Here is a 57,183-nt window from a genome sequence, read left to right on the forward strand (position 1 = left end):
CGCGATCCAAAAACACCCAGGCCCCGTCGCTGCCGCGGGGCGCGCACCGGCGGCGCTCCTACACCGCGAACCACACGGTGGCAGCCCTCCCGGTGTGCGACCGCTTTTGGCCGGAATCTCTCCGTGCACTTGCATGCGCATCCACCGAAGCCGCTGCGACCCGCCAGAGATGTCGCCCCGCCATGACCGCCGCTGAACACGCGTCGCACCCGTCGTGCTGTTTGGCGCAATAATTTGCGATGATCAACGGCCACCCATTGCTGTTGTGATGTACATGACGACTCCGTCCAAGAGCCGCCTCGGTCCGCTTCCCTACCTGATCTTTTCCTCGCGCTGGTTGCAGCTGCCGCTGTACCTGGGCCTCATCGTTGCCCAGGCCATCTACGTGGTGCAGTTCCTCAAGGAGCTCTGGCACCTGGTGGACACCACCTTGCTTGGCCACGTGGCCGAAGGTGCGACCGAAAGCGCCGAAACCACCATCATGCTCACGGTGTTGGGCCTGATCGACGTGGTGATGATTTCCAACCTGCTGGTGATGGTGATCGTCGGTGGCTACGAGACTTTCGTGTCGCGCCTGAAGCTGGAGAACCATCCGGATCAGCCTGAGTGGCTGTCGCACGTGAATGCCACGGTGCTGAAGGTGAAGCTGGCGATGGCGATCATCGGCATCTCCTCGATCCACCTGCTGGCCACTTTCATCAAGGCGGCCTCGCTGGATTCGGAAACCATCAAGTGGCAGGTGCTGTTGCACCTGGCCTTCGTGGTTTCGGCGCTGGCCCTGGCCTTCATCGATCGCATCATGCAGCCGGCCGGCAAGGCGCAGCCGCACTGATGCGAAGGCAACGACGCGGGCCGCGCGTCGTTGCCTCCCGGCGGGTTATTGCTACGCTTGGCGCTCTCGCCAGCCTGTGAACGGAGCCTCGCGTGGAGCGGCGCTATATCCTCGCCCTGGACCAGGGCACCACCAGTTCCCGCGCGATCCTGTTCGACCACGCAGGCTCGGTGGTCGGCACGGCACAGCGCGAATTCGCCCAGATCTTTCCCGAGCCGGGCTGGGTGGAGCACAACCCGCGAGAGATCCTGACCAGCGTACTGGTGACGGTGACCGAGCTGCTGGCCAATACCCAGGTCGAGCTGGCTGAGATCGCTGCGATCGGCATCACCAACCAGCGCGAGACCACCGTGGTATGGGACAAGGCCACCGGCCAACCCATCCACAACGCCATCGTGTGGCAGTCGCGGCAGAGCGTCGGCATTTGCGAGCAATTGCAGCGTGACGGTCACGAGGCCCTGGTACGCGAACGTACCGGTCTGCTGATCGATGCGTATTTCTCCGCCACCAAGCTGCGCTGGATCCTCGATCACGTCGACGGCGCACAGCAGCGTGCCGCGCGTGGCGAACTGCTGTTCGGCACCATCGACAGCTGGCTGATCTGGAATCTCAGCGGCGGCACCGCACACGTCACCGACGTCAGCAACGCGGCGCGCACCTTGCTCTACGACATCCATCGTCGGCGGTGGGACGACGACCTGCTGCACATGCTGCGCATTCCACGCGCGATGCTGCCGGAGGTGCGTTCAAGCAGCGAGGTGTACGCGCATACGGCGCCGGCCCAGTTCTTCGGTGCACGCGTGCCGATCGCCGGTGTGGCCGGTGACCAGCAGGCGGCGCTGTTCGGACAGGGCTGCTTTGCGCCCGGCATGGCCAAGAATACGTACGGCACCGGCTGCTTCATGCTGATGCATACCGGCAGCAAGGCCGTGCCGTCCCGCCATGGCTTGTTGACCACCATCGCCTGGCAATTGGGCGATCGCGTGGAGTACGCGCTGGAGGGCAGCATCTTCGTCGCCGGCTCGGTCATCCAGTGGTTGCGCGACGGCCTGCGCATGCTCGATCGGGCGAGCGACTCGCAAGCCTATGCCGAACGCGTGGCGTCCAGCGACGGCGTGTACGTGGTGCCGGCGTTCGTCGGCCTGGGCGCACCTTACTGGCGCAGCGACGTACGTGGCGCCGTGTTCGGCCTGAGCCGCGGAACAAGCAAGGAACACTTCGTGCGCGCGGCGCTGGAATCCATGGCCTACCAGTCGCGCGATGTGCTTACGGCGATGGAAGCGGACGCCGGCATTGCGCTGAAGGAACTGCGCGCCGATGGCGGTGCCATCGCCAATGACTTCATGGCGCAGTTCCAGAGCGACATGCTGGGCGTGCCCGTATTGCGCCCGCGCGTGCAGGAAACCACTGCGCTGGGTGCGGCGTATCTGGCGGGCCTGGCTGTGGGCTTCTGGAAGGACTGCGAGGAAATCGGCCGCCTGTGGCAGGTGGATCGTCGCTTCGTGCCGCAGATGCCGGCCGAGGAGCGAGACCGGCTCTATGCCGGCTGGCAGGACGCGGTGAATGCCACGATGGGCTTCAGGGTGCCGTGATTGCGGGGCCCCTCGAGGGCGTCATCCCGGCGGAGGCCGGGATGGTGGAGCGGACTGGAGCAAGGACGGGCGCGCATGCCTGAGGGGCCTGCGCGCCGTCGCCCTGCCGGCAAGCCGTCAGCCCAGCGCGTAGCCGAACTGTTCCTTGAACTCCGCGGCGAACTGCGCGTAGTCGAAGTGCTGGTTCTGCGTGCCCGGGTGCTCGACCTTGAGCGCGCCCATCAGCGATGCCATGCGGCCGACGGTCGGCCAGTCCTTGCCACCCATGATGCCGAAGATCAGGCCGGCGCGATAAGCGTCGCCGCAACCGGTCGGGTCGATCACCTGGCGCTCGCGAGCGGCCGGGATCTCGTGGGTGATGCCGTCGGTGTAGATCAGCGAGCCACGCGGACCCTGGGTCACGATGTAGGCCTTCACGCGCGAGGCGATCTCCTGCGCGCTCCAGCCGGTGCGCTGCTGCAGCAGCTGCGACTCGTAGTCGTTGACGATGACGTAGGTGGCCTTCTCGATCATCGAGCGGAACTCGGCGCCGTCGAACAGCGGCATGGCCTGGCCCGGATCGAAGATGAAGGGCACGCCGCGCGCGGCGAACTCGTCCACGTGCTGCAGCATGGCGTCACGGCTGTCCGGTGCCACGATGGCGAAGCTGATCTCGGGGATGTCGCGCACGTGGTTGGTATGCGCGCTGAGCATCGCACCCGGATGGAAGGCGGTGATCTGGTTGTTGTCCAGGTCAGTGGTGATGAAGCACTGCGGGGTGAACTGGTCTTCGAACTCGCGCACGTAGTCCAGGCGGATGCCGAACTTCTGCATGTGGGCACGGTACGGTGCGAAGTCCTGGCCGACGGTGGCCACCGGCAGCGGATCGGCGCCCAGCAGGCGCAGGTTGTACGCGATGTTGCCGGCGCAGCCGCCGAACTCGCGCCGCATCCGTGGCACCAGGAACGACACGTTCAGGATGTGCACCTGGTCGGGCAGGATATGGTTCTTGAACTGGTCCTGGAACACCATGATGGTGTCGTAGGCGAGCGATCCGCAGATGACGGCAGACATGGTGCGAGGAGTTTCCCTGGCAGTTGGACGGACAGGCCGGGCACGACAGGTCCCCGCCCGGCTCAAAGTTCCAGATCATACCGGCATCCGCGTCGGCCTGCGACTTTCTTGCGAGCGGGCGCTACCCGGGCAAGGGCCGAAAACGCGCATATCATCGCGTAGACAAAGGCTTTCTTAACGAGATTGTCCTTGCGATCCGGGGGTTTGCTGACTAGACTGGCGCGCTTACTTTTTAGCCAGAGCCGGCGCGCGGCGGACCCATGTTCAAGAAGTTTCGCGGATTTTTCTCCAACGACATTTCGATCGACCTCGGCACGGCCAACACCCTCATTTACGTACGGGGTCAGGGCATCGTCCTGAACGAACCGTCGGTGGTGGCGATCCGCCAGGACCGTGGTCCGGGCGGCCCGCGCGCGGTTGCCGCCGTGGGCAGCGACGCCAAGAAGATGCTGGGTCGTACCCCGGGCAACATCGCCACCGTGCGTCCGATGAAGGACGGCGTGATCGCCAACTTCTCCATGACCGAGGCGATGCTGCAGCACTTCATCAAGCAGGTGCACAAGTCGCGCATGCTGCGCCCCAGCCCGCGCGTGCTGGTGTGTGTGCCCTGCGGCTCCACCCAGGTGGAACGCCGCGCCATCAAGGAATCGGCCGAAGGCGCCGGCGCCCGCGACGTGTTCCTGATCGAGGAGCCCATGGCCGCTGCGATCGGCGCCGGCATCCCGGTGCACGAGGCGCGCGGCTCCATGGTGCTGGACATCGGCGGCGGTACCTCCGAAGTGGCGGTGATCTCGCTGAACGGGATCGTCTACTCGCAGTCCGTGCGCGTGGGCGGTGATCGCTTCGACGAGGCCATCATCAACTACGTGCGCCGCAACCACGGCACCCTGATCGGTGAGTCCACCGCCGAGCGCATCAAGCTGGAAATCGGTTGCGCGTTCCCGCAGGCCAACGTCAAGGAGATCGAGATCTCCGGCCGTAACCTGGCGGAAGGCGTGCCGCGCATGTTCACCATCAACTCCAACGAGGTGCTGGAAGCGCTGCACGAGCCGCTGTCGGGCATCGTGGCCGCGGTGAAGTCGGCGCTGGAGCAGACCCCGCCGGAGCTGTGCTCCGACGTGGCCGAGCGCGGCATCGTGCTCACCGGCGGCGGCGCCCTGCTGCGCGACCTCGATCGCCTGATCTCCGAGGAAACCGGCCTGCACGTGCAGGTGGCCGACGAGCCGCTGACCTGCGTGGCCCGTGGCGGCGGCAAGGCGCTGGAGCTGATCGATCAGCACGGCAGCGACTTCTTCGCTCCCGAATAATCCATACGACAGGGGTCGGGTAGACCATGGCGCTTGCGCGCGAGGAATCCTCGCCCCTGTTTGCCGGCACTGCCGCCGGAACGCTCAGGCTCATCCTTTATCTCGCGCTGGCCATGGTGCTGATGGTGCTCGACCATCGCAACGGCTGGATCTGGCGCCTGCGCTACACCACCTCGGTGCTGGTCGAGCCGGTCTACCGGCTGGCCAGCATGCCGGCCAACGGCATGCGCGCGGTCAGCGTGGCCTTTGCCGACCGCAACATGCTCACCGAGCAGAACCAGCGCCTGCGCGAAGACCTGCTGCTGGCCAACGCCAAGCTCAACCGCATGGCGGCCGTGGCCGAGCAGAACCAGCGCCTGAAGGAGCTGCTGGATACCCAGCACAGCCTGGACCTCAACGTGCAGCTGGCCCGCGTGATCGACGTGGACCTGGGCAATACCCGCCATCGCATGCTGATCAACGTCGGTGCACGTGACGGCGTGAAGACCGGCCAGGTGGTCATCGATGCCCACGGCATCATGGGCCAGGTGGTCGAAGTGATGCCGCGCACCTCGCAGGTGATGCTGGTGACCGATCCCGACCATGCCGTGCCGGTGGTGATCGAGCGTACCGGCCTGCGCACGGTGGCCTACGGCACCCGCGAAGGCGACACGTTGAGCCTGCCCAACATTTCCATGGCGTCGGACGTGCATCCGGGCGACAAGCTGCTCAGCTCGGGCCTGGGCGGGCGCTTCCCGCCAGGCTTCCCGGTGGGCGAGATCCGCAGCGTGGAACCGGCTGCCTCGGGCATGTTCCTAGAAGGGCGTGCACGCCCGGCCGCCGACCTGGACCGCAGCGACGACGTGCTGGTGTTGCACGACCTTGCCGAGCCGGTGGGTCCGCCGGAACCGGCCACGCCCGCGGGTCCCCCGGCTGACCTGGCGCCGGCCCCTGCGCCGGCCTCCAGTGCAGCGACGGCGCCGAAGGCGTTGACGCCCGCCGCGGTGGCGCCGGCTTCCAGCAGCGCGGGAGTGCAGCCATGAACAAGCAACGTATCGGCCTGCTGTGGTTCATCGGTTCGCTGGTGTTCGCGCTGATGTCCATGCTGGTGCCGCTGCCGGCGCCGCTGCAGCCGTTCAAGCCGTATTGGCCGGCGCTGTTCCTGCTCTACTGGGCGCTGGAATCGGGCGACCAGCGGGTGAACCTGGGCCTGGCGTTCTGCATCGGCCTTTGTGCCGACCTGCTCGACGGCGTGCTGCTGGGCGAGCAGGCCATGCGCCTGTGCGCGCTGGTATTCATCGCGCTGCGCTTCCGCTCGCGCCTGCGCTTCTTCCCGATGTGGCAGCAGACCCTGGCCGTGCTGGCCCTGCTGCTCAACGACCGCGTGCTGCAGCTGATCGTGCGCACCTTCGCCGGTGAGTCGCTGCCGCCGGCCAGCTGGTGGATCTCGCCGTTCGTTGGCGCCGCGTTGTGGCCGTTCCTGTTCCTGCTCATGGACGACCTGCGCATGCGCCTGCGGCTGCAGTAGCGCCCATGGCCCTGAAGCGACGCTCGATCAAGGATTCCCGCGGCGAAAGCACGCTGTTCCGCGTGCGCGCGCTGGTCGGCTTTACGCTGATCCTGATGGGCCTGGGCGTGCTGGTGGCGCGCTACTACTACCTGCAGGTGCAGCGCCACGACGAGTTCGCGCTGCGCTCGGAGAACAACCGCGTGAAGCCGCGCGCGATCGCGCCAGCCCGCGGCCTGATCTACGACCGCAACGGCGTGCTGCTGGCCGACAACGTGCCGGCGTTCCGTCTCGAAGTGGTGCCGGAGCAGGTGAAGGACATGTCCGCCATGCTCGACCAGCTGCGCGAAGTGGTGCCGCTGGGCGACGACGACATGGATGCCTTCAGGAAGCAGCTCAAGCAGAACCGCCGCTTCGACAGCGTGCCGCTGAAACTGCACCTCACCGAGGATGAGATCGCCCGTTTCGCCATCAACCGCTGGCGTTTCCCGGGCGTGGACGTGGTGCCGTACCTCACCCGGCGCTACCCCTATGGTCCGCTGTTCGCGCACGTGGTCGGCTACGTGGGCCGCATCGATGCCGATGACCTGACCCGTCTCGATGCCGACCGCTACAAGGGCACCAGCCACGTGGGCCGCAGCGGGCTGGAGCGCTCCTACGAGGACATGCTGCACGGCGAGCCCGGCTACGAGCTGGTCGAGGTCAACGCCGACGGCCGCGTGCAGCGCGTGCTGGAAACCCATGCGCCGGTGCCGGGCAAGAACCTGTACCTGAGCATCGATGTGCGCGTGCAGAAGGCTGCCACCGAGGCGTTCCAGGGGCGCCCGGGCTCGGCGGTGGCGATCGATCCGCGCAACGGCCAGGTGCTGGCCATGGTCAGCGTGCCCAGCTTCGACCCCAACCTGTTCGTCAACGGCATCAGCAAGGCCGACTACACCGGCTATATGAGTGCCGAGGACAAGCCGCTGCTCAACCGCGCGCTGAAGAGTGCCTATCCGCCGGGCTCGACGGTGAAGCCGTTCCTGGCGCTGGGTGGCCTGGAGATGGGCATACGCCGGCCCGAGGACACGGTGCTGTCCACCGGCGAGTTCTGCATTCCGGGGCAGCAGCGTTGCTACCGCGACGACGTCCGCGGGGGCAACGGTACGGTGAACATGGTGCGAGCCATCCAGCTCTCCACCAACACCTACTTCTACAAGCTCGCGCTGGACATGGGCATCGACCGCCTCAGCTCGTGGATGGGAAGCCTGGGCTTCGGCAAGAAGACCGGTATCGACCTGCTGGGCGAGGCCGAGGGCATCCTGCCGTCGCGCGAGTGGAAAGCCACGCGCAGCAAGTACCCGTGGTTCCAGGGCGAGACGGTGATCGCGGGTATCGGCCAGGGTTACTGGAACGTCACCGCGCTGCAGCTGGCGCATGCCATCGCCACGTTTGCGGGTCGCGGCACTCCCTACGCGCCACGGCTGGTGATGGCAACCTCGGCGGTGAAGGAACGGCCGGTTCCCATGCCGAACCCGCCCACCGGGCCGACGCTGATCCACAAGGCCCATGACTGGGACGTGGTGAACCAGGGCATGCTGGCGGTGGTCAACGAGGTGGGCGGTACGGCCAAGGGCCAGTTCACCGGATTCCCTTACCTGGTGGCCGGCAAGAGCGGTACCGCGGAACGTTTCTCCCGCCGCAGCAACGACTACGACACCAACAAGAACACCGCGTACCTGGCTGCGCGCCACCGCGCGTGGTTCATGGGTTATACGCCGGCCGAGTCGCCGCGCATTGCCGTGGTCGCCATGCTGGAAGCCGGCGCCTGGGGTGCGCAGGACGCCGGTCCGATCGTGCGCAAGGTGATGGAGGCCTGGCTGGCATCCACCGGTGGCCCGGTGCCGCCGAAGAACACGCCCGAGGGCGGGCCGAGTCCCGCGTCCAGCGTGCCGGAGGTGCCTGAGGACACTCCGGTCGCCATCCCGGCCGACATGTCCGCCATGCCCGCAGACAATTCCAGCGTCGCACCCGATGACGGAGGCACCCCATGATCGACGCCCTCCAGGCCCGCCTCGGGCGCTTCCTGCGCCGCGTGATGACGCGGCCGCGCATCGACCTGCCGCTGGCCTTTGGTTTGTTGCTGCTGTCGGCCACGGGACTGGTGACGCTGTACAGCGCCAGTGGCGGCAACATGTCGATGATCGGCGGCCAGGCCGGCCGCTTCGTGATGGGCGCGATCCTGGTGCTGCTGATTTCGCGCATCCCGCCGCCGGTGCTACGCAGCTGGACGCCCTGGCTGTACGCCGGCAGCGTGGCCCTGCTGCTGGTGGTGGCGGGGCTGGGTGAGATCCGCAGCGGTTCCAAGCGCTGGTTGAACCTGGGTGTGCTGTCGTTCCAGCCGTCGGAGCTGCTCAAGCTCACCATGCCGATGATGGTGGCCTGGTACCTGCATCCACGGCAGCTGCCGCCGCGCTGGAAGGACATCCTCGTGGTCGGCATCCTGATCGGCATTCCCGCCGGCCTGATTGCCGAGCAGCCCGACCTGGGCACCGCGCTGCTGGTCTCGGCCGCGGGCGCGTTCGCGCTGTTCCTGTCCGGCATGGCCTGGTGGAAGATCGGCAGCCTGCTGGCGGTGGTGGGCTCGATGGTGCCGGTGGCCTGGCACTTCATGCACGACTACCAGCGCAATCGCGTGCTCACCCTGCTCAACCCCGAGTCCGATCCATTGGGCAACGGCTGGCACATCATCCAGTCGCAGATCGCGGTGGGCTCGGGCGGCATGTTCGGCAAGGGCTGGCAGCAAGGCACGCAGTCGCGCCTGGATTTCCTGCCCGAGCACACCACCGACTTCATCTTCGCGGTGTTCTCCGAGGAATTCGGCCTGGTCGGCGTGATCGCGCTGATGCTGCTGTATGCCTTCATCATCGGCCGCTGCCTGTGGATCGCGATGGAGGCGCGCGACACCTATTCGCGCCTGCTGGCCGGTGCGATCGGCATGAGCTTCTTCGTATACGTGTTCGTCAACGGCGGCATGGTCGCCGGCATGCTGCCGGTGGTGGGTGTGCCGATGCCGCTGGTCAGCTACGGCGGCACCTCGGCGGTGTCCTTGCTGACCGGCTTCGGCGTGCTGATGTCCATCTACGCCAACCGCAAGATGCACGACTGAAGCGAGTGGGGCGCGTCGCGCGCGTGCCCCGGTATCCCGCAAAAACACCGGTTTTCGCCGCGCCCGCGTGCTAGGCTTTGCGCCGAAGCCGTTCACGACAGCGAAGTCCTACATGCGCTTGATTCCCGCGTCGCTCCCCATTCGTCGCCTCGTCGCCACGCTGGGCCTGCTCTTCGCCGCGGCAAGCCTGCCAGCCCTTGCAGAAACCCATCCCGGCCAGGACCAACTGGTCAGCGAAGTGGCGCGCGACACCGGCAAGGACCCGCAGGCGCTCAACGCCCTGCTCGACGGCGCGGTGAAGCAGCAGAGCATCCTCGATGCGATCAGTCGTCCCGCCGAGGCCAAGCCGTGGAAGGACTATCGACCGATCTTCCTCACGCCCCAGCGCATCAACGACGGCATTGCCTTCTACCGCGCCCATCGCGCACTGCTGGAGAGCACCGGCCGGCAGTACGGCGTGGCGCCCGAATACATCGTGGCCATCATCGGCGTGGAGACCTACTACGGCCGCAACACCGGCAAGTACAAGGTGCTCGACGCGCTGGTCACGCTGGGCCTGTACTACCCGCCGCGCGCCACGTTCTTCCGCGACCAGCTCAAGACGCTGCTGGAGTTGCCCGACAACCATCTCGCCGGCCCGGTGAACACGCTCACCGGCTCCTACGCCGGCGCGCAGGGCTGGGGACAGTTCATGCCCTCCAGCATCCGCGACTTCGGCGTGGACGCCGACGGCGATGGCCGCATCGACCTGAAGAATTCGCTGCCCGACATCTTCGCCAGCATCGCCAACTATTTCGCCAAGCACGGCTGGCAGGCCGGTGGCCCGGTGGCCGTACCGGCGCAGGCCGATGGCGCGGCACGGCCGATCAGCGTGAAGGACTCGCGCCCGCAGTGGCCGATCGAGCAATTGCAGGCCTGGGGCTATACGCTGGCGCCGGGGCTCAGTCCTGGCCAGCCCAGCAGCCTGCAGTCGTTGCAGGGGGCCGATGGCACGGAATACTGGGCCACCTTCCAGAATTTCTACGTGATCACCACGTACAACCGTAGTCCGCTGTACGCGCTGGCGGTGCACCAGCTGGCGCAAGCGATTGCCGAGGGGGCAGGTGTGACGGAAGCCATGCAATGAAGTGGCAGCGTGCGCTGCCGCTCCTGCTTATCGCACTGCTGGCCGGCTGCAGCGGCAGCAAGCCCCGTCCCTCCAGCCCACACGGCGGCTCCACTTCACGCGGCGGCACGTCCTCGTCCAGCGGCAGCAGTGGCGGTGGTATCTACGACGACACCAGCCGGCCGCAGAGCAGCCGCTATCGCGACAGCAGCGACAGCGTGCCCGACCCGCTGCCGCCGGAAGTCGTCGACAAGATCCCCGAGCCGGTGCCGAAGCTGGAGCCGCGCGCGCTGTACGGCAACAAGACGCCGTACACCGTGCTGGGCCAGACCTACAACGTGCTGTCCAGCCCCGGCGGCTACGTGGAGCGGGGCATCGCCTCGTTCTATGGCAACAAGTTCCACGGGTACAAGACCTCCAGCCTGGAGGACTACGACATGTACCAGTTCACCGCCGCGCACAAGACGCTGCCGCTGCCGAGCTACGCACGGGTGACCAACCTGGAGAATGGCAAGAGCGTGATCGTCCGCATCAACGACCGCGGCCCCTTCCACGACAACCGCCTGATCGACCTGTCCTACGCCGCCGCCGTGAAGATCGGCGTGTGGCCCAAGGGCACCGGCCTGGTCGAGGTGCGCGCGATCGACCCCAGCCAGCCGCTCAACGCCCAGACCCTGCCGCCGCCACCGCCGCCGCCCAAACCTGCCAGTCCGGGGCCAGGAATCTACCTGCAGGTCGGTGCATTCTCCGACGTGAGCAACGCCGAACGGGTGGCCCAGCAGCTGCGCGCGGCCAATTTTGCGCCAGTACAGGTGGTGGATGCCCAAATCAACGGTCGCAACATCCGTCGCGTGCGCGTTGGGCCCCTGGCCAGCGTCGACCAGGCCGACGATGTCACCTCACGTATCGAGGGTATGGGGCTGCCACGGCCGCAGGTCGCGGTAGACTGACGTATTGAAATTCAGGCGGCGTCTCACGCGCCGCCATACAGCATTGGATAGAACCGAACGATGAAGCTGATCCGCCGTACCCTGTCTTCGCTCGCCGTCGCCGCCCTGGTCGTCGGTACCGCCTTTGCCCAGCAGAACCCGCCCACGCCGCCCAAGCCCGCCCCGGTGCCGCGCCCGGTGATGCCCGAGGCACCGGTGCCGCCGCCGCCGGACGTGGACGGCAAGACCTGGGTGCTGATGGATTACGCGACCGGCCAGGTGCTGGCCTCGAAGGATCCGGACGTACGCGTGGAGCCGGCCTCGATCACCAAGATCATGACCGACTACGTGGTCTCGGCCGAGATCGCCAACGGCAAGGTCAAGATGACCGACCCGGTGACCATCAGCGAAAACGCCTGGCGCGGCGGCGGCGCGGCTACCGACGGCTCCACCAGCTTCCTCAAGCTCAACAGCCAGGTGCCGCTGAAGGACCTGCTGTACGGCCTGATCATCCAGTCCGGCAACGACGCCGCGATCGCGCTGGCCGAGCACACCGCCGGTTCCGAGCCCGCCTTCGCCAACCTGATGAATGCCTACGCCAAGCAGCTGGGCATGACCAACTCGAACTTCGAGAACGCCTCCGGCTACCCGATCGCCAACCACTACACCACCGCGCGCGACATCGCGATCCTCTCGCGCGCGCTGATCCACGACTTCCCCGAGGACTATGCGATCTCGGCGATCAAGGATTTCGAGTGGAACGGCATCAAGCAGCACAACCGCAACCTGCTGCTGTGGCGCGACCCGACCGTGGACGGCATCAAGACCGGCCATACCGCGGCCGCCGGCTACTGCCTGGCCGCCTCGGCCAAGCAGGGTGACTCGCGCATGATCGCCATCGTGATGGGCGCCACCAACGAAAAGGCGCGCGCGGACTCCGCGCTGGCGCTGATGAACTACGGTTTCCGCTTCTACGAGACCCACAAGCTGTACGACGGCGGCAAGCCGCTGGCCACGCCCAAGCTGTGGAAGGGCGCGGCCAACCAGCTGTCGCTGGGCGTCGCCGACAACGTGCTGGTCACCGTCAAGCGCGGCGACTACGACAAGCTCAAGGCCACCATGGACGTCCCGGCCACGCTGATCGCCCCGTTCACCAAGGGCCAGCAGGTGGGTACGCTGCGCATCACGCTGGACGGCCAGCCGGTGCAGAACGTGCCGCTGGTGGCCCTGGAAGATGCTCCGCAGGCCGGCTTCTTCGGACGCCTGTGGGACAGCATCATGCTGTGGTTCCATAGCGACAAGAAGCCTGACGCGAAGTGATGGAGGTGGCGTGATGCGCGATATCGATACCATCCAGGCCCAGCAGGAAGGCCAGGGTTTCCAGTTTCCCGGTGAGTTCGAGATCACCGCCATGGGCCATGCCACGGCGGACCTCAAGACCCGCGTGCCGCAGATCCTTGAGGGCATCGGCCTGCACGTGCTGCATGAGACGGTGAAGCACCGCCACTCGCGCGAGGGCAACTTCCTCTCGGTGACGGTGAGCTTCCGTTGCGATACCCGCGAGCAGTACGACCTGGCCCATTCGGCGCTGCGCGCTGACCCGGATATCCGCTACACCCTGTAATACGTCCAGGCCTGGCGGGCCGACCGCGCCCGCCAGGCGGTGACTTCCGGCCCTTGCAAGGGTCGGCTCACGGCCGCAAATACTTGGCTCCATCCCCAGGCTTTCCCCCATGTCCCTCCCGCTCAAAGTCCGTCGTCTCGGTCGCCAGCCCTACGAGGCGACCTGGGAGGCGATGAGCCAGTTCACCAACAACCGTGGCCCCGATACCCCGGACGAGCTGTGGCTGCTTGAGCACGACCCGGTGTTCACCCTGGGCCAGGCCGGCAAGGAGGAGCACGTGCTGGCGCCGGGCGATATTCCGGTGATCCACGTGGACCGGGGCGGCCAGGTCACCTATCACGGCCCGGGCCAGATCGTCGGCTACCCGATGATCGACCTGCGCCGCGCCGGCGTGGGCGTGCGCGAGCTGGTCCACAAGATCGAGCAGGCCATCATCGATACGCTGGCGCACTGGAACATCGGCGGCGACCGCCTGGACGGCGCTCCGGGCGTGTACGTAGCTGGCGCCAAGGTGGCCGCGCTGGGCCTGCGGGTGCGCCGGGGCTGCAGTTTCCACGGCCTGGCCTTCAACGTGGACATGGACCTGGAGCCCTACCACCGCATCAATCCTTGTGGCTACAAGGGCTTGGCGGTCACGCAAGTGCTAGACTTGGGCGGTCCGTCGCGTCTGTCGGACGTCGAGGACGCCCTGGTGGAGGAGTTCTGCCGCCAGTTCGGGTTCGACGCCGAAGCGGCCGCCCCCATCCTCCCTGAACTACCCGCTCGCGTAGCGGTCTGAGTCTGCCTACATGAGCGAAATGTCTACCTCCAAGGTCATCCCGATCAGTGTCGTCGCCGGCGCTCCCGAAAAGCAGCTGGGCAACGACAAGGTTGGCATGAACCGCGCCGGCTTCGACACCAGCGTGCCGACGCTGCGCAAGCCGAGCTGGATCCGCGTGCGACTGCCGCAGGGCAACGCCGTGCAGCAGCTGAAGTCGCGCCTGCGCGAGAACTCGCTGGTGACGGTGTGCGAGGAAGCCTCCTGCCCGAACATCCACGAGTGCTTCAGCAAGGGCACCGCCACCTTCATGATCCTCGGCGAGGTGTGCACGCGTCGCTGCTCGTTCTGCGACGTGGCCCACGGCCGACCGGCCGCGCCCGATCCGCTGGAACCGGCACGCCTGGCCGAGACCATCCACGACATGCGCCTGAAGTACGTGGTGATCACCTCGGTCGACCGCGACGACCTGCGCGACGGCGGCGCCGAGCATTTCGCCTCGTGCATCCGCGCGGTGCGCCACGCCAGCCCGAACATCAAGATCGAGATCCTCACGCCGGACTTCCGCGGCAAGGGTCGCATGGAGCGCGCGCTGGAAGTGCTCAAGGACTTCCCGCCGGACGTGTTCAACCACAACCTGGAAACCGTGCCGCACCTGTATCGCGAAGTGCGTCCGGGCGCCGATTACCAGTGGTCGCTGGACCTGCTCAAGCGCTTCAAGGCGCAGCATCCGGACGTTCCGACCAAGTCCGGCATCATGCTGGGCCTGGGCGAGACCATGGAGCAGGTGCTGGAAACCATGCGCGACCTGCGCGCGCATGACGTGGAAATGATCACCATCGGCCAGTACCTGCAGCCCACGCCGCATCACCACCCGGTGATCCGTTACTGGACCCCGGAAGAATTCGAGACGCTGCGCGAAGCGGGCGAGGCGATGGGTTTCCATCACGTCGCTTCCGGTCCGCTGGTGCGTTCGTCCTACCACGCCGACCTGCAGGCACATGCCGCGGGTGTTACCGAGCACGCCTGAGAGCTCACAGAGAATCTATGAAACTGCGCCCTTCGCTAGCCCTGCTGCTTGCCCTTGCCGTCACCGGAGTCGGTGTCCACGCGCAGTCCGCCGCGGACCTCACGGACGACAACGCGCCGCGCAAATTCTCCACCCTGCCGCTGAAACCCACCGTCACGCAGGCGCAGGCGGCGCAGCTGTCCGCGCGCTTCCTGACCCGCTTCCACTACGACGCGCAGCCGCTCGACGATGCGATGTCGCAGAAGATCTACAAGGCCTACCTCGACAGCCTCGACGGCGAGAAGGTGTTCTTCACCCAGGCTGACCTGGCCAAGTTCGAGCCGCTGAAGACGCAGTTCGACGACGCCATCTGGAACCAGGACCTGTCCGGTCCGTTCTCGATGTTCAACTTCTACGTGCAGCGTGCCATCGAGCGCATGACCTATGCGCGCGGCCTGCTCGCCAAGGGCTTCGATTTCTCGGCCAACGAGAACTACAACTACGACCGCAAGAATGCGGCATGGCCGAAGGACCAGACCGAGCTCGACACGCTGTGGCGCGAGCGCACCATGAACGACTGGCTGCGCCTCAAGCTCGCCGGCAAGGCCGATGACGAGATCCGCAAGACGCTGGACAAGCGCTACGCCGGCTACATCGACCGCGTGAAGCAGCTCGACGGCGAGGACGCGTTCCAGTCCTTCATGAACGCCTATGCCGAATCCACCGACCCGCACACCGACTACCTCGGTCCCCGCGCGGCGGAGAACTTCGACATCTCCATGAAGCTGTCGCTGGAAGGCATCGGCGCAGTGCTGCAGGCGCGTGACGAATACACCCAGATCCGCGAGATCGTGCCGGCCGGCCCGGCGGCCAAGTCCGGCAAGGTGCACGTGGGCGACCGCATCGTGGCGATCGGCGAGGGCACCAACGGCCCGATGGTCGACGTGATCGGCTGGCGCCTGGATGACGTGGTCAAGCACATCCGTGGCAAGAAGGACACGACGGTGCGCCTGGAGATCCTCCCGGCCGATGCCGGCGTGGACGGCAAGCACGAAGTGGTCACCCTGGTGCGCCAGAAGGTGAGCATCGAGGAGCAGGCGGCCAAGAAGAAGGTCATCGAGATCAAGGACGCCGGCGTCACCCGCAAGATCGGCGTGATCGACCTGCCCAGCTTCTACTCCGACTTCGGTGCGCGCCGCGAAGGCGACAAGGACTTCAAGAGCGCCACCCGCGACGTGGCCAAGCTGCTCGGCGAGCTGAAGGCCGAGGGCGTGGAAGGCGTGGTGATGGACCTGCGCAACAACGGCGGCGGTTCGCTGGCCGAAGCCAACGAGCTCACCGGTCTGTTCATCGACCAGGGCCCGGTGGTGCAGGTGCGCGATGCGCGCGGCGAAGTGCAGGTGCAGGGCGACGACGATCCGGGCATGTCCTGGAGCGGCCCGATGGCGGTGCTGGTCAACCGTGGTTCGGCCTCGGCCTCCGAGATCTTCGCGGCGGCCATCCAGGATTACGGCCGTGGCCTGATCATCGGCCAGCCGACCTTCGGCAAGGGCACCGTACAGAACCTGGTCGACCTGGACCGCTTCACCCGCAGCACCAGCGAGAAGCCGCAGTACGGCGAGCTGAAGATGACCATCCAGGAATTCTTCCGCATCAACGGCGGCTCCACCCAGCTCAAGGGCGTGACGCCTGACATCCAGTTCCCGAAGAACGGCGACGAGAAGGATTTCGGCGAGTCGACCTACGACAACGCGCTGCCGTGGACGCAGATCCAGCCGGCCGACTACAAGCCGGTCGCCGACCTGAAGGCCTACCTGGGCCAGCTGCAGTCCAAGCACGACACCCGCGTGGCGACCTCGCCGGCGTGGAAGCTGATGCTCGACGAGCTGGCGCAGTACAAGAAGATGCGCGACAAGACCACCATCTCGCTCAACCTCGCCCAGCGCCAGGCCGAGCGCAAGGAACAGGACGCCATCCAGGCCGACTTCCGTGCGCGCCACAAGGCCATCGACGGCGACGTGGGCGGCGATGACGAAGCCGCGCTGGATGACGGCCTCAACGCCAACGAGCGCAGCCTCAACACCGAGCTGAAGCAGGAGAAGGACGCCAAGAAGGCCGCCGACCCGCAGCTCGACGAGACCGCGCACATCCTGTTCGACGCCGTGGGCCTGATCAAGGGCGACGCCAAGCTGGCGGCGGAAGTGCTGCCCTACGGCGGCCGCTACTCCACCGTGACCACCGCGGCTGCTGCCGCGGAGAAGCCCCAGCAGGCGCCGGCCGCGCACTGAGGCTTCGGCCTGCACAAGAAAAAAGGCGGCACATCGTGCCGCCTTTTTTTATGCCTGTATCCCCGGTAGGAGCGCACCCTGTGCGAGACCGTCCCCCCGGGGTCATCGCCCCGCCCGGTGTTCGCGCACAGGGTGCGCTCCTACAGAAGGCTGGGGCCGGATGCGCAAACCACCGCGCCCGGCCGTATGAGGCTTACTTCGCGGCCTTGGCCTTCTTCTCGGCCTGTTCCTTCTTCCACTGCTGGTATTCGGCGAAATGCGGGAGGTCGCGCAGCAGCTTGCTGCGGGGGTCGAGGATGACCAGCGTGCCGGCCGGGGCCTCCACGCTGCCTTCGCCGTTGGTCATGGGCAGGGTGATCACCTTGTCGCCCACCTGCACGTCCACCGGCAGCGGGAACGGCTTGTCGTGCGGCACGCGCCACTGCACGTGCAGCGTGTTGCCGTCCTGGCGCGTCTCCAGGGCCGGCAGCGCGGACTCGTACAGGTAGACGTCGAAGAACCAGTTGAGGTTGCGGCCGGTCACCTGGTTCACGATGTCGATGAAGTCGTGCGTGGTGGCGTAGTGCGGCGTGAAGTTGCCCGGCTTGGGATCGGGGCGGCCGTACACGAGGCGGCGCGTGCTTTCGAAGAACGCCTGGTCGCCGATCAGCTGGCGCAGCGTGTGCAGCATCAGCGAGCCCTTGTAGTAGATGTCGTTGCCCGGGCCGTGCTGGGCGTCGTACACCTCCTCTTCGTACTGGCTGCGCCCGGCCACGATGGGATAGGCGTTCTTCACCATCGAGCGCTCGTTCTGCAGCATCGAGAAGTACGGCATGTCGCCATACAGGTACTGGCCGTACAGCGGCTGCATGTAGGTGCCGAAGCCCTCATGGATCCACATGTCGTCCCAGTCGGCATTGGTCACCTGGTTGCCGAACCACTCGTGGGAGAACTCGTGCTGCAGCAGCCAGTCGAAGCCGTACTCGCTGCGCGGGTAGCCGTTGCCGTAGGCGTTGATGGTCTGGTGCTCCATGCCCAGGTGGGGCGTTTCCACCACGCCCATCTTCTCGTCGCCGAACGGGTAGGGGCCGATTTCCTGCTCGAAGAAATCGAGCATGCGCGGGAATTCGCCGAACAGCTGCTTGGCCTGCGCCTCGTGGCCGCGCAGGTACCACATCTGCATCGGGATCGTGTTGCCGTAGCGGCTGTGGTAATCGCCCTTGATCACCTCGAACGGACCGATGTTGATCGAAATGGCGTAGGTGGTGGGATGCTTGGCGCGCCAGTGGTAGGTATGGGTGTTGCCCTCGTCCTTGATGTCCACCAGCACGCCGTTGCCGGGTGCGGCCAGCGACTTGGGCACCGTGATGTAGGTGTCCACCAGGTCCGGCTTGCCCTGCGGATGGTCGATGCACGGCCAGAACAGGTCGCAGCCTTCGCCTTCCACCGCGGTGGCAATCCACGGCTGGCCATCGTCGGTCTTGGCCCACACGAAACCACCGTCCCACGGTGCCTTCTTCGCCACATGCGGCTTGCCGCCGTAGTGGATCTCCACCGTTGCCTTGCCGCCCTTGGCCAGCGGCTTGGGCAGCTGGATGCGCAGACGTCCATCCGGGTTGCTCCACTGCGAGGCATCCAGCGTCTTGCCGTCCACCGCCAGCTTGCTGATGGCGAGGTTGTGGTCCAGGTCCAGCAGCAGCACGCCGGTGGCCTCGCGCGCGCTGAAGGTGAGCCGTGCCATGGCGTCCAGCGTCTGCTGCGCCGGGTCCATGCTGAAATGCAGTTCGGCGTGCTCGAAGTGCAGGCGTGCCTGCTCGGCCGGCAGGGTGCCGCCCGAACGCTGGGTCTGCTCGGTAAGCGGCGGCTGGCTGGCGGGCTTGGCCTCGTCGGCGTGGGCCACGCTGCCGAGCGCGACGCACAGGGCCAAGGTGAGCAGGCGCAGGCGCGGGGTGGTCATGGGCGGGTCCCTGTTCTGGTCAAACCCTGAGGATGACAGCCCCTGCGGGCGCGCGGCATCGCCGAAAGTCATGGTCGGGCAGGGCAATGCCTTGTTCGAGTGCCGCCGCTGCGCGCATGCTTTGGACGGCCGACTCGCCTCATGCCTTGGGGAGTGCTCATGGACACGCTGCAAAACATCGCGCTGGCTGGCGGCTTGTCCTGGGCCAGCGGCTTTCGCCTTTACGCCACCGTGTTCATCGCGGGCCTGCTGGGGCGCCTTGGCGTGGTGCCCCTGCCCGAAGGCCTGCACGTGCTCACCGACACCTGGGTGCTGGTGATCGCCGGCCTGCTGGCGCTAGGCGAATTCGTGGCCGACAAGGTGCCCGCCTTCGACAGCGTGTGGGATGCCATCCACACCTTCGTGCGCGTGCCTGCAGGCGCGTTGCTCGCCTGGGGCGTGTTCCGCGATGCCGGCGCCGGCACGCAATTCGCGGCGGCGCTGCTGGGTGGCACGCTGGCTTCGGGCACGCATCTGGCCAAGACCGGCGGACGTGCCCTGATCAACACCTCACCCGAGCCCTTCAGCAACTGGGGCGCGAGCGCGGGCGAAGACATCTCGTGGCTGGGCGGCATGTACCTGATGTGGGCCCACCCGGCGGTGTTCCTGGTGCTGCTGGGGATCTTCGTGCTGTTCCTGCTATGGCTGGTGCCGAAGATCGTGCGCGGCTTGCGCGCGCTGGCGCGGCGGTTGCGCGGGAAGGGAACACCGACGGCGCAGGCGTAGCACGCCCGTCGGGGCCGCTCCCCACCTGTAGGAGCGCAACCTGTGCGCGACTGGCCTTGCCTCATGACGGGCCACGCAAGACCCGAACCCTCTCCCTCTCCCGGAGGGAGAGGGAATGGCTCAGCGCGCGTAGCGCTTCTGCAGGAACGCGAAGAACGCGCGCAGGCCCAGCGCTTCGCCGCCGCGCGGACGGCCCGGGCGGTCGGCGTCGTTCCAGGCATAGGTGTCCAGGTGCAGCCACGGCGTGTCTTCCGGCACGAAGCGCTCCAGGTACAGCGCGGCGGTGATCGCACCGGCGTGGCGCGAGGTGCCGGAATTGGCCATGTCGGCCAGGTACGACTCGAGCATCTTGCGGTACGGGCGCCACAGCGGCAGGCGCCACAGCGGATCGCTCACGGTACGGCCGGCGGCCAGCACCTTGTCGGCGACATCGTCGCGGTTGGCGAACAGTGCCGGCAGGTCCGGGCCCAGCGCGATGCGCGCGGCACCGGTCAGCGTGGCGAAGTCGATGATCAGTTCGGGCTTCTGCTCGCTGGCGTAGGTCAGCGCGTCGCACAGCACCAGGCGGCCTTCGGCGTCGGTGTTGTCCACCTCCACCGTGATGCCGGCGCGGGTGGTGATGACCTCACCCGGACGCATCGACTCGCCCGAGACGGCGTTTTCCACCGCGGGAATCAGCAGCTGCAGTCGCACCGGCAGCTTGGCCTGCATGATAAGGCCGGCCAAGGCGATGGCGTGCGCGGCGCCGCCCATGTCCTTCTTCATCCAGCGCATGCCGTCGGCAGGCTTGAGATCCAGGCCGCCGGTGTCGAAGCACACGCCCTTGCCGACCAGGGCAAGCTTGGGATCGCTGGCCTTGCCCCAGGTCAGCTCGACCAGGCGCGGCGAGCGATGGCTGCCGCGGCCGACGCTGTGGATGGTGGGGAAGTTCGCTTCCAGCAGTTCATCGCCGACCCATTCGCGCACCTTGGCCTTGTGCGTCTTGCCCAGCTGCTTGACCGCCTCGGCCAGCTGCTTGGGGCCCATGTCCTCGGTAGGCGTGTTGACCAGGTCGCGCACCAGGGTGGTGGCTTCCACCAGCGGTTCGAGCACGGCGATGTCGGCCGCTGGGATGGCCAGCTTCGCCGGCGCGCGACGCGCCTTGCGATAGCGGGTGAACTCGTAGGCGCCGAGCGCCCAGCCCAGCGCTGCCTGCACGGTGTCCTTCAGCACGCCCTCGCTGGCGAGGTGATAGGTCGCCTCGGGCAGCACGCGCGGCAGCGCACCGAGCGCGCCCAGCGTGTCGGAGGCATCCACGCCCACCAGCACGCGCGCCAGCTTGCCGGCTTCGTCGGGAAGCAGGGCGAAGGTGCCCGGGGCGGCCTCGAAGCCGAAGGCGGCCAGCCACTGGCGCTGCGCAGCCGTGAGGCGGCGCTTGGTGGCGGCGAAATGGGCGGCGTCGGTGGTCTCGATGGCGACGCTGCGGTCGCCGGACTTGCGTTCGATCAGGACAGACATGGATTTCCTTTGCGCGGCGCGTGCGCAGGCCGCGATACGACGGGGATTCCGCCAATGATGCGCGCTTTTGCGGCGAGGGGCGAGGGCGTGGGTACGCGCAACGTGCGTGCTTCTGCTCCCTCTCCCCTCCGGGGAGAGGGTTGGGGTGAGGGGCCAAGCTGGCCTTGCCGTTTCGCAGATGCCGTCATCCCGGTGCAAGCCGGGCTTCGGCACAGCCTCAGCCGCGCGCTTCCAGCCAATCCGCCAGCGCGCTCATGTCACGCAGATCAAGGTCTGGCGCCGTACCCAGCGCGCCGGGCCAGGGATGTCCGGCGCGATTGATCCACGCCGTGCGCAGTCCCGCGTCGCGGGCACCTACGACATCCAGTTCCGGGTCGTCGCCCACGTGCAGGATCTCGCCCGGCTGCAGGCCCAGCCGCTCGGCGGCGGCGGTGAAGATGCGCGGGTCGGGCTTGGCCACGCCGGTATCGCGGGCGCAGACGTGATGCGCGAAAAGCGCGCGGATGCCGATGCGTTCGAGGTCGGCGTTGCCGTTGGTGAGGCTGACCACCGGCCAGCGTTCGGCCAGGCGTTGCAGCGCAGGCAGGCTGTCGGGGTAGAGGTCGACGCTGTTGCGCGCCGAGAAATAGATTTCCCACAGCGTTTCCAGCGGCGCCTCGTCGATGCCGCAGGTGGCAAACGCGCGCTGCATGGTGATGTAGCGCTGGGTGGTGAAATCGTGGGCGAGGTCGGTGCGCTCGGCAGCGACCTCGGCACGCAGTGCGCGCATGGCCGGGATGGGCCATGCGCGCGCCACGTCAGGGTAGTACGCCTTCAGGTAGGCATCGAGGTCGCGGTCTGCGCGTTCCAGGGCCGGCAGCACCGGCCACAGGGTGTCGTCCAGATCCAGTGTCAGGGCGCGTATGCGCACACCGCGATCCATCCTCAGTTGCCGCTGACCTGCAGCACCTGGTCCAGCTTCAGGGTGTCGCTGGTGAGGTGGTTCCAGCTCTTGAGCTGGGCCACGGTCACCGAGTACTTCTGCGCGATGGTCGACAGCGTGTCGCCCTTCACCACGGTGTGGGTCTGGCCGGCGCTGGTCTGCGCGCTGGTGCTGGCGGAGGCCTTCGTGTCGGGCAGGTCGGCGCTCTTGGCGGCAGCGCCGTCAGCCGGCGCCGCGGAGGCCACGGCAGCGGCCGGGGCGGCCACCGGCGTCGGCGCCGGAGCCTGGGCCGGCTCGTCCGGCATCGGGATGTTGTTCTCGGCCAGCAGCTTCTGGCGGCGGGCCTTGTCGTTCTCGGCCAGCTGCGGAGCATCGCTGTACGGCACCAGCTGGTGCGAACGGGCCAGCGCCTTCACTTCGTCGGTGTGCAGGAATTCCATGAAAGCCTGGATCTGCGCAGCCTTCGGGCTGTTGCTGTTGGTCACCAGGTACAGCGGGGTGTACAGCAGGTAGCTGCCGTCGCTGATGGTGGCCAGGCTCGGGTGCACGTTATCGATGTTGATCATGCGCACCTTGCTGTTGCTGGCCACGCCCGACAGGGTGGTCACGCCCAGTGCGTTCGGATCGAGCGTCACGGCCTCTTCCAGCTTGGTCGTGTTCACGTACAGGCGCGGTGCCGCCACCGGCTGGTTGCCGCGGCCGAACACCAGGCGACGCAGGCTGTATTCCACGCCGTCACCGGGGCTGGCCACCGCGTACAGGTCGATCGGCGCGTCCTTGCCGCCCACGTCCTTCCAGTTGGTGATCTTGCCGAAGTAGATGTCGTGCAGCTGCTTCACCGTGAGGTTGGGCACGTTGTTCGACGGGTGGGTGATCATCACCAGCGCGTCGAACGCCACCGGCGTGAACACCAGGTCGCTCTCGTTGCCGCCGGCGCTGCCGCGGGCGCTGCCGGCCAGGTCGGCCAGGCCGTGCTCGACCGCGTCGAGGCCCGAGGCGGTGTTGAACGGCTGCACGTCGATGCGGCCCTTGCCGCTCTTTTCGTAGGCCTTGGCCACGTCGTCCACCACGGCGCGGGCGGTGGCGTAGTCGCCACGCCACACCAGGGCGGGAAGCGTCGAGGCGGCCGGCTTGGCAGGCGCCTTCTTGGTGGTCTTGCCCGTGGCGGCGAGGGCACCGGAGGCCGCGCATGCCGTGAGCAGCGCAACGAATAGCAGGCGGGAAATACGAAGGGACATGGCGGTGAGGAACCCCGGATGATGATGATGGTGTTCGCGAGCCGCCTTAACCGGGCGCGCGTGCAAGAAAGGTGGAACCCGGGTATTTCATCCAGCACAAGCGCAAACATCAAGCGCTTTCATGTGTTTGCATCGAGAAAAACGCGATGCCGCGCACGGCGTGGCGCCACTGTTCATCAGTGGTTACCGGTCTCACCCCGACCTATACGGTCGCAGCCACCATGCGACGAACAGGTGATGACCTGCACGCCGTTCCAGCCGCGGCCGGAACGGCGTGCAAAGGCACTCAGCGGATCTCGACGTAGCGCACGCCGTCGTCGTTGGAGACCACCAGCACCAGCTGGCGCGGATTGACGCCGGCCAGGCGCTGCAGCGTGCGCAGGTCGGGCACGCGCAGGTTGCCCACGCCGATCACGATGTCGCTGGTCTGCAGGCCGGCCTGTGCCGCGCGACTGCCCGGGCGCACCGCACTCACGCCCACGCCGCCGATGCCCTGGCCACGCAGGTTCTGTGAGAGTTCGCTGAAGGTGACGCCGGCCAGTCGCGCATCGAGCTTGGCGCCGTCGATCGTGGCCAGCTTCTCTGGCACAAGCCTGGCGGTGACGTCGCGCGTGCTGCCGTTGCGCAGCACGCTCAGCTTCACCGTGCTGCCCAGCGGCAGCAGGCCTTCGGCATTGCGCAGCTCCTGCGCGTTGCGCAGCGGCTTGCCGTCGATGGCGGTGATGACGTCGCCCACCTGGATATCGGCGCCCTCGGCTGCCGAGCCCGTGCTCACGCGGGTAACCACCGCGCCGTTGTTGTCCTTGAGGTTGAGCGCCTTGGCGATACGTGGGGTAATGTCCTGGGTGTCGATGCCAAGGTTGCCGCGGTTGACCTTGCCGTTGGCGATCAGCTGCTGCATCACCTCGCCGCTGAGGTTGGTGGGAATGGCAAAGCCGATGCCCACGTTGCCGCCCGAGGGCGAGAAGATCATGGTGTTGATGCCCACCAGCTCGCCGCGCAGGTTCACCAGCGCGCCGCCGGAGTTGCCCGGGTTGATCGAGGCATCGGTCTGGATGAAGTTCTGGAAGCCGGTGCCGCCGAGGCCATTACGACCCAGCGCCGACACGATGCCCGACGTCACCGTCTGGCCCAGGCCGAACGGGTCGCCCACCGCCACCACGAAGTCGCCCACGCGCAGCTTGGACGAGTCGGCCATCGGCAAGGCCTGCAGCCCGGTCGCGGTGATCTGCACCACCGCCACGTCGGTATCCGGGTCGGTGCCCACCAGCTTGCCCTTGAAGTCACGCCCATCCTGCAGGGTCACCGTGATGTCGTCGGCGCCACCCACCACATGGTTGTTGGTGAGGATGTAGCCCTTGGCCGCATCCACGATCACGCCCGAACCCAGGCTCTGCTCCACGCGCTCGCGCGGCGAGCCCGACAGCCCGAAGATCTGGCGGAACACCGGGTCGTCGAAGAACGGATCGCGCACCTGCACGCGCGTCTTGGTGGAGATGTTCACCACCGCCGGGGTCACCTTCTCCAGCATCGGCGCCAGTGAAGGCAGCGGCTGGCCATCGACGGCGGTAGGCAAGCCGGCATGGCTGGCAAGCGGCACGGCGGCCATGGCGACAAGGCCCAGCGAGGCCAGTCGGCGGACGAGTCGGGTGAACATGCAAGCTCCTTTTTTGCAGGTCTATCGGCGCAGTTTCGACTCGCCACGGCGACCACGGTTCCATGGCGCGCGCACTGACGAAAGCACTTTACATCGAAGCAGGTGGGGGGTAACGTTGGCCCTCACTTACGACCACAACATCTTGTGTGAAAGCGCCATAGGTTCACCCAAGAGCTGGTGTCGGGCGCATCTCTGGGGGGAGATGCCAACGTCGGGCAGGGAGCGTCGGTTCGGGCTCAGCGCACAGGCTTCTTTTGACCGGTGCAAGGCCTGAAACAGGCGGTATAGCCGGGCAGGACTGGATCCAACACGGGGCCGCAAGGTCGTACCGGAGGTCAGGAAGCCGATGAGCACCGCGCGTGCACCAGCCGTCCACCGAGATAACGCTGTGATTCCGCTACAGCCAGCGTCGTACGACATCTGGGACAAGAAGTACCGGCTGAAAACCAAGTCGGGCGAGCCCGTCGACGGCAGCGTGGACGAAACCTACCAGCGCGTTGCCCGCGCCCTGTCCGAAGTGGAAGCCACGCCCGAGCTGCGCGAGCACTGGCACGAGCGTTTCCTGTGGGCGCTGCGCCGCGGTGCCATTCCCGCTGGCCGCATTACCTCCAACGCAGGCGCGCTGGCGCACAAGCCGGCCACCTCCACCATCAACTGCACCGTGTCCGGCACCATCCACGACTCCATGGACGACATCCTGGAGAAGGTGCACGAGGCGGGCCTCACGCTGAAGGCCGGCTGCGGCATCGGCTACGAGTTCTCCACGCTGCGTCCGCGCGGCGCGTACGTGTCGGGCGCGGGTGCCTACACCTCCGGCCCGCTGTCCTTCATGGATATCTACGACAAGATGTGCTTCACCGTGTCGTCCGCTGGCGGTCGCCGCGGTGCGCAGATGGGCACCTTCGACGTCAGCCATCCCGACGTGAAGGAGTTCATCCGCGCCAAGCGCGAGAACGGCCGGCTGCGCCAGTTCAACCTGTCCCTGCTGGTCACCGACGGCTTCATGCAGGCGGTGGAGCACGACCAGGACTGGCCGCTGGTGTTCCCCGTGCACGTGAAGGAACAGCACGAGATCGACCTCGACGACGCCACCAAGGTGGTGTGGCGCGAATGGCCCACCCACGAGAACTACGTGGAGCGCGAGGACGGCCTGGTGGCCTGCAAGATCTACGGCCACATCCGGGCGCGGCACCTGTGGGACATGATCATGGTGTCCACCTACGACTTTGCCGAGCCGGGTTTCATCCTGATCGACAAGGTCAACGAGATGAACAACAACTGGTGGTGCGAGCACATCCGCGCCACCAACCCCTGCGTCACCGGCGACACCTGGGTGCAGACCGCCGCCGGCCCGCGCCAGGTGCAGAGCCTGCTCGGCCAGCCCTTCCTGGCCCGCGTGGACGGTCGCGACCACGCCACCGGTCCCGAGGGTTTCTTCCGCACCGCCACCAAGCCCGTGCTGGCGCTGCAGACCGAGGAAGGCCATCGCCTGCGCCTCACCGCCGACCATCGCGTGCGCCGCGTATCGCGCATGACGCGCTGGAGCGTGGACACCGAATGGTGCGAAGCCGCCCAGCTGCGCGCAGGCGACAAGCTGCTGTTGAACGACCACCGCGCCAACGCCACGTGGGCCGGCGCGCTCACGCAGGAGCAGGGATACCTGCTTGGTCTGCTGGTGGGCGACGGCACCCTCAAGCACGAGGCCGCGGTGCTCTCCGTGTGGCCGCAGGCCATCGCCGCCAACGGCCCCGGCCATGGCGGTGCCCGTGCCCTGATGGACGAAGCCCTGCGCTGCGCGCAGAGCCTGCCGCATCGCGCCGATTTCGCGGGCTGGTCCGCCGTGGCCGGCCGCAACGAGTGGCGCATGAAGTCCGCCGCGCTGCGCGACCTGGCCTTCGAGCTGGGCATGCGCGTGGGCGACAAGGCCATCACGGCCGCGCTCGAGCAGGCCTCCAGCGAAGGCTATCGGGGCTTCCTGCGTGGCTTCTTCGACGCGGACGGTTCCGTGCAGGGCAGCCAGGCCAAGGGCGTGTCGGTGCGTCTGGCCCAGTCCGACCTCACCCGCCTGGAGGCCGTGCAGCGCATGCTGCTGCGCCTGGGCATCCCCTCGCACATCTACCGCCAGCGATGCGACGCCGGCAGCGCCCTGTTGCCGGACGGCAAGGGCGGCCAGGCGCACTACGCCACCCAGGCACAGCACGAGCTGGTGGTGGCCGGCGAGGCGCTGCTGTGCTTCCAGGAGCTCATCGGCTTTGCCGACGGCGACAAGGCCCTGCGCCTGAAGACCCTGCTGTCGTCCTACCGCCGCACGCTCAACCGCAGTCGCTACATCGCCACCGTCGCCCGCCTGGACGACGACGGCGTGGAAGACGTCTACGACGTGCAGGTGCCGGGCATCAACACCTTCGACGGCAACGGCCTGCACGCCCACAACTGCGGCGAACAGCCCCTGCCGCCCTACGGCTCGTGCCTGCTGGGCTCGGTGAACCTCACCACCTTCGTGCGCGACCCGTTCGGCCCCAAGGCCCGCTTCGACTGGGACGAATACCGCGAGGTGGTGCGGGTGTTCACCCGCATGCTGGACAACGTGGTGGAGGTGAACGGCCTGCCGCTGGAGCAGCAGCGCAACGAGATCCTCTCCAAGCGCCGCCACGGCATGGGCTTCCTGGGCCTGGGCAGCACGCTCACCATGCTCAAGATGCGCTACGGCAGTGCGGAGGCCGTGGGCTTCACCGAGGACGTCTCCCGCGAAATGGCCGTGGCTGGCTGGGAGGTCGCCCTCGACCTGGCCAGGGAAAAGGGCGTGGCCCCGGTGCTGGCGCGCGACTACACCGTCACCGGCGACATGCTGCGCAAGCGTCCGGAAATGGCCGCCGACGGCTACAAGGTGGGCGACACCATCCCGGGCCGCGTGCTGCACGCCAGGTACAGCCGCTACATGCAGCGCGTGGCCGAAGTGGCCCCCAACCTGGTGGCCGAGCTGGCCGAAACCGGCGCCCGCTTCACCCACCACAGCTCGATCGCGCCCACCGGCACCATCTCGCTGTCCCTGGCCAACAACGCCAGCAACGGCATCGAGCCGAGCTTTGCCCACCACTATTCGCGCAACGTGATCCGCGAGGGCCGCAAGACCAAGGAAAAGGTCGAGGTCTACAGCTACGAGCTGCTGGCCTACCGCGCCCTGATCAACGCCGACGCGCTGCCCTTCACCGACGACCCCAAGTCCAGGCTGCCCGACTACTTCGTGGCCGCCGACGACATCACGCCCAGGGAGCACGTCGACATCCAGGCCGCGGCACAGCGCTGGGTCGATTCCTCCATCTCCAAGACGGCGAACGTCCCCACCGACTACCCGTACGATGACTTCAAGGACATCTACTTCTACGCTTACAAGCAGGGCCTCAAGGGCTGTACCACCTTCCGCTTCAACCCCGCCGCCTTCCAGGGCGTGCTGGTAAAAGAGGCGGATCTTGAGAACACCCTCTACCGCTTCGAATTGGAGGACGGTAGTGTTGTGGAACTGAAAGGCAACGAAGAAGTGGAATACGACGGCGAAATGCACACCGCCGCCAATTTGTTCGATGCCTTGAAGGAAGGGTATTACGGAAAGTTCTAATATAGCGCCCGGCGCCTGGCTTCCAGGTGCCGGCTCGCTTGCAAGAGCGGCCCGGGTGCCTAGCAGCAAGGCTCAATACAAAGTTCCAGAATCCACGTCGGAGGGGATTACACGCATGTCCATCGATACCGAGTTTGATGTGAAAGAAGACGCCGTACTGGTTGTTGACGCGCCGGTGGAAGTTGCCGCGGTCGAAGTGACCCAGGCCGCAGCCCCCAAGAAGGCTCGTGCCAAGAAGAAGTCGGCCGCAGCCAAGAAGGCTGCTCCGGCCAAGAAGGCAGCCAAGGCCGTCAAGAAGGCTCCGGTCAAGAAGGCCGCAGCCAAGAAGGTCGCCAAGAAGGCGGTGAAGAAGGCCGATGCCAAGAAGGTCGCCAAGTAGACGGTGAAGAAGGCTGCTGCCAAGAAGGTCGCCAAGAAGGCGGTCAAGAAGGCCGTGGCCAAGAAGGCGGTGCGCAAGGCGGTGAAGAAGGCTGTCGCCAAGCGCGTGGCCAAGAAGGTCGCCAAGCGCGCGGTCAAGAAGGCCGTCGCCAAGAAGGTGGCACGCAAGGTTGCAAAGAAGACGGTCAAGAAGGCCGCCGTTCGCAAGGTGGCCAAGAAGGCCGCCGGTAAGAAGATCGCCGCCAAGGCGGTCAAGAGGTCCACTGCCAGCAAGAAGGCAGGCGTGAAGAAGGCGGTCCGCAAGGTCGCCAAGAAAACCGCCCGCCGTAAGTAAGTCGTAAACCGGTCCGGCCCGGCGCTTACCCGCCGGGCCGGATCGTTCCCGCCGTACCGCCAGGACCGGACAGTCCGTCCTTCAAGACCCGACGCCTTCCGTCCCGTCATTCCGGCGGAAGCCGGAATCCAGCGCCTTCAAAGCCCGGGTTCCCGCCTCCATCGAGATAACGAAGGTCCTGCCGGCCAGCTGGCCGTCCCGCGCCGCCAACGACTCGAAAAGAAGCTCACGCCATGGCGATCAAGATCGACCAGAAGATCAAGGGCTACAACGTGGTGAAGCCCGAGGACAAGGCCGCCGGCCCGGTCGCCCCACCTGCTGCCCCGGCCGCCGCCAAAGAGGCGCCCAAGGCCGCCGAAGTCATCCAGATGCACGAGAGCCTGGAGCGTCCCGAGACGCTCGTTGGCTCCACCTACAAGATCAAGTCGCCGCTGTTCGAGCACGCGTTGTACGTCACCGTCAACGACATCGTGCTCAACGCCGGTACCCAGTACGAACAGCGCCGCCCCTTCGAGATCTTCATCAACTCGAAGAACATGGACCACTTCCAGTGGATCGTGGCGCTCACCCGCATCATCTCCGCCGTGTTCCGCAAGGGCGGCGACGTCACCTTTCTGGTGGAGGAGATGAAAGCCGTGTTCGACCCCCGCGGCGGCTACTTCAAGGCCGGCGGCGTCTACATGCCCAGCATCGTCGCCGAGATCGGCGCGGTGATCGAGCAGCACATGAAGACCATCGGCTTGATCCATGACCCGGAGATGGACGAATCCACCCGCAAGCTGGTCGCCGAGAAGCGCGCCGCTTACGAAGCTGCTGCTGCCGGCAAGAAGGCCGCGCCCGCCACCACCGATGCCCCCGCCGAAGCCTCCAACGGCTTCCCGCCCGGCGCCACGCTATGCGCCAAGTGCAACACGCAGGCGCTGGTGCTGATGGATGGGTGCCAGACTTGTCTGAATTGTGGGTATAGCAAGTGCGGTTAAAGTGACTGCACTGCATCCGGCTATGCCCCGGGTGCCGTCGAGTCCAGGCCATAGGGGGCCTTTTACAGGGGGGCGGATTGATGCGTCGTCTTTTACTGCTGGCAGCCATTGTCATCAGCGGCTGTAGTTCCGTGGCCTCCCGGCGCGTCGACGAGGCTCAGGTCACCGAAGCACGAGCGGAAGCCTCCCGCGGCGATTTCGCGGCTGCGTTACGGACCGTCCAGCCGCTGGTGGATCAGGGGTTCTCGCCGGCGCAAACGTTTCTCGCCGAACTCTATCTCGATGGTCATGGCGTTGCGACCGACCCCGATCGCGCGATGGCGCTGTACCTCAAGGCGGCGGCGCAGGGCGATGGTCGCGCCGAGAACGGCATTGGCTTGATGTACTACCTGGGTCAGGGTGTCCTGAAGGATTACTCCCAGGCTCTCGCCTGGTACAACAAGTCAGCGGACCACGGCTACGCCGCAGCCTGGAACAACATCGGTGTGATGTATGCCAATGGCCTTGGCGTCGAGTGGGATGAAGCCAAGGCCAATGCCATGTATGAGAAGGCCGCGGCGCTCGGGTACCTGACGTCTCAGGAGAACCTCGGCGCGAGGTACGTGCGGGGCGAGGAGATCCCTCGGGACTGTGCCAAGGGTTTGGCTTGGTACCACACGGCAGTGAACAACGGCTCCACGACGGCGGAGTACGAACTTGGGCATCTGTACGTCGAAGGGCTCTGCGTGCCTCACGACCCCGCAATAGCAGCCAACTGGTACCTGAAGGCCGCCGAACAGGGACATGCCCAGGCCATGAACAACCTCGCCATCCTTTATCAGAAGGGGGAAGGTGTACGCCAAAGCAACGTTGTCGCTTACGCGCTCTATTCCGTGTCGGCATCCAAGCACAGTTCGGACGAACTCTACGCTCCGGGCAATCTCGAGAAGATTCAGGGCAACATGTCGCCGGAACAAATACAAGCCGCTAAAGATCTCGCCCAGCGGTTGGCCGCATCTGGCAAGCTCCGAGAGACCTTGGAAGCCGAATACAAGTAACGGCTAAAAGGGGACGAAAAGCGCACTCACTTCAATATGCCGCCTAGGTGCCGTGTTCGCGACCGGTGACAGGTCAAGTGAGCCCATATGAAAGTGGCGCTTGCATTAACAAGCGCCACTCAAGCCGCAACGTAACATCACCCCTCTCCTTGACGACCTAAGTTTGGGGGCGGCCTCCGTAGACCATACCCCAAACGCAGACCACCAAAATCAGTGCCAAAGCTACATAACGCACTAAGGGCCTCTTTGACATTCCGCAAATGACGCCTAGCAGCATGGCTAGCACCAACCAAAAGGGGACGGACATCGTTTACTCCTTAGTCTGCAAAGAAAGCAGAGCAAAAGAAGGAGCCGGCAATTCCCCCAGCTGTAGCACCCCAGCCTGCGCCGACGCCGGTGCCAAAACCAAACGTGCCGTACGCACCGATAACGCCGCCAATCACACCGCCAGCAATGGTGGTGACGCCCTGACAGATTCCGACGTTATTCGAACCGCCGCTCACCAGATCGATTTCCAGAATTGATATTTCGCGCATTGGTCAACTCCATTTAGTTGTGGCGATGGACCACAGCAGCATGAGATGCCACTTGCTCATGCCAAGCCTCTATCAGCCCGGATGAGCTAGGACTGATCCCCGGGGCGGTAGAAGAGAGCCCCGTTCCGCAACTCGATCACTCGCTGCGCGGACCGTATCGTTTCCATACGATGCGCGATGAGAATACGGGTGACGTTCAGTTGCGCGATGGCGGTATTGATGTGGTGATCGCGCTGGGCATCAAGGTGGCTGGTCGCCTCATCCAAGACCATAAGTTTCGGGTGTCGATACAGCGCTCGCGCGAGAACGACGCGTTGGCGCTGGCCGCCGGAAAGTGAAGATCCCATGTCGCCTACGAGACTTTGATAACCCATCGGCATGGCCATGATGTCGTCGTGAATGGCCGCTAACTTGGCCGCATCCACCACCTGCTCCATGGACAAAGCGGCATCAAAAAACGCGATGTTGTCAGCGATGGACCCGGCGAACAGCTGATCATCCTGCATCACCGCGCTCACCCACTGGCGGTAGGTGCCAACCCCTAGCTTGCGAATATTGATCCCACCGAAACGTATCTCGCCTTCGGTCGGGTCCATCAGGCCCAGCATCAGTTTGGCTAGTGTGGTCTTGCCGCCACCGCTTGGCCCTACGATGCCAACGGATTCCCCCGCGCAAATGCGTAGGGTGCAATCCTTGAGCACCCACGGCTCGTTGTCGGCATAGCGAAAGCTGACGTTGCAGAGCTCAATACTCGCCTCGGGAATCGGTCCAGTCCATGCGACCTTCCCTGCGTCTTCGGGTGTAGTCAGCGCAATATCTGCCAGGCGCTCGGCGTGCAGCCGCAACATACGGAAGTCCGTCAGCTTATCGATAAGGCCTGTCGCGCGATTGATGAACTGATCTGCGTAGGACATGAAGGCAATCAACATGCCGGCTGATAGTTGATTGTCGAGTGCTAGCTTCGCTGCGAGCCAAATCAAGGCCACCCGCCCGGTTCCGAACAGCGATTGATTGCCGAACTGAAAGCCGATCGTCAGGCGCTGAATCGCTACGTCACGGTTGGCGGCTGCGACGGTGGCATTGGCGTAGCGCACCAATCGCTCGTTCTGCTTATTCGCCAGCTTGATCGGCATTACGCCGCGGATGGATTCCAGCAACTCGCTTTGCTGGCGGGCAGCGGCGACGATCTGTGCCTCGTTCGCGCGACGTAGTGGGGCGAAATAGAGCCACCGGCCCATGCCGTAGACCAGGAATAGCGCTGCGACAAAGAGGGTCAAACCTGCGCTGTATAAACCCATGACGACCAATGTCATCAATGACATCACGCCATCTAGCAACGTGCCGATGGCTTGAGTGGTCATGGTGCGTTGAATAGACTGTATTGAGCCAAAGCGCGACACCACATCGCCAATATGGCGTTTCTCAAACCAGTCCAGTGGCAAGCGTACAAGATGGCGGAAGAGGTGGTTGGCCCACTGTGCGTTAATGGTTGCGCCAAGCCAGACGACGGCCCACGACCGCGCGGCTGTGATCGCGGCCGAGAAGATCGCGACACCGAGGAACCCCAGCCCTAACAGGGTGAGTAAGTCATGGTCGGCCGATACCAGCACTTGATCCATGACCCATTGAAGGTAGAACGGCCCTGCCAGGCCGAACACCTCGAGGCCCAGTGCGAGCGAGAGGATCTGCACGACGGCCGGCACCCATCCCTGCACTTGTCCGGTCAGTGCGCGTAGGGAAATCGCCTGACGTGCCTGTGTCAGCTGAAAGTCCGCGCTCGGCGTAAGTTCTAGTGCGATTCCGGTGAAGTGAGTAGCCACCTCTGCGAGCGATAGCTTACGGATGCCAAGCGATGGGTCATGGATGACCGCCTGCTTTGCATTGGTTCGATCCAACACCACAAAGTGGTTCATGTCCCAATGCAGCACGCAAGGTGTTTTAAGCTGCGGGAGGTGGCCCATGTCGAGCTTTAACGGGCGCGTGGTGAAGCCCAGGCCCGCGGCCATTTCCATCAGGCGCGCGAGCGTGGTGCCCTTGAGGGAGGTGGAGTAGCGACGTCGTAAGCCGGCGACGTCCACATCATGCCCGTGATAGGCGGCGATCATGGCAAGGCACGCCACCGCGCATTCGGCTGCTTCGGTTTGCAGAAGCATCGGAAGGCGTCGGCGCCAGCCGAACTGCACGCGCTCCTGCAACGGCTTGGTGCCTGGGGCGCTGGATACCTCCTCAGTCATGGGCGGTGCCCCCGTTCAGTCGGTGGCCAAAGCCGTACAGCGGTTCGAACACCCATTCAATCAGGCGCCGCCGCTCCATCAGTATGTCGGCATCCAGGGCCATGCCTGGTTTAATCGGCTCGGGCTTGCCGTAGGCCATCACCTCTTGGCGGTCCAGCGCGACATGCACGCGATAAAGCGGCTCTTGTGACGATTGCCCGATTAGAGCTGATACCTCGGCCGGGGCCAGCGCGCTGCGTGAGATATCGATCACGCGGCCGTACTGTTGACCGAACTTCTGGTAGGGAAAGGCCTGATAGCGCAGGACCACGCGATGGCCAGGCTCAATAAAGCCGACGGCGCGGCTCGGTACGAGCAGTTGCGCTTGCAAGACGGCGCCCGCGGGCACGATTGCCACGAGGGATTGCCCTGCGCTTGCCGTCTGCCCAGGCTTCAGAAACACCGTAGCCACAATGCCATCGCTGGGCGCTCGCAGGACAATGGCGCGGCCTATTTCATTCTCCGCCAACGACTGCGTCACGGAGGCCAGTTGACGTTCTGTATCGTTGCGTTTGTTTGCGTCGTCCAGTGGCAACTGTGCCAGTTGCTCTTGGGTCGCCTCCAACTGCTGCTGGGTATCCAGCTGCTGGCGAATCAGGGTCTTGTATTGAGCCCGCGCTTCCAGCAAAGCGACGCGCTGTTGTTCGATCTGGAAGACGGAGACATAGCCCTTGCCGGCCAGGGGCTGGATGCGATCCAGGAGGGATTGGTTACTGGCGACCTGTTGCTGTTGCAGCGCCAATTGTTGCTCAATCTGCTCCCGCTGGGCGCGCAGCAGACTAGCTTTCGTGCGCAATGCTTCACCTTGCTGCTGAGTGACGGTCGCTTGGTTGACGAGGTCGGAATGCAACCGCTGCCGCTGAGTTTCAAGCGCCTCGCTCACCACAGCATGGGTTTGGCCCAGCGCGGAGCTGTCCTGCTCCGTGGACAGCTCCAGAAGGACGTCACCTCGCTTGACTGTATGGCCGTCCTGAACGTGAAGCTGTGTGACTGTTCCGCTGCTGGGTGCCGTGAGTGTGAGTAACCCGGTGCTTGGCACAAGCTGTCCGGTCACCGCTTCCCTTCGCGTGTACTGCCCCATCCAAAGAAACAGCAGAAGGCTGCCGCTAAGCGCGGCAACCAAGGAGCTGTGTACCCAGCGCGACAACGGTGCCGCCACTAGGATCGTTCCCAGGGACTCACCGCGTTGGCGGTTCAATGCTTCCGATCTGAATAGCGACTTCCCTGTCACTCTCTGTTATCCCCAACGCGCTACGCCATGGATAGAGAGAGCCACACGAAGTGTCTTTAAAACAATCAGACAAATCGTAAATTTGAGATCGATCTTTCGGCGCTATCCTGCCGCAGATGAGCCAGGGGCGAGGGGCGAGAATCCGCTGCGGAGGTGAACAAAGGGGACGGAGGTAGTTAAGCCCGTCTAACTACCTCCGCCCCATTGAACTGTCGCGTTTGCGCTGAGTGAGTCGCTTGCGCCGGCCGAGGAACGAAGCCAGTGCCGCGATGCAGAACATGATCAGAGTAAGCCGCGCCAGAGGCGTGTAGAAGCCCGATGACACCAACTTGGCGAAGCCCGACAAGATCGGGTTGCTGCTGGATTCCCGGAGCCAGCCGGTGCCGTATTGGATGCCGACGAAGGCGACCAATCCAAGTGCCAGGCCTGCCGGCCAGGGCATGGCCGCCACGAGTGTAATAACCCCCTGCAAAACAGGGGCAGGTTCACTTCCAAAACAGGGTCAGATTCACTCCAGAGCTGACGAGAACTGAACCTAGCCCGCTCGTTCTGTTGCGGATAGCGCAGTGAATGGTTCCAAGCCGAGCATCGGTAAGATAGCCGCGGCTGCAACGATCGGTGGCACGTTGAGTTAAGGCGTCTGTCGGATTGCCAACGCGAGTGCTATCAGAGGGTGCCGCTGGGCGATTGCACAAGGTTATTCAGAACGCGGTCGCGGATTTACCTGTGTCTGTGGGCGACAAGATTCGTGACGGTACCAAGCCTGCGATGGGTGACCCAGGTGCCAAACGCGAGAGAGCGGGTGCTGGCGGCAGTAAGGGTCCAGGTTGGTGGGATGCCAGATACCCAGCTTGCCAACGGCGAAGAATGGCAATACCTGCAGGACGGGAGGACGATTATCGTGACCGTTGTGGGCGGCAGAGTCGTGAATTTTGAGATTGTCCACGACTGATCCGTAGGCACAGCCTTAGGTTCGGGGGAGGGCGCCGCAGTTTCTTCAGGCAGGCTACACGCGCTTTGATGGCATTTACTGTACCGGCGCCGTTTTCGGATCTGGGAAAACCAGGTTCTGAGTCGACTTTCTGTGAAAGTGCACTCCGGCTGGTGTTTCCTGTGGTGGTGACTATCGCAGTCTCTATCTTTTGCCTAAGTCAGGTAGGTGATGTTCTTTCACCTAAAGGTAGGCGAGAAATTATTCTAGATTGGACCGATTATCCGTCGCTTAAGTTGACAGTGCACGGCACGCTGTTTCACTTGCTTCTTTCCCTGTGCTATAGGATCGGAGCTTTCCGGTCATCACCTCTGTAAATTCTTGGTGGTGCGTTATCCGCAATAGCGATTGATTTCGGCGTCACCAGTTACTCGTTCCTGCAATGTCGGGAGCTGGCTCAGTTGTTGGTTCAGGTATCCAAGGGCTTCTTGCTTGCGACCAAGCGCGCAGAGGATCTTGGTGGCATTGATGGCAACGTAGTTCTGTGTCCTGGGGCTAGTGGGGTGCAGGGCCGCTGCTCTGACGATGCTGTCGTAGGCTTCTTTGGCCTGCCCTGCGCGCAGCTGAGCATAGGCGAGCGAATTCCAAAGGGACGGGTCGGAGGGAGTGGACTTTGCAGCGAGCAGGTAGTTGACGACTGCCTGTTCAAAATTTCCAGCGACCAACTCTTTTTGGCCATCTACTGCATAGTCGATCATGACTTTCGCGCTTCGGTCTGCTTCTTGGGGAGATGCTCTAGTCATGCTCGGCTGGTTTTGAACCTCCGGCTCGGCGAGTTGCGTGTCGATCTGTGTATGACGTGTCGCTGAACTTTGGCGAAGATTATCGATCATGGAGATCACTTCGTTGAGGTCATCGCTGCGTGTAAAGCGCGTAGCAGCGTTGGCCTTAAGTGAGGCGACCTCCTGATCAGTTCCGTTGGTGATTACCGCGAGATTGCCCTGAATGAATGGTAGCTTGGTGTGCTCCATATCCGGCTCCTGCCTGGCGGACGGGCCTGATGTGCTGTGCTGACTCTCCGGGACGACCTGTGGCTTGGGGTTTGCCGCTGGCAAGGCGGTCCTATCATCATCTTTACGGTGCAGAACGCCGTATAGCGCCAAGGTCGCGACGACTAGAGGCACGACGATTTTTGCGACGACATCGACTCGAAAAGAGTTCCTCGCGATACGCGTTTTTTCGTGTTCGATAGTGAGCTTTTCCCGCTCAACCTGAGCGTTAAGCGAGTCGTTTGTGTCGTTCATGGAGTGCTTCCGTTCCAGACAGGAAGTGACGGCCCTATGGTCCCGCACGGTTACCGGCCGGGAGTTAGGAAACTTGAGCCACCGAACCATAGGCGAGTTCTTGAGTCGACAAATACGCAGGAAAGAGTGCACTTTTCGTTGTGCTTGCCCATAACGCTCAATACGTTGCCGGTGCCGGTGCCGGTGCCGGTGCCGGTGCCGGCGCCGTTTCCAGTTCCGGCGTGGTCTTTTCCAGGATCTTCATCGCCTCGCGGTTCCGCTTTTCCCATTCGCGTAGCTCGTCATCCGACATGGGTGAATCTGCTTTGTAGACCTCGGGCTTCGTTGATGCAGTAGGCGGGGTGGGCGCGGTGGCGGGTTGAATCACTGGAATGCTTGGCGTGGCAGTTGAGCGTTGGAAGGGCGGTTGCGCGGGTACTGAGGGCGCGCGTGGTGCGTTCGCAAGTTGGGCCTGTTGCCGGGTGGACAGCACGAATGCGATCAACAGGCAGGCAAGTACGCTGACAACGAAGTACACGGGCTGTTCCTGCGCTCCTTCGGGCTCCTTCTTCGCCTGAATGGTCTTGACCGTAGCGAGCAACGTGCGGCCGTCGACCAGTTCGATGCGTTTGCCGCGAGCGAATGCCGCGGCTTCGGTCGTGAAGTCGCCGAGAGCGACGATCTTTACGGCGACAGCGCCACGATCGACGAGCACGCCGTACATCTCCCGGACCACCTGCACGCCTACTCGCTGCGAACGCCACTGTTTGCATTGGACCAGGGTGGTCTGGCCGTCTTTGCGCAGCACCAGGTCGATGCCGCCATCGGCACCGCCCTGTCCGGTTTCCTCCACTGCGTAGCCCTGGCGCCGAAAGGCTTCACCGACCAGCCGTTCGAAGGTCCGCCAGTCCATGCTGCGGAGGCTGTCCATGCCGGTCTGGGATTCCAGCAGGTGGCGTCGCTTGCGCCGGCGGAGGAACGAAGCCAGTGCCGCGATGCAGAATATGATCAGGGCAAGCCACGCCAGAGGCGTGTAGAAGCCCGACGATGCCAGCTTGGCCAAACCCGACAAGATCGGGTTGCTGCTGGATGCCAATAGCCAGCCGATGCCGTACTGGACGCCAACGAAGGTGACCAATCCAAGTGCCAGGCCTGCCGGCCAGGGCATGGCCGCTACGAGTTCGAAACCGCCTTCCTTGCGCTTTCCCATGTATCCCCCTGTGGAACGGCAGCCCCCGCTTGCCGGGCGGCCGGTAGGCCCCGAAGGCTATCGTTGCGTGAGAAATTGCGCCAGCGCCCCGGGGCCATAACGGTCGCTTTCACACCACCACCCCAGGCCTTGGCCCATGGTTACGAGCCACGGCACCCCAGGGGCGAAAGGAGCGAGTCGCATGGCATCGACCAGAACGCACGTCCAGGTCACCGTTTCCAAGAATGGTCCGTACCTCGTGGTTGGCGACATCGCGCTGGCGAAGCAGACGGTGGTGGCCGATGCCGAGGGTGGTTCGGAGAACTGGAAGGAGGGGCCGGCGATCGATCACCCGGCGACGTATGCGCTATGCCGTTGCGGTGCGTCGAAGACAAAGCCCTTCTGCGATGGTTCGCACCAGAAGGTGGGCTTTGACGGGACGGAGACGGCCAGTCGGCAGCCGTATCTCCATCAGGCCCAGGCGATGAATGGTCCGCTGCATGCGCTTACCGATGTGGAGAGCCTCTGCGCGTTTGCGCGGTTCTGCGATCCCAACGGTCAGGTCTGGAACCAGGTGGCCGAGACGGACGATCCGCAGGTGAGGAAGGCGTTTCTCCGGCAGGTCAACCAGTGCCCGTCCGGACGGCTGGTGGCCTGGGACAGGACGACGGGGGAGCAGGTGGAGAACGCGTTGCCGGTGTCCATTGGCCTTGTCGAGGACCCGGTGGAGGAGTGCAGCGGCCCGCTGTGGTTGCGCGGGGGCATTCCCGTGATCGCGGCTGATGGCTTCAAGTACGAGGTGCGCAACCGGGTCACGCTGTGCCGCTGCGGGCAGTCGAAGAACAAGCCGTTCTGCGATGGGTCGCATGCGGCGGTGCATTTCAAGGACGACTGAGTGACGTGAAGGTAGCCTGCATGCCTCTTGGTTACATCGACGGGGAGTCAAGATGCACTCGTCAGAAGCGTAGACCCTGCTGGCTCCTTTTCGTGTTTAGCCCCCTGTGCCGTGGCCGCTGCCTGCGCTAGCAGCGTCGCAAAATGCTGGGCACGGAAGCGAATGCTTACGACCAGAAGGGCTGACCAATAAAGCCCGATGATGGCGAAGCCGAGAATGAACTCAGGCCACGTCGGGTGCGGTGGCCAATGAAAGTCCTTGAATTGAAGAAAGAGCGCTACTGCGATGGGTAGGGCTCCGAGTTTTTCGATGCCTCCGCTGACAAGTGGGTGCTTGTCCTTGAGGCGTTCATGGCGCTGAGAAGCATATTGGGCCATAGCTTCAAGCCGCTCCCTAGGGAATGTGCTTAACCAGGCCGTAAGGTCTTCATGGTGGTGAAGATCAAAGTCGAGTTGGTCGGCGAAATCGCGGCGCTCTGAGGCAAAGCCGGGAAGCTTCCATGGTCGTCGTGGGAGAAGTGCGAAGACCAGTCCTGCGATTTCCACGACCATCATGGTGGTCACGATAATGGATGTCAGTTTTGAGCTTGGTAACAAGTTTGCCGCGAGCAGGGCGATGAAGCCTGCGCCAAAGCCAACGATGTAGCCCCAGCGCTGACGCGCGGTCGGCGTAATCGACAAGCTTTCGTGGTCAGGTAGTGCGTCGACGCGCGCATTCAATGCAGCGAAGGTCAGTGTCGCCTTATCCATAGCTCTCCCCTTGTGTTGACAAGAGTAAGCCGGCACATCGACCGCTTCCAAGGGGGCAATTCGCCCACCGCCCCCATCCCCATCAGGCGGACACTCGCCTCACTGAAACCTGACAGACGATGCCAGACCCCTTTGCTAGCGTCTGTGGGTCACCCGCGCTGTCTTCCGAAGGGCCTCGCGGGTGGCCATGGCAGTGATGTCATGAGGCGCGAGCCGCGAGTGCGTCCAACACTCACGACCCGCTGACCATCACCAACTAAGCACGAGTTGATCATGGCTGTCCGCGATCATACGGTACGCACTCGCCCGTCAGTTCCCCCTGACGGCACCCTCACTTCTCCTCCTGGCTACCTGCGTCATGTGGGTGCGACGTGGCCGTCGTCTGTCCATCCAAGCCTTCGCGCTGACATTGCGCTGGCGCTACTCACCCTCAATCGCCTGCGTTACGACAGCGAGCGATGCCACAAGGCGCGGGCCCTTGGTTTCCCCGTCAGATCGCGGCTGTGGCGGCTTTCCGAGGTGGAATCCGATCGCCTGGGCATGGCCATTCACCATCTGCAGGATTACGCCAGGCGGCTCGGTCACGAGTCCGAAGTGAACGTTCCACCCGACCGATGATTGTTCCCGCGGCGCATCCGCCGGCACGGCGATGCGCCGCAACCTGACGATCACTGACGGTGCCACTAGGCATTCACTGACACGGATGGCTGTAGTCCCTTAGCCATTCTGCCGTCGTCTCCGACGGTAAAGGGAGCCCATGGAGCTGATCAAACTCTCGCCGGACCTCGGCGTGGATCCTTCGCTGCGCCTGCGCTCTCCCGCGGAGGTGCTGCTGAACGACTACATGCTGCCGGATGCCATGAGCCTGCCGCAGCTGGCGCGCCGCACCGGCATTCCGGCGCGACATCTTCGGGCGCTGCTGGCGGGTGTCCGTCCGGTCACACCCCGCAACGCGATGCGGTTGGCGGCCGTGCTGCCGACCACCGCGCTCTATTGGCTGGTACTGCAGGCACGTTACGACCTGGAGAGCGCGTTGCCGGGTGGTCGCAATACGCAGGCTACAAGGCAGGGGTAAGTGGTTCGCTGTGTCTGTAGGGGCACACCTCGTGCGCGATGGGGTGTGGCGAAGGGCGGTCGCGCACAGGGTGCGCTCCTACAGGGATAGAGGCTGCGTTTGGGGTGGGTGGTCGGGGTGCGAGCGGGAGTCCAAGGATTTCCGGGTGCGGATCAGTGATTTGTTGTGTGCAGGAGCGCACCTTGTGGGTGACCGTCCGTGGCGAAGGGCGGTCGCGCACGAGGTGCGCTCCCACAGGGGGAGAGCCTGTTTTGCTTTGGGTCGAATGCTGCCAATGCCATAAACCACTACACGGACAGCCATGACGGACATCATCCAGTTGCATCCGAACATCGAGATTGCGCAGCCACTTCCCGTCCGTCATCCGGGGAAGGTGTTGAAGGAAGACTTCATGAAGCCGAGGCAGCTCACCATCCCCTTGCTGGCCGAGCAATCGGGCCTGGATGCGTGGCGCATCAGCACGGTGCTGACGGGAACGCATCCGATACGGGCCAATACCGCGTTCCGTCTCGCGAAGGTGCTGGGTACCTCCCCGCACTACTGGCTTCTGTTGCAACTTACCCACGAGATACTGCTGGAGCAGCGCTTGCGCGACATGCGCGTCAAAGCGCACCCGAGTGAGGATGCGGAGGCATTCTGGCGCAGCCTTGGTCGTCGCCGGCGGCCATCTGATCCCTAGTCGCTCAGCACGTACGCGATGAACTCGGGTTGGTCTGGCATCGCGCTCGTATCGATGAACACGGAGGCTTGGCCCGGCAGACTGGTGTATTTGAGTACCTGCGGCGCACTGGTGCGTATCGCCACGTAGAAATTGCCATCGGGGTCAAAGGTCATGCCCGAGGCGTCGCCGGGAAGATGGGAGAGCAGCTGGGTGAGGTTGAGGGTCACCGTGGTGGGAGAGGGCGGCGTTGGCAATACGGCCGGGCAGGGCGCGCTCCATACTCCGTTGCTGGCGCTGACGTAGATGATGCCGTTGTTGATGAGGATGTGCGTCGGCTCCGTGAGCGCGGTGCTGATGCCCAGCGGCGTGGCGGTGTTCGCGTCGTAGAGGCGAATGAGGCCAGCCGGTTCGTCGGCCACGAAAAGGATGCCGCCGGAGAGGGCCACGTCACGCACGGACTTGTGCACCTTGCTGTCCTGCTCCGTTACATCCAGCCCACCCAGCGTAGTCGGCACGGGCGTCGTAGGGTCTACGCCGGGAAGCCCGCTCTTGGACGACGCCACGAACGTCCCCGCCAGAAACGTACCGTCCTCGAACGGCGGCTGGGTAAGGTAGGTCGGCAAGGCCGAAGCCGTAGCACTCTGGCCATCGGCGGACACATCGAGTCGCGCGACCACGTTGCTGTCCTGGTTGGACACGAAGCAATGTCCCTGGCCGTCGAACACCAGGTTGAAGGGATGATCGATGGAGTTGATGGTCCCCTCCTTCACGAAGTCGGACACCTCTTCGTAGGTGGCGACCAGGCCCTGGAAACAGCGGATGTCATCGACCCGCGTGCCGCCGCTGGCCACGTAGAGATAGAGGTTCTGGAAGCAGAAGCCGCGCAGCTCGGCGAGGTCCTTGCTCTTGATGGTCAGCACCTTGTCCTTGACCTGGTTGCCGGCATCGTCGAAGGCGTAGATGTTGTTGGTCTTGTCCTTGCTCTTTCCCTTGCCCGAGTCCGTGTCCGAGTCGCTGCCGTGAAAGGTGATCAGGAACATGGGTACGCCCCTCCCGAACGAGAAGATCAGTGATGCATGCGGGGTAGTGATCGAGATGGCTGGTGAAGGCCTGAGCGCCCTCGTGCGCAGTGTTTAATATCCGCAGGGAGGGCGGCGTTCCATTTGACGAAAGCCATAGACCGCAAGGTGGCACACGCACGGTGCACAGCGCTTGCGTACTCAACGCACTGAGCGCCCGTTTTCGCTTGGCGTCGGTGGGTTGTTGCCGGACTTCCGGAAGAATGGCCCCGGTCGGGGCCATTCTTGGGGGCTGTGCTATTTCGACGCCACGGCCGACGACGACTGGACCTTCTTCGCGGCCTGCTCGATCAGTGCTGCCACGGCCTTGGGGTTGGATACGTAGATGGCATGGCTGCCGGGTACTTCCTTGGTAGTGGCGTTGGCGCGCTTGGCCATCATGCGCTGGGCGCCGATGGGGATCATCTTGTCGTCGGTCACCAGCAGGTACCAGCTCGGCTTGGTCTTCCAGGCGGCCTGGGTGATGGTTCCCGACAACGCGGCCACGCCCCACGGCACCTGCGAGTTGGCCATGAACTGCGCTTTCTGTGGCGGCAGGTCGCCGGCAAACGATGCCGCGAACTTCGCGCTGTCCAGCATCAGGAAGCCGTCCTTCGGCGGCAGGATCGGCGGCTGCGGTGCGCCCGGTGGTGCGCTCTTGATGATGGTATCCACCGATTCGCCGTTATCGAGTGCGAACGCGGTGATGTAGACCAGCGCCTTGACGTTCGGTTCGTTGCCCGACTCGGTGATGACAGCGCCACCGTAGGAGTGGCCCACCAGCACGACCGGGCCGTTGTGGGATTCGATCGCGCGCTTGGCAAAGGCGACGTCGTCGGCGAGGGTGGTGGTCGGGTTCTGCACGATGGTGACGTCATAGCCGTCGTGCTTGAGGATGTCGTACACCCCTTCCCAGCCCGATCCGTCGACGAAACCGCCATGGACGAGGACAACAGCCGGCTTGGCGTCTTGTGCGTGTGCCGGTCCAATGGGCGTCAGTGCCGCGCCGCCGATCAGGCCGGCCGCGATGTATTTACTGAAGTTCATAGAGAAGGCTCCTACAGCGCGGCGATGAAGGTGAGCAGCGGCGCTGTTGCGCTGCACACCCCGTGGCTCGATCTATGGCGGAGGCAGTTCGATGGTGCGGCGGCCGAAGAGTCGGGCATCCAGCGAGTAGGCACCGGGGCCAAGCAGGATCAGCGCGACGATCTGCAGGCATGGACCCAGCATGGCCGGCGACAGCGCCGCGGTTGTCAGGCCGCTCCAGGCGAACAGGCCGAGCAGGACCATGCCGGCAATCGAGGTCATGACGCCGAGGACGATGGCCAGGCCGAGCAGCACGACCAGCGCCAGCTGCCAGTCGTCGACATGCCATGGCTGGCGGGCAGCCATCTCCAGTGCGATCGCCAAGCGGAGCATAATCAGGCCCAGACCCGGTAACCCTTGCGGAAACATGGAGTAGAGTCGCTGCACCGCGATGGCACCTCTGGATGACCCGTCAGTCCTGCCTTGGCAGGAGCGAGAAGCAACGGCGAAATCGGAGCGATACCCAAGCGTAGTCAGGCGCAACTTGAACCGGCACCCGCAATAGTCGGAAAGGGGCATCCCCCGATCAGGGGATGTCAGGCAGGCGTTGTTGCAGTGCGATGAGCGTGCGCGCAAGCGGGCAGGGAGCGGCCTCGGTGGTTCGTGCGCTCTGCCCGGTGAATGCACTCAGGCCAAAGCACCAGGGAAGAGCGTAGGGCGCCAGGCGGTTGGCCCGGCTCTACCGGCTGCCGTGGGGCGTGCATGTAGGTCACCCTTGGGAAGGTGGTGTGCATGGTTGTGAACGGGGACATGCAAGGCCGTGTTCACCGCGCTGCCGGCGGCATGGGCGTGGCTTTTCTGGTTTTCGCCGCCAGCCTGGTGCTGGCCGTGTGCGCGCGTGCCGATGGCATCCCGGCGCCGCTGGGGATGCATCAATGGCTGGACACGTCCTGGACCTTCGAGCGTGGTGCTCCGGGGCAGGTGTCCATGCTGCACCAGTCGCCCGATGGCTTCCTTTGGCTGAGCGCCGCGCAGTCGCTCTATCGTTTCGACGGCGTGAGGTTCGAGCGTTTCCTCGCCGACGACAACCAACCCATCAGCGCCACGCGAACGATGATCGACGCCCCCGACGGCAGCCTCTGGATAGGGTTGACCACCGGTGGCATCGTGCACCTGCAGGGCAGGCATGCCGTGCGCTACGCGAAAGCGCAGGACGCTCCGTATGGCACGGTCAGCTACATTGCCGTCGATCCCAATGGGCGGGTGTGGGCGGCGAGCAACGACACGCTGCATTACCTCGATGGGGAGCGATGGAAGAAGGCCGATGCGGCCGTTGGCTATCCGGGTGGGAACTGCTCGGCGCTGCTGGTCGATCGCGACGGCACGTTGTGGGCAACCACCGAAACATCGCTGCTGCGCAAGGCGCGCGGCGACAAGTCCTTTGTCGACACGGGTATCAAGGTTTCGCTTGTCTACAGCCTGTTCCAGGCGCCTGACGGCAAGATCTGGGCGGCGCAGCGAAACCTTGTCGGTCCGCTGGCAACGGCCGATGGCCGGCCTTATGAGGGCACCGTGCGATTCACCTGGGACTCGGCCGGCGCCGTGTTCGCGCGCGACGGCACCCTGTGGCTGAGCACCCTGGGTGACGGACTCAAGAGGATCTACCTGGATGCCCACGGCGAACCGGTGGCGGGGCAGGCCACGGAGACGTTCACTGCCGAGGATGGCTTGAGCGCCGACTACACCTGGCCGATTCTGCAGGACCGCGAGGGCAACATCTGGGTAGGCACCAGCGCAGGGCTGGACCGCCTGCGACCCAGCGCGCTGGCACGGGCTCCCTTTCCCTCCAATGGCCACGACTTCGTGCTGGCGCCGGACACGCAGGCTGGCGTGATTGCAGGAACCACCAATCTTCCGCTCATGCGCCTCGATGGCGACAGGCTGACCACGCTGGGTGACGGTGGCGATGGGCCGGTCACGCCGTTCCGGGCTGCCTTGCGGGACGAACGGGGAACTGTCTGGCTCGGCAGCGACGACGCACTTTGGCGTTGGCAGGACGGCACGCTCGCCCGCGTGGCGGCAGTGCCTGCCGTGCCCGGCATGAAGCGCATCCGCGTGCAGGGCATCGCCAGCGACCATGCCGGCGGCGCGTGGGTCTCCATCTGGAAACATGGCCTGTGGCATTGGCATGACGGCACCTGGACAAAGGTGTCGGACGTGTATGCGTTCGCACTGGCCGCCCCTTCCGCCGGGCAGCTGTTGGCGCTGGGCCGCGACGGATTGATGGTCTACGACAAGGGCGTGCTGAGCAGGACCATCGACCTGTCGTCACTGAAGCTGTTCGACCCGACCATCCTCAGTATCCACGGCAGCCACACATGGATCGGCGGCCAGGTGGGCTGGGGCGTGTTCGACGGAAAGAACGTCAGGGCCATCCACAGCAGGGGCGAGCAGATCTGGGGCATCGCCGCCATCATCGAAACGCCCGAGGGCGACCTGTGGATCGACGCGGTGCCGGCGATCTTCCATGTGCCCGCCGCCGAGGTGTCGCGTGTGCTGGCCAGTCCGGATGCAGTCATCGGCGACTTCACGAGCTACAACTACCTGGATGGATTGCCCGGTCGTCCGTCGCTCATCACGCCGATTCCCGGGGCGGTCAGGACGGATGACGGAAAGCTGTGGTTTGCGACCAGCAATGGGGTGGCCTTCATCGATCCTGGCCGCATACCGTACAACCCGCTGCCGCCACCGTTGAGCATCACCGCAGCCCGGATCGACGGAAAAGACGTGGCGCTGGGCGAGAAGCTGGTGTTGCCCAGGGGCGCGGCCAACCTGGAAATCGATTTCAGCGCATTGAGCCTGACGATGCCCGAGCGGGTGAAGTTCATGTACAAGCTCGTCGGCTGGGATCAGGACTGGCAGGATGTCGGCACGCGCCGCACGGCCTACTACGGCCGGCTGACGCCGGGCAGCTACCGCTTCGTGGTGCGTGCTTCCAACAACGACGGCGTGTGGAACAACCAGGGCGTGGCGCTCGGCATCGAGGCGCTGCCGCTGTTCTACCAGACGTTGTGGTTCAAGCTGCTGTGCGTGGCGGCGTTCATTCCACTGGTCTGGCTGGCGTACCGTGCCCGCTTTCTCTACCTGGAGCGGAGCATGCGCGACCGGCTCGAGGTGCAGCATGCCGAGCGCGAGCGCATTGCGCGCGATCTCCATGACACCTTGCTGCAGAGCGTGCAGGGACTGGTCATGCACTTCCAGTCGGTGGCCGAAAGGATCAGCAGCGAACCGGAAGCGCGCAAGGCCATGGACGGCGCTCTCGACCGGGCGGACAAGGTAGTCGCGGAGGCGCGAGGCCGCGTGCTCGACCTGCGCAGCGACGCACAGGGCGAGTTGCACGAGGTGCTGAGGAAGACCGGCATGGAATTGACGGCAGGGCAGCCGATGCGTTTCAGGGCGCTGATCGAGGGAAGGCCGCGCGAACTCAGCGCGCGCGTGTACTGGGAGGTGCTGGCCATCGCCAAGGAGGCCATGTTCAATGCGTTCCAGCACTCCAACGGCACGCTGATCGAGTCTGAGATCGCCTATCTGGCCAGCGGGCTGCGCGTACGCCTGCGCGATGACGGCATCGGCCTCTCCGAGGCCTTGCTGCAGGACGGACGTTCCAACCATTGGGGGCTGACCGGGATGCGCGAGCGTGCAGACAAGATCCTTGCGAGTTTCCGTATCCTGTCCCGCGAGAGAGAGGGCTGCGAGATCGAAGTCATGGTGCCTGCACGGCTTGCCTACGTTCGCCAGCCTGGCCTCTACAGCCGGTTGCTCGAGCGCACGCTCCAGTGGGTGAAGTGGTGAACGTGATGCGCATACTGATGGTCGACGACCACCCGCTACTGCGGGAAGGCGTGGCGGCGGTGATCGACGCGCAGGACGACATGTCCATCGTCGCGGAGGCCTCCAGCGGCATCGAGGCCATAGCGAAGTTCCGCCAGCATCGGCCGGACATCACCCTGATGGACCTGCAGATGCCGGGCATGGGTGGCGAGGACGCCATCCGCGCCATCGTTGGCGAGTTTCCCGGTTCACGCATCATCGTGCTGACGAACTACAGTGGTGATGCGCAGGTCATCCGCGCGATGAAGTGCGGTGCATCGGCGTACCTGCTCAAGAACATGCTGCGAAGCGATTTGCTCAACACCATTCGCCGGCTTCACGAGGGCAAGCATTACCTGCCCAGCGAAGTCGCCGGCATCATCGCTGCGCACATGATGGACGACGTGCTCTCGTGCCGGGAGCTGGAAGTGCTCAAGCTGGTGTCGCGCGGCTACTCCAACAAGGAGATCGCCAACGCCATGCATATCAGCGAAGAGACCACGAAATCCCATGTGAGCAACATCCTGTCCAAGCTCGGGGCACGCGACCGGACGCAGGCCGTGGTGCTTGCCGCACGCCGGGGCATCATCGACATCCTGGATGGGACGCTCGACGGATAGCCCGGCCGGGCGTGGCGGCGCTAGGCGTTCAAGGCCAAGGCCGCCTTGCGCGCCGCCGCGGCAATCTCGCTGCTGATGGCCGGATCGTCCACGGCTCGCGCCAGGGTCACGCTGCCGACAAGCAGGGCGAGCAGGCTGATGGCCTCCTCTCGCCTGGCCTTGGGCGTGCCATCGAGGCCGGCTGCCACCGCATCGATGATGGCGCGCAGCTCGATTTCGTAGGCCCGGCGGGTTGCCTCATCGGCACGCGCCACTTCGCCGGAGAGGCTTTGCAGGGCGCAGCTGTCGGCCAACTCGCAGGTGCGCCGGTCGCCCAGGTAGAAGTCGATGAAGCCCTTGCGCCAGCGCGTGCCCAGTTGCGCGCGCATCTGTTCCACGCCGCGTTGGAGGTCCTGCATGCCGACCACCACGGCTTCGCGGAAGGCATCCGCCTTGGATTTGAAATGGGCATAGAACGCGCCCGAGGTGACCTCGGCGTCCTTGGCCAGTCCGTCTACGCCGGAGCCGCCAAAGCCCCGGCTGCGAAAGCCGCGCCCCGCGCTCTGGAGAATTCGTGCCCTGCTTTCTTCTTTCTGACCGGGTCGATGGGCCATGTGACATCTCCACATAACGATCACTATTTGGTGCTTGACGACATAACGATCGTTATGGAACGATCGAAGCATCACGATCGTTATATGGCGACCGTGAAGCATGAACAAGAGCTCTGTCCGAACCCACCACAGGATCAAGGAGTTATTGCTATGCCTATTTCAGTGCAGGTCACCAAGGGACTGCTCTCCCACGAGGGCGAACGCCAGGTGCTGCCGCAGGTCGCCGAAGCCCTGCTGCGGGTGCACGGCCTCACCGGCAACACCTTCATGACGCCCAATGTCATCGGGCATCTGCTGGTGAACCCGCCATCGGAAAGCTATGTCGATGGCGGCTGCCACTCGCTTGCGGTGATCGAGGTGAAGGTGCCGGCCGCGACCTTCCCCGATGCCGGCGTCAAACAGGCGTTCGTGGCCGAAGTCACCGACATCATCGACCGGCTGAAGGCCGGGGACCATCCGCGCCAGCGCACCTTCGTCAATGTCACCTACGCCGTCGACGGCGCGTGGGGTATCGGCGGCAAGGCCTATACCAACGAGGAGTTGGGCGCGGCCATCCAGCAAGCGGCAGCCTGATCGATCCTGCCGCTACGCCGTGATGCTTTCCCGATGTCGTCGCCATGCGAAGGAGCACGCCGATGAAAACCCTGTCCTCATGGCGAGCCATCCGGGCCTTGATGGCGCTGGGGTGGCTGGGAGCCATGCCCGGCGTGCTGGGGGCGACCGATGACGGCCGGCCTGTGCCTGCCGTCATCACCCGCACCGAACTGGAACACAGCGACGTGCCGGGCACCGATCTGGAAACCAGGCTCTATCTGATTGTCCTGCCACCCGGTGCTGCCGCGCCGGTCCACCATCATCCGGTGGAAGGTATCGGTTACATCGTGGAAGGCGCAGCGCGCTCGGCGTTTGGCCAAGAGCCGCCCGTGACGCTGATCGCGGGCCAGTCATTCCACGACAAGGCCGGCATTCCGCACACCGTGTTCGAGAACGCGGATGACCGCAAGCCATTGCGTTTCATCGTGGCCTACACGGTGAAGAAGGGCAGTCCGGTGATCGAGGTTCCGTGACGCGAGTCCGAGGGCAGCGCCTGGGGCGGATGCCGCCGAGGCGAGTGTCCAGGCGAGCACCGGCGGGTCTCTCCCCGATCCTGCAGCGAAGCCGGTGCACCGGGCGCGGGCGCGAGTAAACTGGAGCGCGTACCGTTCGGCGTGCCCTGCTTCCCTGGAGTATGGCCATGAGTGCGCAAGACCTCGATGCTGGCGTACCCCCTGCAATTCCCGAGCCGGTGGCGGAGTCCCGCAGGCTGGTGTATCGGCACCCGCTGCCGATCCGGGTCATGCACTGGATCAATGTCGTCGCGTTGACCCTGATGCTCTTCAGCGGTCTGCAGATATTCAACGCGCACCCAAGCCTCTACTGGGGCAACCGATCCGATGCGGGGACCGAGCTGCTCACCCTGGGTGCCCGCCAGGATGCGACGGGAAAGCTGGTGGGCATCACCCGCGTGGGGCGGCATGAGTTCACCACGACCGGCGTGCTGGGGGTGTCCAATGGAAGCGATGGCAGCCCTCAGGTGCGCGGGTTTCCATCGTGGCTCACCGTGCCCGGTCCGCAATGGTTGTCGATGGGGCGACGCTGGCACTTCTTCTTTGCCTGGGTGTTTGTGCTGAACGGGCTGTGCTACGTGGGCTACGCCCTGGCCACGCGACACCTGCAGCGCGACCTGTGGCCCACCGGGTCGGACTGGCGTGGCATCGGGCGATCCATCATCGAGCACCTGCGCTTCAAGCACCCCCATGGCGACGAGGCGCTGCGCTACAACATCCTGCAACGGCTTGCGTACCTGGTGGTGATCTTCGTCTTCGGCGTGGGCATCGTCCTGATGGGACTGGCGATGTCGCCCCGCATGGACGCCGTGCTTTCGCCCATGGTCGAAGCCGTCGGCGGTCGACAGTCGGCGCGGACCATTCATTTCATCATCGCCTGGGCGTTCGTCGCCTTCGTGCTGATCCATGTATTCGAAGTGTTGATCAGCGGCGTATTCAACCAGCTGAGGGGCATGATCACCGGCTACTACGCGATCGATGCGGCGCCCGCCGGGGCGCCACCCGCCGAGGCGGTCTCACCGGGCCCGGTCGATCCCGCCGAACCGGCTCCACCGAGCCCGGACGATCCCGTGGAGCCGGCTCCGCCAGAGGAACGCCCGCATGACTGACCGTCGATCGTTCGTGCGCATGGCCATCGTGGGGGCAGCCGGCATCCTCGTTGCTGCGTGCGACCGCATTTCGCAGTCCGCATGGGGCCCCAATGTGCTTGGCAAGGCGGAAGGCTTGAATCGCCGTGTGCAAGCCTTGTTGTCGCCGTCCAGCAGCATGGCCAGGGAGTATGGTGAAGCCGACATCTCGCCGGTGTTCCACCCTAATGGAACCACCATGCCGGGCACGCCCGCCTATCAGGCGCTGTTGGCCAACGGTTTTCGCGATTACCGGCTTCAGGTGGATGGGCTGGTAAGGCGGCCGGCCAGGCTTTCGATAGACGAGCTTCAACGGCTCGACGTATGCACGCAGATCACCCGGCATGACTGCGTGGAGGGCTGGAGCGCGATCGGAAAGTGGCGGGGCACCCGGCTTTCCGCCGTGCTCGATCACGTTGGCGTGGACCCGCGCGCACGCTTCGTGGTGTTCCATTGCTTTGACGAAATGGAGCAGGACACGCCTTACTACGAGAGCATCGATCTCACCGAAGCCAGGCATCCACAGACCTTGCTGGCCTTCGCATTGAACGACAAGCCATTGCCGGTTCCCAACGGGGCGCCCCTGCGCCTGCGGATCGGTCGCCAGCTTGGCTACAAGCAGGCGAAATACCTGGCCCGCATCGAACTGGTCAGTTCATTCGAGGATATCGGCGATGGCCAGGGCGGCTATTGGGAGGATCAAGGCTACGAATGGTATGCGGGCATCTAGCCGCGCGTCGTTCCCACCCGCCCCGAATTACCGCAGATGCCTCACGGCAGCGCCGAGGCAGGGCATCAGAACCGATCCGTGCTGGCCAGGTAACGCCATTGACCCGGTGGGAGCCGGGACATGGGGATGCGGCCGATGCGGATGCGCTTGATGGCGATGACCTTCAAGCCGACGGCATGGCACATGCGCTCGATCTTGTCGGGGGCGATCCGCTTCAGGGCGAAGCGCAGGTGGTTTTCGTTCTGCCAGCTCACCTTGATCGGTGGCAGCGCATAGTTGTCGAAGCTGAGGCCATGGTTGAGCAGGGCCAGGCCATCGGGTGCGAGCTTGCCCGTGACCTGGACCACGAGCTCCTGCTCGATGCGGTCGAAATCTTCTTCCAGGCGACGCCTGACCCGCCAGTCCTGGGTGAAGACCAGCAGGCCTTCGGCCTTGTCGGGCAGGGGCAGCGGCGACTCCAGGCGGGCAAAGTGACGCCTCAGCACGCGCACGCCGGAGCTGTCGTCCTCGGCATGGTTCTCCACCCGGATCAGTGCGCGTGCCTCGTCGATCGTCATGCCGGCGGGCTTGTGGAGCACCAGCGTGGCTGGCTCCACCGGTTCGAGCCGCGCCTGGGGATCGATCTCGATGTGCTGCTCCAGCACTTTGAACTGCGGTTCCTCGACGACCGTGCCATCCACGCGCACCCAGCCGCCCTCGATATACATTTCAGCTTCGCGTCGCGAGCACTGGGCCAGGGCGGCGACACGTTTGGCGAGGCGTACGGGTTCGGTCATTGGTGTTGCCAGGAGGTTGTCGGCCCCAATTATAGGCCCCGTGGTTCCGGTGGGAGCAGGCCTCGTCCAGAGGGCGGGTCTTGATCGCCAGTGCACTCTTTCCGCTGTAAAAATGTGCTGCTAGGTTAAGTGGCGACCAATCCGTGCTGATGGGGGAAAGATGGACCTGCAGGTAGCGGTAGGGATGGATGGTGACCAGGCATCGGCCGAGCAGCGAACGGCCCGTCGTGCTTCCATCGACCAGCGTGCCAATCTGGCGTTGCTTGGACTCATTGCGATCGCGATTCTGGTTCAGCTCGCCGCATGGCCATTCCTGCTGCGGCAGTGGGGGATGCCCGCGCTGTGGATTGCAGTGCCGCTCGTGGTGCTGGCGCCAATGCATTGGGGGCTGATCCATGAGTCCATCCATGGGCGTCTGCTGGCCCAGCGGCGGTCGAACGAGTGGCTCGGGCGATCGCTGGCGATCGCTTTCATGTTGCCATTCGACGCCGTGCGCTTTGGCCATCTGATGCATCACCGATTTACCCGCGAAACGTATGACCGGCCGGATGTGCATGATGGCGTGACGCCTACGATGCTCGCGCGCATCGGTTATTACCTGCATTTGCTCGGCGGCTTCTACCTGGCGGAGATCGCACTGCCGTTGCTCACGTTTCTGCCGACGCCCGTGGTGCGCCGGCTCGTTGAGCGCAAGCTTCACAGCGACAATTCAATCGACCGGGACATCCAGCGGCTGTTTGTCGCCTTTGCCGGGAACGCGGACCGGCGTGGTCGTATACGCCGGGACTGGATGCTGTCGGTCACCCTGCATGCCTGCGCGTTCTATTTCTATGGGGCGTGGTGGCCTGCGCTTGCCGCGACAATGTTCCTCCGGGGGCTGTGGATCTCGCTGGCCGACAACCTGCCGCACTATGACGTTTTGCTCGAAGAAAAGGCGCGGGCCCGCAACTTCCGGGTGTCGGCCTTCTGGCGGCCGGTGTTGATGAATCATCATCTTCACCGCCTGCATCACCAGCATCCCACGCTGCCATGGACAGCGCTGCCGGCGCTCGCCCGAGCCGAAGCCGATGCTTCGGGCCCGAATGTCGAAGCCGGCTATTTCAGCGCGGCATTCCGGCAATTTCGTGGGTTTGGCAGGGTGCGTTGAAGAAGCCGGCCAGGGCGTGTCGCGTTTCGTTCTCTGGAACGGACAAATGCGTCGTCAGGGCAAACCGCCAGAGCCGGTGGCGAGTAATGTCGCAACCTACCGTGCGGTTACCTATCGGGCAGGTTCGAGAAGTTGGCCCAAGTGCCGAAGAGGTCACCATCGCCTTCATCGAAGGATGGCGAATGGCCGTCGGCTCGAATTGCGATCAGTTTCTGATTCATGGAAAGGCCCGCTTCCGTGTCATGCATAGCTTGCGAATCGGTCTGGCGTTTTGCCTGTCGACTAGCCATATCAGCCGGCGACTGCTGACAGCACGTTGGCAGTAACCTTTTTGTACAAATCCTCTCCGAAATTCCCACCGAGCTCGACAAGGAGAGGTTCCATGAAGTTTGCATCCACCCGGCTGATCGTCCGCGACATTCATGCGGTCGTCGGCTTCTACGAGAAGTTGACCAACCGAAAGGCGGAGTGGCTGGCGCCTGTATTTGCCGAGATCGTAACGACGGGCGCCACGCTTGCGATAGGCAGCGTTGAAACCGTTGCGCTCTTCAAGGAAGGCTCGGTCGAGCCAGCCGCCAACCGCACGGCCATCATCGAGTTTCAGGTCGACGATGTGGAAGCACAGTTCTCGCGACTCAAAGATGAGCTTGAGGTCGTCCTTGAGCCGAAAATGATGCCCTGGGGCAATCTTGCAGTGCAGTTTCGGGACCCCGAGGGCACCATCGTTGGCTTGTACACACCCATGACCGAAGCAGCCAAGAAGCGATTTGGTTCGCGTTAGTCGAACCTGATGGCATCGGGCGTGGCGATTTCCTCCTGGGAAAAATGTTCGCGTCCGACTGTGGTCCCAGCAGGTCGGCGCAACAAGTCCCCCTTTGTTGAAGCAACGCCGGGGTGTTGCGTCGGCCCTTTGGGCTCACTGCACGAAGCAGGCACCGGTCACTCCGATGGATGGTGCAGTGGGCTCTCGTTTTCGCCTGGCGTTCTCTTTAGAAGCCAAAGGTTGCGGGCGTATAGGAAAGGAAGAAAGGCATAGCTCAAGATAATGGGGAGCTTGTCTATGTGCAGGGCATATACAAGCTGCAAGGCGCTACCCCAAAAACTGAGCTGCCAGAAGATCGGCGGCACTACGAGTTGCTTCTTCCTCTCCGAGTGCAGCCATTGAATAACGAACCGCGAGCTAAAGAGCCCCGCACCGGCGAGGCCGATGAGCGTCCATACCCAAGAATCGCCATAGAGCCACGGGGCCATGCGGCCAACCAGGGGGAAGAGGAATCCGTTCGCTTCGTGCATTGAAAAGCTCAGCCTGTCGATGGCGGAGCCGTGATCTTGCGGGTACAACGGCCGCCCGGCAAGCTAGGGATGTTCGCTTCCGACCCAGAGCGGACCTCAAAGAAGGGCGCTTGTCGGACCGCTCAAGGGAGCTCGGAGAGGCAATGGAAGTGACATTTAGCGGTCGAAGAAGCCTGTGGTGGTACGTCAAATTCTTCTTTGCGTGCCAAGCAGCAGGTTTTGCACTCTGGATGCTTGTCGCCCTCGTAGCAATGCCGTTTGTTGGCTATAGCCTTTTTGATCTTCCCTTCGAAGGGCGAGGATATTTGTTTCTGCCGCTATATCTAGTGTGCGCGCCGGTAGTCTGGAAGTATCTTCGCTGAATGGTCCGCTTCTAACCCAAAACGGACATGACCAGGACGGCATAACAGGGTTTTCAGGGAGATTGTCCTAATGAAGAACGCTCCACCCGGGTACGAGTGTCCGTTTTGCGGTATTGCGGAGACGCTTCCGTCACCTGCTCCAGAATCAGCCGTTGTCCTGGTCGATGCCAACGTGTTCGCTTTGGTTCCGACGCACCACTATGCGGGGATCAAAGGCAACTGCTTGGTAGTGCCTCGGGGCCACTATGAAAACGTATTGGACATTCCGGACGACCTCGGCAGCGACTTCTTTTGTGCCACGCGTCGCCTGGCGCAGGCCATGCGAAATGCGTTCGGGTGTGAGGGCATATCCACTCGCCAACACAACGGTCCGGCCGGTAATCAAGATGTATGGCACTACCATCTTCATGTATTCCCTCGCTATTCAAATGACGGATTGAATGCGGGGCGCAAAGTGCCCTACGTCACCGAGGAACGAATTGAGCTGGCGGCCACTCTTCGGGCTGCGTTGCGGTAGCGTCTGTCTGCGATCCGAAGCGGATCCGTCACGGTGCGGCAAGCGCATGTCGTGGGCTTGGTGTTTCTCTGCCGGTTCTCAGGGATGTCCCTGGTCGCTGCTACCCGTCGTCGGCTCGTTTTTGTCCTTGGCGTCGTCGCCTTCGGGCGGCTTGACTGGGCTTAGCGGACCGACGCTGACAGTGCCGGTGATCGTGGTCGGGAGCCTTGGGTCATATGGATTGTCGGTAGAGCGCAGCTCTTGGTAAGCCACCGCACCATCGGTCTGGTGCGCGCCGACCACTTGCGCGGGGTCGCTTGTGTTGGGGCCGCCACCGGGACGTTGCAGGCCCGTTTGCGTGACGGCACCACCGCCGCTGATATCGTAGATGGGAGAACTCATGTGATTGCCCACGCCTGCGATGCCGCCCACTTCCACATGGGCCGCTGAGGAACCCACCCGCGAACCGGTGGCGTTCTGTCTCACCTCGCGCCAGCGCGCCTTGGCGCGAGGCAACGCCGCTTCGTCGCCATAGGTGGGTAACAGGTCGCGCCAGATCTCGTTGGCCTTGGCGAATTGTTCGGGCGTCAAATGCGCGTAGACCAGTTGGCGGGCGCGCACGTATTGTGGGTCGTTGCGTTCGGCGGCCAAGGCCATCCACGCCAT

General features: G+C 64.5%; 52 protein-coding genes (1 of these 52 only partly in view). 32 read left to right on the forward strand and 20 right to left on the reverse strand.

The window, feature by feature from the left end:
• The first annotated feature begins 274 nt into the window (after positions 1-274).
• Both DVU99_RS12505 and glpK read left to right on the forward strand, forming a co-directional pair.
• Positions 275-832, forward strand: a complete 558-nt coding sequence (locus DVU99_RS12505) for a TIGR00645 family protein (RefSeq protein ID WP_114240671.1) — start codon at positions 275-277, stop codon at positions 830-832.
• 92 nt (positions 833-924) lie between these two features.
• Positions 925-2,424 carry a glycerol kinase GlpK gene (glpK, locus tag DVU99_RS12510; protein ID WP_114240559.1) on the forward strand — a complete coding sequence of 500 codons (1,500 nt, stop codon included), beginning with the start codon at positions 925-927 and terminating at the stop codon, positions 2,422-2,424.
• A gap of 117 nt (positions 2,425-2,541) precedes the next feature.
• Here glpK and DVU99_RS12515 read toward each other — a convergent pair whose 3' ends face one another.
• Positions 2,542-3,477 carry a carbohydrate kinase family protein gene (locus DVU99_RS12515; RefSeq protein ID WP_114240560.1) on the reverse strand — a complete coding sequence of 312 codons (936 nt, stop codon included), beginning with the start codon at positions 3,475-3,477 and terminating at the stop codon, positions 2,542-2,544.
• A 260-nt stretch (positions 3,478-3,737) separates the two neighbouring features.
• Between DVU99_RS12515 and DVU99_RS12520 the strand changes: the two genes are divergently transcribed.
• The 12 genes from DVU99_RS12520 to DVU99_RS12575 all read left to right on the forward strand — a co-directional run bounded on the left by DVU99_RS12520 (position 3,738) and on the right by DVU99_RS12575 (position 17,130).
• Complete coding sequence (locus DVU99_RS12520) at positions 3,738-4,784, forward strand: rod shape-determining protein (RefSeq protein ID WP_111980837.1); 1,047 nt, start codon at positions 3,738-3,740, stop codon at positions 4,782-4,784.
• A 26-nt stretch (positions 4,785-4,810) separates the two neighbouring features.
• A complete protein-coding gene (gene mreC, locus DVU99_RS12525) occupies positions 4,811-5,806 on the forward strand; it encodes a rod shape-determining protein MreC (protein WP_114240561.1) in 996 nt (331 codons plus the stop codon).
• Entirely contained in the window at positions 5,803-6,291 is a 489-nt protein-coding gene (gene mreD, locus DVU99_RS12530) for a rod shape-determining protein MreD (protein WP_114240562.1), read from the forward strand. The genes mreC and mreD overlap by 4 nt, the downstream gene beginning before the upstream one ends.
• A 5-nt stretch (positions 6,292-6,296) precedes the next feature.
• Positions 6,297-8,303 (forward strand): penicillin-binding protein 2, encoded by a 2,007-nt coding sequence (mrdA, locus tag DVU99_RS12535; RefSeq protein ID WP_114240563.1) that lies wholly within the window; start codon positions 6,297-6,299, stop codon positions 8,301-8,303.
• A complete protein-coding gene (rodA, locus tag DVU99_RS12540) occupies positions 8,300-9,418 on the forward strand; it encodes a rod shape-determining protein RodA (RefSeq protein WP_114240564.1) in 1,119 nt (372 codons plus the stop codon). The genes mrdA and rodA overlap by 4 nt, the downstream gene beginning before the upstream one ends.
• Before the next feature lie 112 nt (positions 9,419-9,530).
• Positions 9,531-10,544, forward strand: a complete 1,014-nt coding sequence (gene mltB, locus DVU99_RS12545; protein ID WP_114240565.1) for a lytic murein transglycosylase B — start codon at positions 9,531-9,533, stop codon at positions 10,542-10,544.
• On the forward strand, positions 10,541-11,473 hold the full coding sequence (locus tag DVU99_RS12550) for a septal ring lytic transglycosylase RlpA family protein (RefSeq protein ID WP_114240566.1): 933 nt from the start codon (positions 10,541-10,543) through the stop codon (positions 11,471-11,473). The genes mltB and DVU99_RS12550 overlap by 4 nt, the downstream gene beginning before the upstream one ends.
• A gap of 60 nt (positions 11,474-11,533) precedes the next feature.
• A complete protein-coding gene (locus DVU99_RS12555; protein ID WP_114240567.1) occupies positions 11,534-12,772 on the forward strand; it encodes a D-alanyl-D-alanine carboxypeptidase family protein in 1,239 nt (412 codons plus the stop codon).
• A gap of 13 nt (positions 12,773-12,785) precedes the next feature.
• On the forward strand, positions 12,786-13,076 hold the full coding sequence (locus DVU99_RS12560; RefSeq protein WP_114240568.1) for a YbeD family protein: 291 nt from the start codon (positions 12,786-12,788) through the stop codon (positions 13,074-13,076).
• A gap of 109 nt (positions 13,077-13,185) precedes the next feature.
• Positions 13,186-13,854, forward strand: a complete 669-nt coding sequence (lipB, locus tag DVU99_RS12565) for a lipoyl(octanoyl) transferase LipB (protein ID WP_114240569.1) — start codon at positions 13,186-13,188, stop codon at positions 13,852-13,854.
• 10 nt (positions 13,855-13,864) lie between these two features.
• Positions 13,865-14,863 (forward strand): lipoyl synthase, encoded by a 999-nt coding sequence (gene lipA, locus DVU99_RS12570; RefSeq protein ID WP_114240570.1) that lies wholly within the window; start codon positions 13,865-13,867, stop codon positions 14,861-14,863.
• Between the two features lie 17 nt (positions 14,864-14,880).
• Positions 14,881-17,130, forward strand: coding sequence for a carboxy terminal-processing peptidase (locus tag DVU99_RS12575; RefSeq protein ID WP_114240571.1), 2,250 nt, complete (start codon positions 14,881-14,883; stop codon positions 17,128-17,130).
• 193 nt (positions 17,131-17,323) lie between these two features.
• On the opposite strand, the gene DVU99_RS12580 is transcribed toward DVU99_RS12575, so the two are convergent.
• Positions 17,324-19,066, reverse strand: coding sequence for a M1 family metallopeptidase (locus tag DVU99_RS12580; protein WP_114240572.1), 1,743 nt, complete (start codon positions 19,064-19,066; stop codon positions 17,324-17,326).
• Positions 19,067-19,225: 159 nt separating this feature from the next.
• Here DVU99_RS12580 and DVU99_RS12585 point away from each other — a divergent pair, with 159 nt between their 5' ends.
• Positions 19,226-19,831, forward strand: a complete 606-nt coding sequence (locus DVU99_RS12585) for a DUF4126 domain-containing protein (RefSeq protein ID WP_114240573.1) — start codon at positions 19,226-19,228, stop codon at positions 19,829-19,831.
• A 120-nt stretch (positions 19,832-19,951) separates the two neighbouring features.
• On the opposite strand, the gene DVU99_RS12590 is transcribed toward DVU99_RS12585, so the two are convergent.
• The 4 genes from DVU99_RS12590 to DVU99_RS12605 form a co-directional block, all read right to left on the reverse strand.
• The gene (locus DVU99_RS12590; protein ID WP_114240574.1) at positions 19,952-21,328 is read right to left on the reverse strand and encodes a M17 family metallopeptidase; all 1,377 of its coding nucleotides are present in this window, start codon (positions 21,326-21,328) and stop codon (positions 19,952-19,954) included.
• A 217-nt stretch (positions 21,329-21,545) separates the two neighbouring features.
• On the reverse strand, positions 21,546-22,238 hold the full coding sequence (locus DVU99_RS12595) for an HAD family hydrolase (RefSeq protein ID WP_114240672.1): 693 nt from the start codon (positions 22,236-22,238) through the stop codon (positions 21,546-21,548).
• Between the two features lie 14 nt (positions 22,239-22,252).
• Entirely contained in the window at positions 22,253-23,488 is a 1,236-nt protein-coding gene (locus DVU99_RS12600; protein ID WP_114240575.1) for a substrate-binding domain-containing protein, read from the reverse strand.
• A gap of 286 nt (positions 23,489-23,774) precedes the next feature.
• Positions 23,775-25,145: a Do family serine endopeptidase gene (locus DVU99_RS12605; protein WP_114240576.1), complete on the reverse strand. Its 1,371-nt coding sequence runs from the start codon at positions 25,143-25,145 to the stop codon at positions 23,775-23,777.
• Between the two features lie 346 nt (positions 25,146-25,491).
• Here DVU99_RS12605 and DVU99_RS12610 point away from each other — a divergent pair, with 346 nt between their 5' ends.
• From DVU99_RS12610 to DVU99_RS12625, 5 genes are all read left to right on the forward strand, one after another.
• Complete coding sequence (locus tag DVU99_RS12610) at positions 25,492-28,761, forward strand: LAGLIDADG family homing endonuclease (RefSeq protein WP_114240577.1); 3,270 nt, start codon at positions 25,492-25,494, stop codon at positions 28,759-28,761.
• Positions 28,762-28,876: 115 nt separating this feature from the next.
• Positions 28,877-29,140 carry a hypothetical protein gene (locus DVU99_RS20160; RefSeq protein ID WP_232823591.1) on the forward strand — a complete coding sequence of 88 codons (264 nt, stop codon included), beginning with the start codon at positions 28,877-28,879 and terminating at the stop codon, positions 29,138-29,140.
• Positions 29,141-29,194: 54 nt separating this feature from the next.
• Positions 29,195-29,473: a hypothetical protein gene (locus DVU99_RS20165; RefSeq protein WP_232823592.1), complete on the forward strand. Its 279-nt coding sequence runs from the start codon at positions 29,195-29,197 to the stop codon at positions 29,471-29,473.
• Between the two features lie 233 nt (positions 29,474-29,706).
• Positions 29,707-30,453 (forward strand): NrdJb, encoded by a 747-nt coding sequence (locus DVU99_RS12620; protein WP_114240578.1) that lies wholly within the window; start codon positions 29,707-29,709, stop codon positions 30,451-30,453.
• A gap of 80 nt (positions 30,454-30,533) precedes the next feature.
• Positions 30,534-31,490, forward strand: a complete 957-nt coding sequence (locus DVU99_RS12625) for a tetratricopeptide repeat protein (protein ID WP_114240579.1) — start codon at positions 30,534-30,536, stop codon at positions 31,488-31,490.
• A 317-nt stretch (positions 31,491-31,807) separates the two neighbouring features.
• Here DVU99_RS12625 and DVU99_RS19780 read toward each other — a convergent pair whose 3' ends face one another.
• From DVU99_RS19780 to DVU99_RS12650, 6 genes are all read right to left on the reverse strand, one after another.
• Positions 31,808-32,026: a hypothetical protein gene (locus DVU99_RS19780; RefSeq protein WP_157971426.1), complete on the reverse strand. Its 219-nt coding sequence runs from the start codon at positions 32,024-32,026 to the stop codon at positions 31,808-31,810.
• An 86-nt stretch (positions 32,027-32,112) separates the two neighbouring features.
• On the reverse strand, positions 32,113-34,260 hold the full coding sequence (locus DVU99_RS12630) for a peptidase domain-containing ABC transporter (protein WP_114240580.1): 2,148 nt from the start codon (positions 34,258-34,260) through the stop codon (positions 32,113-32,115).
• Positions 34,253-35,458, reverse strand: a complete 1,206-nt coding sequence (locus DVU99_RS12635; protein ID WP_232823593.1) for an HlyD family secretion protein — start codon at positions 35,456-35,458, stop codon at positions 34,253-34,255. Before DVU99_RS12635 ends, DVU99_RS12630 begins: the two co-directional genes overlap by 8 nt.
• 262 nt (positions 35,459-35,720) lie before the next feature.
• Positions 35,721-35,972, reverse strand: coding sequence for a hypothetical protein (locus DVU99_RS12640; protein WP_157971427.1), 252 nt, complete (start codon positions 35,970-35,972; stop codon positions 35,721-35,723).
• 881 nt (positions 35,973-36,853) lie between these two features.
• On the reverse strand, positions 36,854-37,765 hold the full coding sequence (locus DVU99_RS12645) for a hypothetical protein (RefSeq protein WP_114240583.1): 912 nt from the start codon (positions 37,763-37,765) through the stop codon (positions 36,854-36,856).
• Between the two features lie 157 nt (positions 37,766-37,922).
• Positions 37,923-38,954, reverse strand: a complete 1,032-nt coding sequence (locus tag DVU99_RS12650; RefSeq protein WP_114240584.1) for a restriction endonuclease — start codon at positions 38,952-38,954, stop codon at positions 37,923-37,925.
• Between the two features lie 181 nt (positions 38,955-39,135).
• On the opposite strand from DVU99_RS12650, the gene DVU99_RS12655 reads away from it, so the two are divergent.
• A complete protein-coding gene (locus tag DVU99_RS12655) occupies positions 39,136-39,828 on the forward strand; it encodes a CDGSH iron-sulfur domain-containing protein (protein ID WP_114240585.1) in 693 nt (230 codons plus the stop codon).
• Between the two features lie 47 nt (positions 39,829-39,875).
• Here DVU99_RS12655 and DVU99_RS12660 read toward each other — a convergent pair whose 3' ends face one another.
• The gene (locus DVU99_RS12660; RefSeq protein WP_114240586.1) at positions 39,876-40,577 is read right to left on the reverse strand and encodes a hypothetical protein; all 702 of its coding nucleotides are present in this window, start codon (positions 40,575-40,577) and stop codon (positions 39,876-39,878) included.
• A 757-nt stretch (positions 40,578-41,334) separates the two neighbouring features.
• Between DVU99_RS12660 and DVU99_RS12670 the strand changes: the two genes are divergently transcribed.
• Both DVU99_RS12670 and DVU99_RS12675 read left to right on the forward strand, forming a co-directional pair.
• On the forward strand, positions 41,335-41,652 hold the full coding sequence (locus tag DVU99_RS12670) for a HigA family addiction module antitoxin (protein WP_114240588.1): 318 nt from the start codon (positions 41,335-41,337) through the stop codon (positions 41,650-41,652).
• Positions 41,653-41,953: 301 nt separating this feature from the next.
• Complete coding sequence (locus DVU99_RS12675; protein ID WP_114240589.1) at positions 41,954-42,331, forward strand: HigA family addiction module antitoxin; 378 nt, start codon at positions 41,954-41,956, stop codon at positions 42,329-42,331.
• Here DVU99_RS12675 and DVU99_RS12680 read toward each other — a convergent pair.
• The 3 genes from DVU99_RS12680 to DVU99_RS12690 form a co-directional block, all read right to left on the reverse strand.
• A complete protein-coding gene (locus tag DVU99_RS12680) occupies positions 42,328-43,353 on the reverse strand; it encodes a hypothetical protein (RefSeq protein WP_114240590.1) in 1,026 nt (341 codons plus the stop codon). The two genes, DVU99_RS12675 and DVU99_RS12680, sit on opposite strands and share 4 nt — an antisense overlap.
• A gap of 276 nt (positions 43,354-43,629) precedes the next feature.
• A complete protein-coding gene (locus DVU99_RS12685) occupies positions 43,630-44,418 on the reverse strand; it encodes an alpha/beta hydrolase (protein ID WP_114240591.1) in 789 nt (262 codons plus the stop codon).
• 72 nt (positions 44,419-44,490) lie between these two features.
• Entirely contained in the window at positions 44,491-44,790 is a 300-nt protein-coding gene (locus DVU99_RS12690; protein ID WP_232823594.1) for a hypothetical protein, read from the reverse strand.
• 417 nt (positions 44,791-45,207) lie between these two features.
• Here DVU99_RS12690 and DVU99_RS12695 point away from each other — a divergent pair, with 417 nt between their 5' ends.
• Together DVU99_RS12695 and DVU99_RS12700 are read left to right on the forward strand one after the other, a co-directional pair.
• Complete coding sequence (locus DVU99_RS12695) at positions 45,208-48,249, forward strand: sensor histidine kinase (protein WP_198670301.1); 3,042 nt, start codon at positions 45,208-45,210, stop codon at positions 48,247-48,249.
• Positions 48,250-48,254: 5 nt separating this feature from the next.
• A complete protein-coding gene (locus DVU99_RS12700) occupies positions 48,255-48,887 on the forward strand; it encodes a response regulator transcription factor (RefSeq protein WP_114240673.1) in 633 nt (210 codons plus the stop codon).
• 20 nt (positions 48,888-48,907) lie between these two features.
• On the opposite strand, the gene DVU99_RS12705 is transcribed toward DVU99_RS12700, so the two are convergent.
• On the reverse strand, positions 48,908-49,480 hold the full coding sequence (locus DVU99_RS12705; RefSeq protein WP_114240594.1) for a TetR/AcrR family transcriptional regulator: 573 nt from the start codon (positions 49,478-49,480) through the stop codon (positions 48,908-48,910).
• Between the two features lie 150 nt (positions 49,481-49,630).
• Between DVU99_RS12705 and DVU99_RS12710 the strand changes: the two genes are divergently transcribed.
• The 4 genes from DVU99_RS12710 to DVU99_RS12725 all read left to right on the forward strand — a co-directional run bounded on the left by DVU99_RS12710 (position 49,631) and on the right by DVU99_RS12725 (position 52,443).
• A complete protein-coding gene (locus DVU99_RS12710) occupies positions 49,631-50,053 on the forward strand; it encodes a hypothetical protein (protein ID WP_114240595.1) in 423 nt (140 codons plus the stop codon).
• 62 nt (positions 50,054-50,115) lie between these two features.
• A complete protein-coding gene (locus DVU99_RS12715; RefSeq protein ID WP_157971428.1) occupies positions 50,116-50,547 on the forward strand; it encodes a cupin domain-containing protein in 432 nt (143 codons plus the stop codon).
• 167 nt (positions 50,548-50,714) lie between these two features.
• Positions 50,715-51,695, forward strand: coding sequence for a cytochrome b/b6 domain-containing protein (locus DVU99_RS12720; RefSeq protein ID WP_114240597.1), 981 nt, complete (start codon positions 50,715-50,717; stop codon positions 51,693-51,695).
• Positions 51,688-52,443 carry a molybdopterin-binding protein gene (locus tag DVU99_RS12725; RefSeq protein WP_114240598.1) on the forward strand — a complete coding sequence of 252 codons (756 nt, stop codon included), beginning with the start codon at positions 51,688-51,690 and terminating at the stop codon, positions 52,441-52,443. Before DVU99_RS12720 ends, DVU99_RS12725 begins: the two co-directional genes overlap by 8 nt.
• A gap of 65 nt (positions 52,444-52,508) precedes the next feature.
• Here DVU99_RS12725 and DVU99_RS12730 read toward each other — a convergent pair whose 3' ends face one another.
• Positions 52,509-53,219 carry an rRNA pseudouridine synthase gene (locus tag DVU99_RS12730; protein WP_114240599.1) on the reverse strand — a complete coding sequence of 237 codons (711 nt, stop codon included), beginning with the start codon at positions 53,217-53,219 and terminating at the stop codon, positions 52,509-52,511.
• 160 nt (positions 53,220-53,379) lie between these two features.
• Here DVU99_RS12730 and DVU99_RS12735 point away from each other — a divergent pair, with 160 nt between their 5' ends.
• Both DVU99_RS12735 and DVU99_RS12740 read left to right on the forward strand, forming a co-directional pair.
• Positions 53,380-54,366, forward strand: coding sequence for a fatty acid desaturase (locus DVU99_RS12735; protein WP_232823595.1), 987 nt, complete (start codon positions 53,380-53,382; stop codon positions 54,364-54,366).
• Positions 54,367-54,748: 382 nt separating this feature from the next.
• Positions 54,749-55,147, forward strand: a complete 399-nt coding sequence (locus tag DVU99_RS12740) for a VOC family protein (protein WP_114240600.1) — start codon at positions 54,749-54,751, stop codon at positions 55,145-55,147.
• A 158-nt stretch (positions 55,148-55,305) separates the two neighbouring features.
• Here DVU99_RS12740 and DVU99_RS20360 read toward each other — a convergent pair whose 3' ends face one another.
• Positions 55,306-55,659, reverse strand: a complete 354-nt coding sequence (locus DVU99_RS20360) for a lipid-A-disaccharide synthase N-terminal domain-containing protein (protein WP_114240601.1) — start codon at positions 55,657-55,659, stop codon at positions 55,306-55,308.
• Positions 55,660-56,091: 432 nt separating this feature from the next.
• On the opposite strand from DVU99_RS20360, the gene DVU99_RS12750 reads away from it, so the two are divergent.
• Positions 56,092-56,538: an HIT family protein gene (locus DVU99_RS12750; protein ID WP_114240602.1), complete on the forward strand. Its 447-nt coding sequence runs from the start codon at positions 56,092-56,094 to the stop codon at positions 56,536-56,538.
• Between the two features lie 78 nt (positions 56,539-56,616).
• On the opposite strand, the gene DVU99_RS12755 is transcribed toward DVU99_RS12750, so the two are convergent.
• Positions 56,617-57,183, reverse strand: the 3' portion of a protein-coding gene (locus tag DVU99_RS12755) for a tetratricopeptide repeat protein (RefSeq protein ID WP_114240603.1). 384 nt of this gene lie beyond the right edge of the window; the window shows 567 of its 951 coding nt (coding positions 385-951); its start codon lies beyond the right edge, outside the window; its stop codon occupies positions 56,617-56,619.

Origin of the sequence: Dyella sp. C9 (genome assembly GCF_003332825.1) — a bacterium.
Lineage (GTDB): Bacteria > Pseudomonadota > Gammaproteobacteria > Xanthomonadales > Rhodanobacteraceae > Dyella.

Coding starts and splice junctions, on each gene's coding strand:
- DVU99_RS12605 (WP_114240576.1), bottom strand. CDS start 25,145: ATGTTCACCCGACTCGTCCGCCGACTGGCCTCGCTGGGCCTTGTCGCC.
- DVU99_RS12670 (WP_114240588.1), top strand. CDS start 41,335: ATGGAGCTGATCAAACTCTCGCCGGACCTCGGCGTGGATCCTTCGCTG.
- DVU99_RS12685 (WP_114240591.1), bottom strand. CDS start 44,418: ATGAACTTCAGTAAATACATCGCGGCCGGCCTGATCGGCGGCGCGGCA.
- DVU99_RS12740 (WP_114240600.1), top strand. CDS start 54,749: ATGAAGTTTGCATCCACCCGGCTGATCGTCCGCGACATTCATGCGGTC.
- DVU99_RS12590 (WP_114240574.1), bottom strand. CDS start 21,328: ATGTCTGTCCTGATCGAACGCAAGTCCGGCGACCGCAGCGTCGCCATC.
- DVU99_RS12675 (WP_114240589.1), top strand. CDS start 41,954: ATGACGGACATCATCCAGTTGCATCCGAACATCGAGATTGCGCAGCCA.
- DVU99_RS12690 (WP_232823594.1), bottom strand. CDS start 44,790: ATGCTCCGCTTGGCGATCGCACTGGAGATGGCTGCCCGCCAGCCATGG.
- DVU99_RS12710 (WP_114240595.1), top strand. CDS start 49,631: ATGCCTATTTCAGTGCAGGTCACCAAGGGACTGCTCTCCCACGAGGGC.
- DVU99_RS12660 (WP_114240586.1), bottom strand. CDS start 40,577: ATGGATAAGGCGACACTGACCTTCGCTGCATTGAATGCGCGCGTCGAC.
- lipB (WP_114240569.1), top strand. CDS start 13,186: ATGTCCCTCCCGCTCAAAGTCCGTCGTCTCGGTCGCCAGCCCTACGAG.
- DVU99_RS12645 (WP_114240583.1), bottom strand. CDS start 37,765: ATGAACGACACAAACGACTCGCTTAACGCTCAGGTTGAGCGGGAAAAG.
- DVU99_RS12575 (WP_114240571.1), top strand. CDS start 14,881: ATGAAACTGCGCCCTTCGCTAGCCCTGCTGCTTGCCCTTGCCGTCACC.
- rodA (WP_114240564.1), top strand. CDS start 8,300: ATGATCGACGCCCTCCAGGCCCGCCTCGGGCGCTTCCTGCGCCGCGTG.
- DVU99_RS20360 (WP_114240601.1), bottom strand. CDS start 55,659: ATGCACGAAGCGAACGGATTCCTCTTCCCCCTGGTTGGCCGCATGGCC.
- DVU99_RS12680 (WP_114240590.1), bottom strand. CDS start 43,353: ATGTTCCTGATCACCTTTCACGGCAGCGACTCGGACACGGACTCGGGC.
- DVU99_RS12550 (WP_114240566.1), top strand. CDS start 10,541: ATGAAGTGGCAGCGTGCGCTGCCGCTCCTGCTTATCGCACTGCTGGCC.
- DVU99_RS12630 (WP_114240580.1), bottom strand. CDS start 34,260: ATGACTGAGGAGGTATCCAGCGCCCCAGGCACCAAGCCGTTGCAGGAG.
- DVU99_RS12580 (WP_114240572.1), bottom strand. CDS start 19,066: ATGACCACCCCGCGCCTGCGCCTGCTCACCTTGGCCCTGTGCGTCGCG.
- DVU99_RS12720 (WP_114240597.1), top strand. CDS start 50,715: ATGAGTGCGCAAGACCTCGATGCTGGCGTACCCCCTGCAATTCCCGAG.
- DVU99_RS12505 (WP_114240671.1), top strand. CDS start 275: ATGACGACTCCGTCCAAGAGCCGCCTCGGTCCGCTTCCCTACCTGATC.
- DVU99_RS12750 (WP_114240602.1), top strand. CDS start 56,092: ATGAAGAACGCTCCACCCGGGTACGAGTGTCCGTTTTGCGGTATTGCG.
- DVU99_RS12620 (WP_114240578.1), top strand. CDS start 29,707: ATGGCGATCAAGATCGACCAGAAGATCAAGGGCTACAACGTGGTGAAG.
- DVU99_RS12555 (WP_114240567.1), top strand. CDS start 11,534: ATGAAGCTGATCCGCCGTACCCTGTCTTCGCTCGCCGTCGCCGCCCTG.
- DVU99_RS20160 (WP_232823591.1), top strand. CDS start 28,877: ATGTCCATCGATACCGAGTTTGATGTGAAAGAAGACGCCGTACTGGTT.
- mltB (WP_114240565.1), top strand. CDS start 9,531: ATGCGCTTGATTCCCGCGTCGCTCCCCATTCGTCGCCTCGTCGCCACG.
- mrdA (WP_114240563.1), top strand. CDS start 6,297: ATGGCCCTGAAGCGACGCTCGATCAAGGATTCCCGCGGCGAAAGCACG.
- DVU99_RS12695 (WP_198670301.1), top strand. CDS start 45,208: ATGCAAGGCCGTGTTCACCGCGCTGCCGGCGGCATGGGCGTGGCTTTT.
- DVU99_RS12600 (WP_114240575.1), bottom strand. CDS start 23,488: ATGTCCCTTCGTATTTCCCGCCTGCTATTCGTTGCGCTGCTCACGGCA.
- DVU99_RS12520 (WP_111980837.1), top strand. CDS start 3,738: ATGTTCAAGAAGTTTCGCGGATTTTTCTCCAACGACATTTCGATCGAC.
- DVU99_RS12610 (WP_114240577.1), top strand. CDS start 25,492: ATGAGCACCGCGCGTGCACCAGCCGTCCACCGAGATAACGCTGTGATT.
- DVU99_RS19780 (WP_157971426.1), bottom strand. CDS start 32,026: ATGCGCGAAATATCAATTCTGGAAATCGATCTGGTGAGCGGCGGTTCG.
- DVU99_RS12655 (WP_114240585.1), top strand. CDS start 39,136: ATGGCATCGACCAGAACGCACGTCCAGGTCACCGTTTCCAAGAATGGT.
- mreD (WP_114240562.1), top strand. CDS start 5,803: ATGAACAAGCAACGTATCGGCCTGCTGTGGTTCATCGGTTCGCTGGTG.
- DVU99_RS12650 (WP_114240584.1), bottom strand. CDS start 38,954: ATGGGAAAGCGCAAGGAAGGCGGTTTCGAACTCGTAGCGGCCATGCCC.
- DVU99_RS12585 (WP_114240573.1), top strand. CDS start 19,226: ATGGACACGCTGCAAAACATCGCGCTGGCTGGCGGCTTGTCCTGGGCC.
- DVU99_RS12705 (WP_114240594.1), bottom strand. CDS start 49,480: ATGGCCCATCGACCCGGTCAGAAAGAAGAAAGCAGGGCACGAATTCTC.
- DVU99_RS12700 (WP_114240673.1), top strand. CDS start 48,255: ATGCGCATACTGATGGTCGACGACCACCCGCTACTGCGGGAAGGCGTG.
- DVU99_RS12640 (WP_157971427.1), bottom strand. CDS start 35,972: ATGCCCTGGCCGGCAGGCCTGGCACTTGGATTGGTCGCCTTCGTCGGC.
- DVU99_RS12715 (WP_157971428.1), top strand. CDS start 50,116: ATGAAAACCCTGTCCTCATGGCGAGCCATCCGGGCCTTGATGGCGCTG.
- DVU99_RS12735 (WP_232823595.1), top strand. CDS start 53,380: ATGGACCTGCAGGTAGCGGTAGGGATGGATGGTGACCAGGCATCGGCC.
- DVU99_RS12560 (WP_114240568.1), top strand. CDS start 12,786: ATGCGCGATATCGATACCATCCAGGCCCAGCAGGAAGGCCAGGGTTTC.
- DVU99_RS12725 (WP_114240598.1), top strand. CDS start 51,688: ATGACTGACCGTCGATCGTTCGTGCGCATGGCCATCGTGGGGGCAGCC.
- DVU99_RS12625 (WP_114240579.1), top strand. CDS start 30,534: ATGCGTCGTCTTTTACTGCTGGCAGCCATTGTCATCAGCGGCTGTAGT.
- mreC (WP_114240561.1), top strand. CDS start 4,811: ATGGCGCTTGCGCGCGAGGAATCCTCGCCCCTGTTTGCCGGCACTGCC.
- DVU99_RS12515 (WP_114240560.1), bottom strand. CDS start 3,477: ATGTCTGCCGTCATCTGCGGATCGCTCGCCTACGACACCATCATGGTG.
- lipA (WP_114240570.1), top strand. CDS start 13,865: ATGAGCGAAATGTCTACCTCCAAGGTCATCCCGATCAGTGTCGTCGCC.
- DVU99_RS12730 (WP_114240599.1), bottom strand. CDS start 53,219: ATGACCGAACCCGTACGCCTCGCCAAACGTGTCGCCGCCCTGGCCCAG.